45 protein-coding genes, 1 tRNA gene and 1 pseudogene (2 of these 47 running past the window's edge) are annotated in these 57,671 nt (G+C 70.8%); 14 read left to right on the top strand and 33 right to left on the bottom strand.

Annotation, left to right across the window (positions count from 1 at the left end; all coding sequences use genetic code 11):
* The 3 genes from OG709_RS20145 to OG709_RS20135 form a co-directional block, all read right to left on the bottom strand.
* On the bottom strand, window positions 1-426 hold the start of the coding sequence (locus OG709_RS20145) for an FUSC family protein (protein ID WP_329167293.1). Its footprint begins 1,668 nt before the window's first position; 426 of the gene's 2,094 nt are visible here — the first part of the coding sequence; its start codon is at window positions 424-426; its stop codon lies off the left edge, out of view.
* A 90-nt stretch (window positions 427-516) separates the two neighbouring features.
* The gene (locus tag OG709_RS20140) at window positions 517-1,641 is read right to left on the bottom strand and encodes a DUF2786 domain-containing protein (protein WP_329167291.1); all 1,125 of its coding nucleotides are present in this window, start codon (window positions 1,639-1,641) and stop codon (window positions 517-519) included.
* A 218-nt stretch (window positions 1,642-1,859) separates the two neighbouring features.
* A complete protein-coding gene (locus OG709_RS20135; RefSeq protein ID WP_329167289.1) occupies window positions 1,860-2,768 on the bottom strand; it encodes an NADP-dependent oxidoreductase in 909 nt (302 codons plus the stop codon).
* A gap of 242 nt (window positions 2,769-3,010) precedes the next feature.
* On the opposite strand from OG709_RS20135, the gene OG709_RS20130 reads away from it, so the two are divergent.
* On the top strand, window positions 3,011-4,675 hold the full coding sequence (locus OG709_RS20130) for a bifunctional 3'-5' exonuclease/DNA polymerase (protein WP_329167287.1): 1,665 nt from the start codon (window positions 3,011-3,013) through the stop codon (window positions 4,673-4,675).
* An 80-nt stretch (window positions 4,676-4,755) separates the two neighbouring features.
* Here OG709_RS20130 and OG709_RS20125 read toward each other — a convergent pair whose 3' ends face one another.
* From OG709_RS20125 to OG709_RS20110, 4 genes are all read right to left on the bottom strand, one after another.
* Window positions 4,756-6,015, bottom strand: a complete 1,260-nt coding sequence (locus OG709_RS20125; protein WP_329167285.1) for a hypothetical protein — start codon at window positions 6,013-6,015, stop codon at window positions 4,756-4,758.
* A 110-nt stretch (window positions 6,016-6,125) separates the two neighbouring features.
* Complete coding sequence (locus OG709_RS20120; RefSeq protein WP_250305490.1) at window positions 6,126-6,638, bottom strand: SigE family RNA polymerase sigma factor; 513 nt, start codon at window positions 6,636-6,638, stop codon at window positions 6,126-6,128.
* Window positions 6,639-6,807: 169 nt separating this feature from the next.
* Window positions 6,808-8,541, bottom strand: a complete 1,734-nt coding sequence (locus OG709_RS20115) for a SpoIIE family protein phosphatase (RefSeq protein ID WP_329167282.1) — start codon at window positions 8,539-8,541, stop codon at window positions 6,808-6,810.
* Between the two features lie 338 nt (window positions 8,542-8,879).
* Window positions 8,880-10,010, bottom strand: coding sequence for a YeiH family protein (locus OG709_RS20110; RefSeq protein WP_250305492.1), 1,131 nt, complete (start codon window positions 10,008-10,010; stop codon window positions 8,880-8,882).
* Between the two features lie 183 nt (window positions 10,011-10,193).
* On the opposite strand from OG709_RS20110, the gene OG709_RS20105 reads away from it, so the two are divergent.
* On the top strand, window positions 10,194-11,135 hold the full coding sequence (locus OG709_RS20105) for a LysR substrate-binding domain-containing protein (RefSeq protein WP_250305493.1): 942 nt from the start codon (window positions 10,194-10,196) through the stop codon (window positions 11,133-11,135).
* A gap of 61 nt (window positions 11,136-11,196) precedes the next feature.
* On the opposite strand, the gene OG709_RS20100 is transcribed toward OG709_RS20105, so the two are convergent.
* Window positions 11,197-11,541: a hypothetical protein gene (locus OG709_RS20100; protein ID WP_266641556.1), complete on the bottom strand. Its 345-nt coding sequence runs from the start codon at window positions 11,539-11,541 to the stop codon at window positions 11,197-11,199.
* 14 nt (window positions 11,542-11,555) lie between these two features.
* Entirely contained in the window at window positions 11,556-13,286 is a 1,731-nt protein-coding gene (locus OG709_RS20095; protein WP_329167278.1) for a high frequency lysogenization protein HflD, read from the bottom strand.
* A gap of 579 nt (window positions 13,287-13,865) precedes the next feature.
* Between OG709_RS20095 and OG709_RS20090 the strand changes: the two genes are divergently transcribed.
* The 4 genes from OG709_RS20090 to OG709_RS20075 all read left to right on the top strand — a co-directional run bounded on the left by OG709_RS20090 (window position 13,866) and on the right by OG709_RS20075 (window position 18,910).
* On the top strand, window positions 13,866-15,572 hold the full coding sequence (locus OG709_RS20090; RefSeq protein WP_326694303.1) for a DUF4331 domain-containing protein: 1,707 nt from the start codon (window positions 13,866-13,868) through the stop codon (window positions 15,570-15,572).
* Window positions 15,569-16,318 (top strand): class F sortase, encoded by a 750-nt coding sequence (locus OG709_RS20085; protein ID WP_250305497.1) that lies wholly within the window; start codon window positions 15,569-15,571, stop codon window positions 16,316-16,318. The genes OG709_RS20090 and OG709_RS20085 overlap by 4 nt, the downstream gene beginning before the upstream one ends.
* Window positions 16,315-17,658: a tetratricopeptide repeat protein gene (locus tag OG709_RS20080; protein WP_326694304.1), complete on the top strand. Its 1,344-nt coding sequence runs from the start codon at window positions 16,315-16,317 to the stop codon at window positions 17,656-17,658. Before OG709_RS20085 ends, OG709_RS20080 begins: the two co-directional genes overlap by 4 nt.
* A 385-nt stretch (window positions 17,659-18,043) precedes the next feature.
* The gene (locus tag OG709_RS20075; protein ID WP_250305499.1) at window positions 18,044-18,910 is read left to right on the top strand and encodes a sulfurtransferase; all 867 of its coding nucleotides are present in this window, start codon (window positions 18,044-18,046) and stop codon (window positions 18,908-18,910) included.
* A 132-nt stretch (window positions 18,911-19,042) separates the two neighbouring features.
* On the opposite strand, the gene OG709_RS20070 is transcribed toward OG709_RS20075, so the two are convergent.
* On the bottom strand, window positions 19,043-19,396 hold the full coding sequence (locus OG709_RS20070; protein ID WP_250305500.1) for a hypothetical protein: 354 nt from the start codon (window positions 19,394-19,396) through the stop codon (window positions 19,043-19,045).
* Window positions 19,397-19,795: 399 nt separating this feature from the next.
* Between OG709_RS20070 and OG709_RS20065 the strand changes: the two genes are divergently transcribed.
* Complete coding sequence (locus OG709_RS20065) at window positions 19,796-20,665, top strand: helix-turn-helix domain-containing protein (RefSeq protein WP_329167272.1); 870 nt, start codon at window positions 19,796-19,798, stop codon at window positions 20,663-20,665.
* Window positions 20,666-20,674: 9 nt separating this feature from the next.
* Here the strand turns inward: OG709_RS20065 and OG709_RS20060 are convergent, their stop codons facing one another.
* The 3 genes from OG709_RS20060 to OG709_RS20050 all read right to left on the bottom strand — a co-directional run bounded on the left by OG709_RS20060 (window position 20,675) and on the right by OG709_RS20050 (window position 22,980).
* Window positions 20,675-21,910 carry a cytochrome P450 gene (locus tag OG709_RS20060; protein WP_329167270.1) on the bottom strand — a complete coding sequence of 412 codons (1,236 nt, stop codon included), beginning with the start codon at window positions 21,908-21,910 and terminating at the stop codon, window positions 20,675-20,677.
* Between the two features lie 190 nt (window positions 21,911-22,100).
* Entirely contained in the window at window positions 22,101-22,301 is a 201-nt protein-coding gene (locus tag OG709_RS20055; RefSeq protein WP_329167268.1) for a ferredoxin, read from the bottom strand.
* Window positions 22,302-22,389: 88 nt separating this feature from the next.
* Window positions 22,390-22,980: a helix-turn-helix domain-containing protein gene (locus tag OG709_RS20050; RefSeq protein WP_329169153.1), complete on the bottom strand. Its 591-nt coding sequence runs from the start codon at window positions 22,978-22,980 to the stop codon at window positions 22,390-22,392.
* A 333-nt stretch (window positions 22,981-23,313) separates the two neighbouring features.
* Between OG709_RS20050 and OG709_RS20045 the strand changes: the two genes are divergently transcribed.
* The 3 genes from OG709_RS20045 (at window position 23,314) to OG709_RS20035 (ending at window position 27,913) form a co-directional block, all read left to right on the top strand.
* Window positions 23,314-24,777 carry an MFS transporter gene (locus OG709_RS20045; protein ID WP_329167265.1) on the top strand — a complete coding sequence of 488 codons (1,464 nt, stop codon included), beginning with the start codon at window positions 23,314-23,316 and terminating at the stop codon, window positions 24,775-24,777.
* A 350-nt stretch (window positions 24,778-25,127) separates the two neighbouring features.
* Window positions 25,128-25,772, top strand: coding sequence for a TetR/AcrR family transcriptional regulator (locus OG709_RS20040; RefSeq protein ID WP_443068548.1), 645 nt, complete (start codon window positions 25,128-25,130; stop codon window positions 25,770-25,772).
* Window positions 25,773-25,969: 197 nt separating this feature from the next.
* Window positions 25,970-27,913 carry a flavin-containing monooxygenase gene (locus OG709_RS20035; protein WP_329167261.1) on the top strand — a complete coding sequence of 648 codons (1,944 nt, stop codon included), beginning with the start codon at window positions 25,970-25,972 and terminating at the stop codon, window positions 27,911-27,913.
* A gap of 42 nt (window positions 27,914-27,955) precedes the next feature.
* Here OG709_RS20035 and OG709_RS20030 read toward each other — a convergent pair.
* The 11 genes from OG709_RS20030 to OG709_RS19980 form a co-directional block, all read right to left on the bottom strand.
* Window positions 27,956-28,029 (bottom strand) — tRNA-Thr (locus tag OG709_RS20030).
* 108 nt (window positions 28,030-28,137) lie between these two features.
* A complete protein-coding gene (locus OG709_RS20025) occupies window positions 28,138-29,682 on the bottom strand; it encodes an alpha/beta hydrolase (protein ID WP_329167259.1) in 1,545 nt (514 codons plus the stop codon).
* Window positions 29,683-29,752: 70 nt separating this feature from the next.
* A complete protein-coding gene (locus tag OG709_RS20020; RefSeq protein ID WP_250305513.1) occupies window positions 29,753-30,964 on the bottom strand; it encodes a DNA polymerase III subunit delta' in 1,212 nt (403 codons plus the stop codon).
* A gap of 290 nt (window positions 30,965-31,254) precedes the next feature.
* Entirely contained in the window at window positions 31,255-34,398 is a 3,144-nt protein-coding gene (gene tmk / locus OG709_RS20015) for a dTMP kinase (RefSeq protein ID WP_329167257.1), read from the bottom strand.
* Between the two features lie 219 nt (window positions 34,399-34,617).
* On the bottom strand, window positions 34,618-37,449 hold the full coding sequence (topA, locus tag OG709_RS20010) for a type I DNA topoisomerase (RefSeq protein ID WP_329167255.1): 2,832 nt from the start codon (window positions 37,447-37,449) through the stop codon (window positions 34,618-34,620).
* 229 nt (window positions 37,450-37,678) lie between these two features.
* Window positions 37,679-37,876: a hypothetical protein gene (locus tag OG709_RS20005; RefSeq protein ID WP_250305516.1), complete on the bottom strand. Its 198-nt coding sequence runs from the start codon at window positions 37,874-37,876 to the stop codon at window positions 37,679-37,681.
* A 160-nt stretch (window positions 37,877-38,036) separates the two neighbouring features.
* Window positions 38,037-39,542 carry a DUF7059 domain-containing protein gene (locus tag OG709_RS20000; protein WP_443068547.1) on the bottom strand — a complete coding sequence of 502 codons (1,506 nt, stop codon included), beginning with the start codon at window positions 39,540-39,542 and terminating at the stop codon, window positions 38,037-38,039.
* Window positions 39,543-39,687: 145 nt separating this feature from the next.
* Window positions 39,688-40,260, bottom strand: a complete 573-nt coding sequence (locus OG709_RS19995) for a small secreted protein (RefSeq protein WP_250305518.1) — start codon at window positions 40,258-40,260, stop codon at window positions 39,688-39,690.
* 247 nt (window positions 40,261-40,507) lie between these two features.
* Window positions 40,508-42,910, bottom strand: a complete 2,403-nt coding sequence (locus OG709_RS19990) for a sodium-translocating pyrophosphatase (RefSeq protein WP_329167250.1) — start codon at window positions 42,908-42,910, stop codon at window positions 40,508-40,510.
* Window positions 42,911-43,185: 275 nt separating this feature from the next.
* Window positions 43,186-43,647 (bottom strand): ATP-binding protein, encoded by a 462-nt coding sequence (locus OG709_RS19985; RefSeq protein WP_266641573.1) that lies wholly within the window; start codon window positions 43,645-43,647, stop codon window positions 43,186-43,188.
* Window positions 43,648-43,731: 84 nt separating this feature from the next.
* Window positions 43,732-44,085, bottom strand: a complete 354-nt coding sequence (locus tag OG709_RS19980) for an STAS domain-containing protein (protein WP_003967428.1) — start codon at window positions 44,083-44,085, stop codon at window positions 43,732-43,734.
* A gap of 80 nt (window positions 44,086-44,165) precedes the next feature.
* On the opposite strand from OG709_RS19980, the gene OG709_RS19975 reads away from it, so the two are divergent.
* Entirely contained in the window at window positions 44,166-46,643 is a 2,478-nt protein-coding gene (locus tag OG709_RS19975) for a DEAD/DEAH box helicase (RefSeq protein WP_250305521.1), read from the top strand.
* A 194-nt stretch (window positions 46,644-46,837) separates the two neighbouring features.
* Here OG709_RS19975 and OG709_RS36100 read toward each other — a convergent pair.
* The 7 genes and pseudogenes from OG709_RS36100 to ssd form a co-directional block, all read right to left on the bottom strand.
* Window positions 46,838-47,044: pseudogene (locus OG709_RS36100) on the bottom strand (Rv3654c family TadE-like protein); the annotation flags it as partial.
* A 71-nt stretch (window positions 47,045-47,115) separates the two neighbouring features.
* Window positions 47,116-47,715, bottom strand: a complete 600-nt coding sequence (locus OG709_RS19965; protein WP_329167247.1) for a TadE family type IV pilus minor pilin — start codon at window positions 47,713-47,715, stop codon at window positions 47,116-47,118.
* Complete coding sequence (locus OG709_RS19960) at window positions 47,702-47,872, bottom strand: DUF4244 domain-containing protein (protein ID WP_250305596.1); 171 nt, start codon at window positions 47,870-47,872, stop codon at window positions 47,702-47,704. Before OG709_RS19960 ends, OG709_RS19965 begins: the two co-directional genes overlap by 14 nt.
* 240 nt (window positions 47,873-48,112) lie before the next feature.
* Complete coding sequence (locus tag OG709_RS19955; protein WP_329167245.1) at window positions 48,113-48,916, bottom strand: type II secretion system F family protein; 804 nt, start codon at window positions 48,914-48,916, stop codon at window positions 48,113-48,115.
* Window positions 48,913-49,761 (bottom strand): type II secretion system F family protein, encoded by an 849-nt coding sequence (locus OG709_RS19950; protein ID WP_443068546.1) that lies wholly within the window; start codon window positions 49,759-49,761, stop codon window positions 48,913-48,915. The genes OG709_RS19955 and OG709_RS19950 overlap by 4 nt, the downstream gene beginning before the upstream one ends.
* Window positions 49,758-50,948 (bottom strand): TadA family conjugal transfer-associated ATPase, encoded by a 1,191-nt coding sequence (locus tag OG709_RS19945; protein ID WP_250305523.1) that lies wholly within the window; start codon window positions 50,946-50,948, stop codon window positions 49,758-49,760. The genes OG709_RS19950 and OG709_RS19945 overlap by 4 nt, the downstream gene beginning before the upstream one ends.
* Window positions 50,945-52,048, bottom strand: a complete 1,104-nt coding sequence (gene ssd / locus OG709_RS19940; RefSeq protein ID WP_250305524.1) for a septum site-determining protein Ssd — start codon at window positions 52,046-52,048, stop codon at window positions 50,945-50,947. Before ssd ends, OG709_RS19945 begins: the two co-directional genes overlap by 4 nt.
* Before the next feature lie 500 nt (window positions 52,049-52,548).
* Between ssd and OG709_RS19935 the strand changes: the two genes are divergently transcribed.
* Window positions 52,549-53,394, top strand: a complete 846-nt coding sequence (locus tag OG709_RS19935; RefSeq protein ID WP_250305525.1) for an HAD family hydrolase — start codon at window positions 52,549-52,551, stop codon at window positions 53,392-53,394.
* 320 nt (window positions 53,395-53,714) lie between these two features.
* Here OG709_RS19935 and OG709_RS19930 read toward each other — a convergent pair whose 3' ends face one another.
* Window positions 53,715-54,461 carry an oxidoreductase gene (locus tag OG709_RS19930; RefSeq protein ID WP_329169150.1) on the bottom strand — a complete coding sequence of 249 codons (747 nt, stop codon included), beginning with the start codon at window positions 54,459-54,461 and terminating at the stop codon, window positions 53,715-53,717.
* A gap of 216 nt (window positions 54,462-54,677) precedes the next feature.
* Between OG709_RS19930 and OG709_RS19925 the strand changes: the two genes are divergently transcribed.
* Window positions 54,678-55,667: an ATP-binding protein gene (locus OG709_RS19925; RefSeq protein ID WP_250305526.1), complete on the top strand. Its 990-nt coding sequence runs from the start codon at window positions 54,678-54,680 to the stop codon at window positions 55,665-55,667.
* On the opposite strand, the gene OG709_RS19920 is transcribed toward OG709_RS19925, so the two are convergent.
* Window positions 55,651-56,925 (bottom strand): hypothetical protein, encoded by a 1,275-nt coding sequence (locus tag OG709_RS19920; RefSeq protein ID WP_266641580.1) that lies wholly within the window; start codon window positions 56,923-56,925, stop codon window positions 55,651-55,653. The genes OG709_RS19925 and OG709_RS19920 overlap by 17 nt on opposite strands.
* Window positions 56,926-57,169: 244 nt before the next feature.
* Between OG709_RS19920 and OG709_RS19915 the strand changes: the two genes are divergently transcribed.
* A protein-coding gene (locus tag OG709_RS19915) for a SulP family inorganic anion transporter (RefSeq protein ID WP_442815277.1) crosses the window boundary here: on the top strand, window positions 57,170-57,671 show its start. The gene runs 2,252 nt beyond the window's last position; only the first 502 of its 2,754 coding nucleotides appear in the window; its start codon is at window positions 57,170-57,172; its stop codon lies off the right edge, out of view.

The raw sequence follows: 57,671 nt of genomic DNA, 5'->3' as shown, positions 1-57,671 counted from the left end.
CACGGAGGTGGGGAGGGTGACGGTCACCAGCATCATCGCGACGTTGGACGAGGCGATGAGTCCGGCCGTCGGCCCGGCCGCCCAGGCCAGCCCCGCCACGAACGTCCAGAGCGCGATCAGCGCCATGAACACGCCGATGTGGGATCCGGACAGGTAGCCGAGGAAGGTCGATACGGCGAGGGTCGCCCCGGACAGCAGCGCCAGCAGGGGCCTGGCCTGCCAGCTGCGCTCGAAGGTGGCGACACCGGCCTGGTACGCGCCGAAGGCGGAGCTGGCGGCCACGCCCGGACCGAAGATCGCGAGGCTCAGGAGAACGACGAGGGCGAGTCCCGCGGTGCCCCGGAAGGCGAGGAGCGGCTCCATGCGCTGCCGTTCGATCTTCAGCCCCGCCTGGGCGGTCGTGGACAGGGCTCGGAGCCAGCTCATGGCCCTGAGAGTAGCGGGACAACCGGGCATATCGGGCGCAAGGTGAGAGCGGAAGTCACGCCCGTCCGGCCCCCTCGGAGGCCTGCGTCCTCAGCCGACCCGCGCCGCGTCCGCCGCCGCCGTACCCTCCGTCCAGCCCGCCTCGTCCGAGACCCCGCGCACCCGGCTCGTCGTCGTCGCCGGGAACATCCGCTCCGCCTCCGACACCACCGCCACGTCCCGCGCCGCGAGGACCGGCAGCAGCGAGCCCGCCTCCGCCGCCGTCACCTGCCCTGCGGCCTCGGCCAGCCGGTGACCCAGGCGGCTCGCGTACGCCGCGAGGAACGACTGGCGGAACGTCTTCGTCCGCTTGCGTCCGCCCGCCCGCTGCGCCGACTCCGCGCGGGTCATCGCGGCCGTGCCCTGGACGAGGAGCGAGGTGTGGAGCAGCTCGACGACTTCCAGGTCCGGTTCGAAACCGACGACGGTGGAGAAGCCGAAGGCGCTGTTCCACACGGCCCGGCAGCGGTTCGCGGTGGCGACCGCGTCCAGCAGGACCGCCTTCGCCGTCTCGTAGGGAGCGTCCACCCCGATGCGGCAGGCGGCCGGGGTGTCCGCGCTGCGCCCCTCCGCCGAGAGCCGCGCCTCGTCGATGCTGTGCCGGGCCATCAGCTCCTGCGCCTTCGCACTGAGCGCCTCGGCCTCCGCCGCGTAGTCGGTGGCCTCGGCCTTGGCGAGGAGCGCGCGGATGCGGGTGAGCATGCGCGGCTCGGCGTGGTGGTGCGGCGGGAGCTGCGCGGCGGCGCCGGGAGCGGCGCCCACCGGTTCGATCGTGGGGAGGCGCAGCAGGAGGCGGTACAGCTCAAGGACGGCTGTCGCGTACGAGAAACGGTCCGCCCGCCGTCCGGCACCGGCCGTCTCCCCGGCCGGATCCGCCAGTTCGTCCAACTGGGCCTGCCAGCGCGGCGGCAGCCGGTCGTACGCCCGCACCTCCGCGGCGATCAGCTCCGCCAGCAGCCGGGTGTGCCGCTCGGTCAGATCGCGCCGGACCAGCCGCGAGACGTCCGCGGGCTGCCATCCGCGCTGCCACGCCCGGCGCAGGAACTCCTCGCCGCGCCGGCCCAGCTCCGGGTCGGACCCCGGATCGGCGGCCAGCAGGGAGGCCCCGGTGTCCAGACCGTCGTCGCCGTCCCCGTAGAGCGCTGCGGCGAACGCCCGGTCGGTCACCGTGTCCATAGGTCTTCCATGCGTCAAGGGTAGGTCGGCGCCTGCCCCGGCCCGCGACCCCGTTCCCTTCCCCGCCGGGGCGTGAATCCCTTGTCCACAGCCTGTGGACAGAGAGCCCCCCCGGGAACACCGGAGCACCCGGAGCACCCGGAGCACCCGGAGCACCCGGAGCACCCGGAACATCCAGAACGCCTGGAAGGGCCCGGGAACGGTTCACCCCCGCCGGCTCACGGCTTCAGCACCAGTTTCCCCCGTGCGTGCCCCTCCTCGCTCAGCGCCTGCGCCCGCGCCGCCTCCGCCAGCGGGAACACCTTCGCCACCTCCACCCGCAGCGTGCCGTCCGCCGCCAGCCGGACCTGCCGGGTCAGTGCCTCCGCCGTGCTGGACACGCCGCCCCCGCTGAACGTCACGCCCATATCGGCAGCCGCCTGGTCGGCGATGGTGACGATCCGGTCCGTCGTACCGCCGCGCAGTTCGATCGAGTCGGGCAGCGCACCCTTGCCCGCGACGTCGAAAACCGCGTCGATGCCCTGCGGGGCGACCGCCCGTACCCGTTCGACGAGGCCCTCGCCGTAGACGACCGGGATCGCGCCGAGCGCCCGCAGATAGTCGTGGTTGGCCTCGGACGCGGTGGCGACGACCGTCGCGCCGCTCGCCACCGCGAGCTGGACGGCGATCGAACCGACCGCGCCCGCACCGCCGTTCACCAGCAGGGTCTCGCCGTTCGCCAGCTCCAGCAGGTCCAGCACGCGCTGCGAGGTCTCCCCGGCCACCGGCAGGGCGACCGCCGTCTCCCAGGCGAGACCGGCCGGTTTGGGGGCGACGGTCTCGGCGAGGGCGTACTGCGCGTACCCGCCCGTGGTGCTCCAGCCCACCACCTCGTCGCCGACGGCGAACGCGGTCACGCCCTCGCCGACCTCGTCCACCGTCCCCGCGACCTCCCGGCCGGGGATCGAGGGCAGCTTCGTCGGCATGAAGGCCTCCATCCAGCCGCGGCGGGTCTTGTAGTCGAGGGCGTTCACCCCGGCGGCGGCCACCTTCAGCCTGACCTGGCCGGGACCCGGGTGCGGCTCGGGGGCCTCCGTGAGGTGGAGTACCTCGGGGCCGCCGAACTCCTCGAAGACGATCGCTTCCATGGGGGTGTCCTCCGTCGTCAGGGCCGCAGGCGGTGAGGCCGTCGGCGGCGGGGTCGGGATCGATGCCGGTGTCGGGGTCGGGGTCGGGGTCGGGATCGGGATCAGGATCGGGATCAGGATCGGGGTCAAGGATCGGGATCGGGCAGAGCGGCGTGGCTGCTCCTCCACCGATCGTCCACGGTCCCGGCCACCTCCGCCTCACGAGACACCCGTTGTCAGTGCCTGCTGTCACACTCGATCGCATGACCGAGCGGTGGGCTCTGGCGGCGGCGGAGGGTGGCGGGGCACAGCTCGCACCCCTCGGCCCGGACGGGCTGCCCGCCGGGGACGTGCGGTTCGAGCCGGACCTGGTCGAGGCGGTCAGGTCCCGGCCGGACGTCGCCCGGTGGGTGTGGCGCTCGACGGCCGAGATCTACCCCCGGCTGCTGGCGGCCGGAGTGCGCGTCGAGCGGTGTTACGACATCGAGGACGCGGAGCTGCTGCTGCTCGGCCACGCCGGGCGGTACGGCGAGCCCCGGTCGGCGGCAGCGGCCTGGGCCCGCCTGCGCAACGCACCGGTACCGCCCGATCCGCCCCCCAGGTCCGCCACCCCGGGCTCGCAGTCCTCGCTCTTCGAACCGGCGCCCGTGACCGTGGAGTTCGACGCGCTCCTCGCGGTGTACGCGGACCAGCTCGGGCGGTACGGGACCACCGAACACCCGGACCGGATGCGGCTGCTCACCGCCTCGGAGTCGGCGGGCATGCTGGTGGCCGCCGAGATGCGCCGGGACGGCCTGCCGTGGCGGGCCGATGTGCACCGGACCGTGCTGGACGAGCTGCTGGGCGAGCGGTACGCGGGCGGTGGCGAGCCACGCCGGATGGCGGAGCTGGCCGACGAGGTGTCGGCGGCCTTCGGGCGGCGGGTCAGACCGGAGCTGTCCGCCGATGTCGTCAAGGCCTTCGCGGAGGCCGGGATCAAGGTGAAGTCGACCCGGCGCTGGGAGATCGAGGGGATCGACCACCCGGCGGTGAAGCCGCTCGTCCAGTACAAGAAGCTCTACCGGATCTGGACGGCGCACGGCTGGGGATGGCTCCAGGACTGGGTGCGCGAGGGGCGGTTCCGACCGGAGTACCAGCCGGGCGGGACGGTCTCCGGACGGTGGACCACCAACGGCGGCGGGGCACTCCAGATCCCGAAGGTGATCCGGCGGGCCGTCGTCGCGGACCCGGGCTGGCGTCTGGTGGTGGCCGACGCCGACCAGATGGAGCCCCGGGTGCTCGCGGCGGTCTCCCGCGACCGGGGACTGATGGAGGTCGCCGGACACGACGGCGACCTGTACGCGGCGCTCTCCGAGCGGGCGTTCAGCGGGGACCGCGACCACGCGAAGATCGCGCTGCTCGGCGCGGTCTACGGCCAGACGTCCGGCGACGGCCTGAAGAACCTCGCGGCGCTGCGACGGCGGTTCCCGGCGGCCGTGGCGTACGTGGACGACGCGGCGCGGGCGGGCGAGGAGGGGCGGCTCGTACGGACCTGGCTGGGGCGGACCAGCCCGCGGGCGGCGGGGGCCGAGGACGACGAGGAGGCGGGAATTCCGCAGGAGGAGTCGCCCACCGGCCGCGCCTCGTCGGACGCGCGCGCCTGGGGGCGCTTCACCCGGAACTTCGTGGTCCAGGGCAGCGCGGCCGACTGGGCCCTGCTGATGCTGGCCGCGCTGCGGCGGTCGCTGCACATGGCCGGGCTCCGCGCCGAACTGGTCTTCTTCCAGCACGACGAGGTGATCGTGCACTGCCCGCAGGACGAGGCGGTGGACGTGGTCGAGGCGATCCGCGCGGCCGGTGAGCTGGCCGGGCGGATCGCCTTCGGGGAGACCCCGGTGCGGTTCCCGTTCACGCAGGCGGTGGTGGAGTGCTACGCCGACGCGAAGTGACCCGCCCGCGGCGCGGGGCAGTCGGGGCGTTCACCACACGGCCGCCGCGCCCCGGCCAGGAGGGAACCGTCGGACACGGCCTACGCGCCCCTGAGCTTCAGCCAGGCATCACTGACCGCGATGGAGCGCAGCTGTTCCATGGTGAGCGCGGGTGCCTTGCGGGTGGCCGGGCCCTGGAGCGTGGCGGTGTTCATCTCCATGACGACGACCCGGAATCCGTCCGGGCGCAGGGTGTCGGCCGTCCACTGGACGACTCCGGCTCCGCCCTTCTCCCCCGGTTCCTTGGAGGTGATGACCTTCGTGCCGTCGTCGAGCGTTTCGACGTGCTGCCCGTTCGCGACGAGTTCGTCGGCCACGTCGGCCATGTTCGGCTGCACGTTGATCTGTACGAACGTGCCGCCCTTGCCGTCGTCGACCGTGACATAGGCGTACTCCTCCTGCTGCCCGCCCGACCCGGTGACCTTCACCCCGTGGGGCAGCAGCGACCTGAGCGCGGCGCCGATGTCCTTGCCACTGGCGCCCGGCGACCGCCGCACCGGTGGCGCCTTCTCCGGCTTCGGCACCGGCACGGCCTTCCCCACCGCACGCCAGGCGTCCGCCGTCACCAGAGCCTTCAACCGGGCGGGCGAGAGCGGCGGTTCGGGCCGGCTGACCGGGGCGTCCTTCTCCTGGGCGGCGTTCCACTCGCTCACCTGGACCAGCAGACCGTCCGGCGTACGGAGCGTGGCCGTCCAGTCCTTGGTGTCCGCGCGGCCGTCCGGGTACTCGTACCCCTGGAGGATCATCAGCCTCGACCCGTCGGCCAGCCGCTCGGCGTGGCAGGCGTCGAACCGGGCGAGCGCCTTGTCCGGGCAGGTGACCTGCTCGTTGTCGGCGGTGGCAGCCCCCGGGGCCGCCACCCGGCCCACGGACAGCGAGATCGCCGACTTGCCCTTCCCGTCGTCGAACACGCCGTAGGCCAGCGGGCCGAGCCCGTCGCTCGTACCGCGGCCCTCCGTCCGGCTGAACTCCCCGGCGGGGAGCAGCCCCTTCAGTGTGCTGACCATCTGCGCCCCGGAGATCGCGCCGCCGTGGCCCGGCTTCGCGGTCTCCACCGGCGGGACGGCCACCGAGGCACGCCCGCCGCCCCCCGCGCCGCCGAACAGCCCGGCCGCGTACGCCCCGGCCGAACCCACCAGCGCCAGCGCCAGCACACTGCCCGTCACGGCCGCCGCCCGGCGGCGGACCGCCCTGCGACGGCCGATGCGCAGCCCGCCGTCGACCAGGGCGGGCCGGTCGGCCGGCTCGAAGGTGTCAGCGGCACGGTGGAGTGCCGTTCCCAGCTCGTCCTCAAATGGCATGCCGAACCCGCCCCTTCACGATGATGTGGTCAAAAGATGCCGAAAGTTGTCGAAAGATCAAGACTTTCCGAATGCCGCCGTCATGCCGTCGTACATCCGCGGGCCCGCCGTCAGAGCGCGGCGAACTCCGCCAGGCTGCCGCCCAGTTGCTCGCGCAACCGGGCCAGGGCCCGTACGGACCGGCTCCGTACGGCCGCCGATGAGAGGTGCAGCGCGTCGGCGGTCTCCTCGATGCTGCGGTCCTCCCAGTACCGCAGCACCACCACCGCCCGGTCCTTGGGCGCCAGCGCGCTGAGCGCGGCCAGCAGCGCGACCCGCAGTTCCGGATCGTCCCCGCCACCGGGCACGGCCCGCTCGGGCAGCTCGCCGACGGGGCGTTCCGTCGAGGAGCGCCGCCGCTGGTGGGCGAGGAAGGTACGGACGAGAACGGTCTGGGCGTACCCGGCCGGGTTCCCGATCCGTGCGACCCGCCCCCACAGTCCGTACATCCGGCCCAGTGTCTCCTGCACCAGATCCTCCGCCAGATGTGTGTCCCCACTGGTCAGCAGACAGGCGGAGCGGAAGAGATGATTCGCGCGCCCGGCCGCGAACTCTCTGAAATCGTCCGCACGGGACTGCCCCATGGCTCTCTGCCCTCCCCCTGCTGCCGCGCCCGCCCGCTCGGCGCGCCCCCGATTTTCCGTTCCCTCTCCTTTGATGCGCCGGCACCGTACGAATGTTTCAGCCCAGCTGAAAGTTCTGGTCCTGCCGAAAGCTCTGGTCCTGCCAAAGGTTCCGGTCAGGCCGGAGGTGTCACCCCGTCTCCGTCACCCGGGTCCGGGAGGCGAGGACCGCGATGTCGTCCTCGGCGTCGTGCCCGAAGCGTTCGAGCACCCCGTCCAGCAGGTCGTCGAGGCTGCCGCTCGGCGGCAGCCTGAGGTCGGCCAGCCGTCCGACCGACGCCTCGATGTCCTCGCCCCGCCGCTCCACCAGCCCGTCCGTGTACATGAACAGGACGGTGCCGGGGCCGCAGGAAACCGCCGCGGTCTCGTAGCCGCCGAGGCCCGTGCCGAGCGGCGGCCCGACCGGGATCTCGGCGATCCTGCCGTGGGATCCGGGGTCGATGAACACCGGCGGCAGATGGCCCGCGCTGGCCACCTGGCACAGTCCGTGGTTCCGGTCGACGACGGCCAGCAGGCAGGTCGCCGCCCGGTCGATGCCCGCCCGTTCCACCATGAGGTCGAGGCGCTCCAGGATGCGGTGCGGCGGTACGTCGTCGGCGGCCAGCAGCCGCACCATCGAGCGGTAGTGGCTCATGGCGACGGCCGCCTCGACACCGTGGCCCATCACATCGCCCATCACCTTCAGGTGGCGGGAGGCCGACAGCGGCACGACGTCGAACCAGTCGCCGCCCACCACCGCCCCCTGCCCGGCCGCCAGATAGCGGGTGGCGACCTCCAGATGGGGGTGGGGTTCGCGCGGCTCGGAGAGCAGGGCGCGCTGGAGTTCCAGCGCGATGCCGTGCTCGACGGTGTAGTGGCTGGCGTGGTCCAGGTCGACGACCGCACGGGCCGCGAGTTCCTTGGCGATCACCACGTCCTCGTCGGTGAAGTGCGGCGAGTCGTCGGCCCGGACGAGGGCCAGCGCGCCCAGCGAACGGCCCCGGGCCGCGAGCGGCACGATGCAGAGGGAGTGAAATCCGAGGGCACGGTAGGCGGCGACCCGCTCGGGGTGGGGCGAGGACCGGATCAGCTGCTCGTCGCTGATCAGGTTCTGCACCTCCGGCCGGTTCGTCTCCAGACAGCGCGTGACGATGCCGCCCTTCGGGTAGTCGACGTACTCCCCCGGCTGTCCGAACTGCCGCACCGCCTCGCGCAGCTCCGGTACGGCGGCCATCCCGGCCCGGCGCAGCCGGGTCACCCCCTCGGGAGCAGGCCGTACGGACTTGCCGGCCTCCGGTACGAACACCTCGACGCTGGCGACGTCCGCGAGGGCGGGCACCACGTGGTCGGCCAGCTCGTGGCAGGTGGTGTTCATGTCCAGCGTGGTGCCGATGCGGGTGGCGGCGGTGTCCAGGAGGGAGAGGTGGCGCCGTACGTGTTCCAGTTCCTGCAGCTGGCTGAGCGAGGCACTGGTCTCCAGGACCAACGCGACCAGCCCGTGCACCTCGCCGTCCCGTTCCAGCCGGTGGTAGGTGCTCTGCCAGAAACGCAGCCCCGGGTCGTCCGACGCGGGCGTACGGCCGCTGTGCGTCACATCACGGGGCCGCCCGTCGTCGAGCACCGCGCGCAGCGCGTCCATCGGCGCGTCGAGCTCCGGCAGCAGGTCGGTGACGGTGCGGCCCAGGTGCTCGGCTGCGGGGATCCCGTTGATCCGTTCGAGCGCCCGGTTGACGTACCGGAAGCGCAGGTCGGTGTCGAGCACGCCCACACCGACCGTGGCGCCCCCGACCAGGTAGTCCAGGGCTGCCAGGTCCGTCAGTGGGACATCCGGCGGATCGCTCACACGGGGCCTCCTGGTTCGGGACGGCGGATGCCCTGCCTCCATAGTCGGCCGCCCCGGCCGCCCACGCATCCGCCGGGACGGCGGGCGGCGGCACCGGGGCAGGGACCGTTCCGTCCTGGCCACCAAGTACAGCTGCGCGACACTGCGGGAGCCGGGGATCACCCTGAACGTGTACGGGGACCGCTGGGCGGACATCGAGGACCGCCGCTCCACGTACCGGCGCACCACGCGCGAGGTTCTCTGACACCGGGGCCGGAAGCCGGACACATCCGGCTTCCGGCCCCGGGCACGCAGCCGCGTGACGTCACGCCGTTCACGTGACGTCACGCTGTTCACCAGGTGTCATGTGGTTCACCAGGTGTCATGTGGTTCACCAGGTGTCACGTGGTCAGCAGGACACCCGCGAGGCTGGTCACCGCGACGATGACCCAGGAGGCCAGGCCGAGGGCGGCGAGCTTCACTCCGGAGCGGGCCAGGGTGGGCAGGTACACGGCGCTTCCCAGGCCGAACAGCGCGGCGGCCAGCAGGAGTTCCTGGATGTTGTCGGCGGCGTCGAGCACCCCGCCGGGCAGCCAGCCGGTGCTGCGCAGCGCGACCGCGGCCAGGAAGCCGGCGACGAACAGCGGTACCAGGGGAGGACGGCGTCCGGCGGGCGCCGCGTCCGCGCCGGGCAGCTTGGCGTCCTGCCGGCGGCGGGCGAGCGCGACCCCCGCCACCAGGGGCGCGAGCATCGCCACCCGGATCAGCTTGACCATGACCGCCTCGCCCAGCGCGTCCGGACCGGCCGTCTGCGCGGTGGCCACCACCTGCCCGACGTCGTGCACGCCCGCGCCGACCCAGCGCCCGAACTGGCTGGCGTCCAGCCCCAACGGCCCCTGCAGCAGCGGAAGGACGGCGATGGCCAGCGTCCCGCACAGGGTCACCAGGGCGACAGCGGCAGCCACGTCCGAGTCCCGCCGCGCGGTCTCCTCGGCGCTCTCCTGCTTGCGGTTCCGGTCGAGCACACTGCTGACCGCGCCGATCGCCGAAGCACCGCAGATCGCGTACCCGGTGGCCACCAGCAACGGCTGCTCGCCCGGCAGGCCCATCTTCCGGCCCAGCCACTGCGTACCGAAGAACGTGGCGGCGACGACCCCGAGGATCATCACCACAGTGGCCCAGCCGAGCCCGAGCACATCGCCGATGCTCAGTTTGAGGCCGAGCAGGACGACGCCCGCCCGCATCAGCCGCTTGCCGGCGAACGTCAGTCCCGGTTGCGCCGGGCCGCGTACCCGGGTGCGCAGCCCCGGGACGTGGGCGGCCACGATGCCCAGCACGACGGCCGCGGTCAGCATGGGGATGCCGGGCAGCAGCGCGTGCACCGCCTCGGCGCACACGACACCCACGACGGCGAGCGCCAGGCCGGGGGCGTTGCGGCGCACCGCAGCCACCGCCGAGGCCCGGCGCCCGGACGTCGGCGGACCGGGTGGCCGAGGAGCTGCGAGCGGAGAACGGTCCAGATGAGTAGCCATGAATCCAGCGTGTGGGCGCGGGACCGAGCCCGGTAGACGAGAACTCGTGACCAGGTCATAGAGTCCCCCTATGACCTTTTCAAGGCATCTCCTATGAGCGGGCACACATGACCAGGCACACGATCAGGCACACGGTCAGGCATCCGGGCGGACGCGCATGAGCAGGCACATGAGCAGCCGCGCATGAGCAGCCGTGAGGACGACCGCTCGGAGAGCGCCGGACCCGGGCAGCGTCCGCTCCCCGATCTGCACGCCCTGCAGCTGCTGGTCACGGTCGCCGAGACCGGCAGTCTGGGCCGGGCCGCGGCCCGGCTGCGGATCAGCCAGCCGTCCGCGAGCGCCCGGATCCGCACCCTGGAACGACGGCTCGGACTGCACCTGCTGGACCGTTCCACCTCGGGCTCCCGGCTCTCCCCGGCGGGCGCGGTGGTCACCGACTGGGCGCGGACGGTGCTGGAACAGGCCGAAGCCCTCGTGGAGGGCGCCGCGGCCCTGCGCTCACGGCAGGACAACCGGCTGCACGTCGCCGCCAGCCTGACCATCGCCGAGGAGCTGATGCCCGGCTGGCTCGTCACGCTGCGCGAGGGCGCCCCGGGCGCCCATGTGGGGCTGACCGTCACCAACTCCTGGGGCGTCATCGAGGCGCTCCGCCGCGGCGAGTGCGACCTGGGCTTCGTCGAGGGCCCCCGGGTCCCGGACGACCTGCACCGTACGGCGGTGGGACGGGACCGGCTCGCGGTCGTGGTGGCGCCGGGCCACCCGTGGACCCGCCGCCGCACCCCGCTGTCGGGCCGCGAACTGGCCGACACCCCGCTCCTGGTGCGCGAACCGGGCTCCGGCACCCGGGAGACCCTGGTGACGGCGCTGCGCCAGTACGACGGCATCGCCGTGCCGGTCCTGGAGCTGGGCTCCACCGCCCCCCTGCGCAGCGCCGCCGCCCGGGGCCTGGCACCGGCCGTGCTCTCCGTCCTGGCGGTACGGGAGGACCTGGACCTGCGGCGCCTGGTGGAGATCGAGGTCGACCCGGCACTCCCCCTCCGCCGTGTCCTGCACGCGGTCTGGCCCAAGGGCCGCGAACTCCCCGAACCGGCCCTGCATCTGCTCCGGGCGGCGGGCCGGGCCTGAGCGGCGGGGGCGCCGCTCCGGAAACCCCGTTTCCGTCACGGCGGGGAAGGGTGAACCGCCCTCAGGGCGTCCGGGTGGCCGCACCGGGAACGTGGCTGCGTCGGCCGCCGAGGCTGGTGTAGAGGGTCATCCACTGGCGATCGGTGCGGGTGGGGGGCTTGCCGTCGCAGAAGGCCTTGGTGCCGTTGGCGGTGTAGTAGCGCAGCATTTCGAGGACGGAGCGCGGGTCGGCCTCGCTGCCCGCAGTGTAGCGCTCGGCGGGTTCCTTCCTCTGGTGCACGAGACAGGTGGGAGAGGGGGTCGCGGACTGGGCGTCGAGGGAGCCGCCCGGCGAGGCCGCGCAGCCGCTGACGGCGAACGCGGTCAGCAGGGCCGCAGCGAAGCGGGTCTTCCGGCGGTGAGTCATGGGGGTTCCTCCGGTCACAGGACGGGCGGCAGGCTGCGGATCATCAGGCCCAGGCCGACGACGAGCACCAGGAAGGCCGTCAGGACCGCGGTGTGGGGAGCGACGCGGCGCACCAGGGCGAGAAGCGGATGCTCGGAGAACTTGGTCACCCGGCCGCCGATCCGTACGAGGACGAGCCCGACGGCGGTGAGCGTGGCGGCCATGCCCAGGCCGTAGGCGAGCACGAGAGCGGCCCCGAAGGCGGTCCTGCCCAGGGCGATCGCACCGAGGAGGACGACCAGGGCCGAGGGGCTCGGTACCAGCCCCCCGGCGATCCCGAGCCCGATCAGGCCCCGGGTGCTGAAGGGTTGCGGGTCGGCGGTGGCAGGTGCGTGGGTGTGGTGGTGCCCGAACAGGCCGTGGCGGTGCGGTTTCTCGTGCGTGTGGGCGTGGTCGTGGGTGTGGTCGTGGTCGTGGTCGTGGTCGTGGTCGTGGTCGTGGTCGTGGTCGTGGTCGTGGTCGTGGTCGTGGTCGTGGTCGTGGTCGTGGTCGTGGTCGTGATGAGGCTCGTGCTCGTGGTGCGGCGCGTGTTCGTGGCCGGGGTCGTGCGTGTGCTCGTGGTGGACGGCGGAACCCGCGCCGACCAGTTCCGGTTCCGGCGCTCTCGCCTGCAGGCCGTCCGGCGAAGCGAGGCGCACGGCTCGACGGCGCTGCCGTACCGCGTCCCTCAGCAGGCCCGCTCCGACCAGGGCCACGAGCGCGCCGCTGACGACACCCAGCCAGCCCAGTACGGCATCGCCCGCCAACGAGGAGAACACGGTGAGGCAGAGGCCGATGACGATGACTCCGGCCGTGTGAGTGAGGGTGACGGTGGCGCCGACGGTGACGGCATCACGGGTTCTGCCGCGCTTGCCCGCGAGGTAGGCGGCCATGACGGTCTTGCCGTGGCCCGGCAACAACGCATGGCCCGCGCCCAGAACGACGGAGAGCAGAACCGCCAGGATTCCGATCGGGAGCGTGAGGTGCTTCGCCCCCGCAAGCGACATCAACTGCCGGGACACGGCCTCGACACGGGCGGCAGGACCGCTTCCGGCCGTGACCCGATCCGGCGTTCGGTGCGTACCGGCGGCCCCCTCACCCGGAGCGGCGGTGAACTGCGCCGTGGTGTCACCGCGTGGGGTGGAGAGCAGATCCCGCGGGTAGTTGCGCAATTCGTCGGTGACCGAGGATTCCGGAACGGTGGAGTGCTGGAGATGCGTTCCCTCGCCCTTGGCGGTGATCTCGTTCCAGCCCACCCTGGTCCGGTCGGCGCCGGTGTCGACGCGCAGGGAGACCGGACCGTCCGTCAGACGCAAGGGGGCCCGGAGGTCGCACTCCAGCCGACTGGTACGCAGCCCGCCCTGCCCGGGACGGTAGTCGAACCGGGCGGACCTGACGGTCCACTTGAGCCGCCGCGGTGCGGTGACCTCCAGCTTCCCGGCCGTTCGGGCACAGCCTGCGGCGGCCCAGTGGGCGCGCTCGGCGTCACTCTGCTTGCCGTCCCCGTTGCTGTCGACCTTCAACGCGTCCTGGAGGGTGGGGATCTCCGCGGTGTCGGTCACGGCCGTGACGTCCACGCGGTCGGGGCGGAGCGTGAAGCCGGTGTAGTGGTTGACGGAGAAGTTGCCGAGCGGGTGGGCCTGGGCCGGGGGGACCGCGGCGCCGAGGAGCCACAGGGCGCCGACGGCCACGGCGACGGCCCGTCGTACGTGGGGTCGATGGGTCACGGGGCCTCCGGAGCGGTGGGCGTGCAACCGGTGCGGGGAACACGCGAGGTGTGTCTGATCTCGTCCGCGCGGAGAACACGCGGGGTGCGTCTGATCTCGTCCGCGCGCGGAATCGCGGGTGTCGCCGACTCCGCCTCGGAAGAGCGGACCGGGCGGGTTCAAGGCTCCCGAGGACAATGACCGGGCCGCGTTCCGGCCGTGCCCGCGCACGCTGGCCGGGCGGGACATGCCACTCGTGCGGCCCATCGCGACCACCCGGTTGGCTTCGTGAGGATGCCGTCCGGGCCTCGCCCGCACAGGTTCAGACTAATTGCACATAGTTCGCAACAAGCCTCGCCCCGAACCGAGTTCCGTTCCCGTTCGGGCAGCTTCTGTGGCGTTCAGCCTCAAGACGATTGCTGACACATACGGCACATGGTGACTTATTCGTAGCTTAGGTCTCATCACGGATGGGTTGTCGGTCACACCGCTCCGGTCATGGGTGCGGTCCGGGAACGTCCGTGTGCGGCTTCGAGCGTTCCCGCTCTCGCCGCGCCGTCTCCCCGGCGGACAGCGGCACTCACCGGAAACGGATGGCCCATGAAGCTTCCCCTGCCGTCGCGCAGACGGACCCCGGCCCGCCCGGCCGAACGCGCTCTCGCCGCACTCGGCACCCTCGCCCTGGTCACCGCAGGCACTCTCACCGGCCTCGCCCCCGGTGTCAGTTCCGCCTCCAGCCACCGCGAGGCCCCGCTGACCGCGGGCGACCCGAAGGCCGACAACACCGACGTCTACGCCTTCACGAGCCCCGACAAGCCCGACATGGTGACCCTGATCGCGAACTGGATCCCCTTCGAGGAGCCCAACGGGGGCCCCAACTTCTACCCCTTCGCCAACGACGCCCACTACAACATCAAGATCGACAGTGACGGCGACGGCAAGCCCGACACCACCTACACCTGGGCGTTCACCGACCACATCCGCGATGCCGCCAACCAGTTCCTCTACAACACCGGCGTCGTCAATTCCATCGACGACACGACCCTGAACTTCCGCCAGACCTACACGCTGACCGCCACCGATGCCCGCGGTAACACCAGGACACTGGTCAAGGACGCGCCCGCGGCCCCCTCCAACACCGGCAAGGCCTCGATGCCCGACTACGCCGCGCTGCGCAAGGAGGCCACGGTCTCCCTGCCGGACGGCGGTCAGACCTACGCCGGGCAGGCCTCCGACCCGTTCTTCCTGGACCTGCGGATCTTCGACCTGCTCTACGGCGGGAACCTCAAGGAGACCGGCCACAACACCCTCGCCGGGTACAACGTGAACACCATCGCCCTCCAGGTTCCGAAGGCGCAGGTGGCCCTGAAGGGGGACGCCAAGAGCAACCCGGTCATCGGGGTGTGGTCCACCACCGACCGCAAGGGCGCGGCAGTCGTCGCGGGCAAGGGCTCCGAGAGCAACAGGAGCGGGACGGACTCCCGGACGGAGAGCGACAGGAGCGCGACCGGCTCCCGGACGGAGAGCGACAGCAAGGGCGGGCCGCCCTCGACCGGGGACGCGGGCTGGCACCAGGTCTCCCGGCTGGGGAACCCACTGGTCAACGAGGTGGTGGTGCCGCTGAAGTACAAGGACGCGTTCAACACGCTGACCCCGGACCAGGACCACACGATCACGCCGGTCGTCGACAAGGTGAAGGACCCGATCGTGCCGAAGCTCATCCAGAGCATCTACGGCATCCCGGCTCCCGCGACACCCCGCAACGACCTGGTCGAGATCTTCCTGACCGGTATCTGCAAGGCCTGTGGTCCGATCCAGGCGGATCTCAACTCGCAGCAGCTCAACGCCGGCGTCAAGAAGAGCCAGTTCGTCCCGTCCGAAGAGCTGCGGCTGAACATGTCCGTCCCCACCTCCAGCAACCCCAACCGCCTCGGCGTCCTGGGCGGTGACCTCGCGGGCTTCCCCAACGGCCGCCGGCTCAACGACGATGTCGTCGACATCTCACTGCAGGCCCTCGAAGGCGCCGCGCAGACGGGGAAGATCGTGCCCGCGCTGGCCGCGGGTGACGGCGTCAACACCCCGTACCGCCAGCCGGAGGCGTCCTTCCCGTACGTGGCGCTGCCCAACACGGCCGCCGTCAACCAGGCCGATTCGCAGCGCCCGGACGGCGGCGTCGGAGCGGGCTTCGGCGGGACCGCCCTGAGCGGTGGCACTCCCGTCGTGGCCGTCGTCGCCCTCGCCGGCGGCGCCTTGCTGGCCGCCGCCGGATTCATGTTCCTGCGCCGACGGCAGGCGGACCGGGCGTGACCGGCCCCGACCCGTCCGGCCGCCTGCCCTCCACCCCGGAGGGCAGGCGGCCCCGGGCCGTCCACCGGTTCCGCCCCGCCGATCCACGGCGCCTGGCCGCGGTCCTCGCCGTCGCCACCGGCATGACCCTGGCCGGGACAGGCACCTCCGCGCTCGTCACCGACAGGCCCGGTCCCCCGAAGAGCGCGGACATCGGCGCCCTGCCCGTCCCGCAGTCCGCCGGGCGCGCCGCACCGGCGGCCCCTGCGGCGCCACCGATACGCATACGCATACCGAGCATCGGCCTGGACCACACCCTCACCGGCCTGCAGGTGCAGCAGGACGGCCGCCTCGGCGCACCACAGGACCCCGGGCAGATCGGCTGGTGGCGCGACGGCCCCCGGCCCGGGGATCCGGGCGCGGCGATCATAGTCGGCCACGTCGACTCCCTCACCGGACCGGCCGCCTTCTACAACCTGTCCTCCCTGCGCCCGGGGGACCGCGTCACCGTCGACCGCAGCGACCACTCCCACGCCACCTTCACCGTCCGGGCGCTCCGCCAGTACGACAGGGACGACTTCCCCGACGACCAGGTGTACGCGGTGAACGGCGCCCCGGCCCTGCGCCTCATCACCTGCGGCGGGACCTACGACAGGGACCGGCACGAGTACCGCGAGAACCTCGTCGTCTACGCGACGCCCGCCGCCCCCGGCCGGGCGCACCCCTCCGCCTCTCCTCCACCCACCCCCACCCGGAGCGGGAATTGACCCAGCGCAAGCCCACCCACCGACGAACCCTGCTGCTCACCGCCGTGACCACGACCCTCGGAGTGGGCCTCTTCCTCGCCGGCGGTCTGGCCCTCTCCCCCTGGTCCGCGGCGCCGAGTACCCCGGCCTCTCCGGCCGCTGCGGGCGGCCCGGCCACCGGCGGTGACCCGCTGGCCACGGACATCACCGGACTCCAGCGGCACCTGCGCGGCGCCCCCCAGGACGCCGTCGCGCTCAGCACCCTCGGGCTGGACTACGTCGAGCAGGCCAAGAGCACCGCCGACCCGTCGTACTACCCCAAGGCGGAGGCGGTCCTCACACGGTCGCTGGCCATCCAGAAGAAGGACAACTTCACCGCGCTGGGCGGCATGGCGGCTCTCGAAGCGGCCCGCCACCGATTCGCCCAGGCGCTGGACTGGGCGCAGCGCGCGGTTGCCGTCAACCCGTACAACTCCTCGCTGTACGGAACCCTCGCCGACGCCTGCACGCAGCTCGGCCGCTACTCCGAAGCAGCCGAGGCCGTCCAGCGCATGGTCGACCTCAGGCCCGGCTCCCCCTCCCTGTCCCGCGCCTCCTACGTCGCGGAGCTCCGGGGCGACATCCCGACCGCGCGCGCCGACATGCAACGCGCCCTGCAGGACGCCGGAGGCCCGGCCGACCAGGCGTTCGCCCACTACTACCTCGGCGAACTCGCCTTCAACAGCGGAGACCCGGCCACCGAACTCGCCCAGGCCCGAGCAGGACTGCGCGTCGCGCCCTCCTCCACCTCGCTGCTCCAGGCCAGAGCAAAGGCAGAGGCGGCCCTCGGGAACACCGGCGCCGCCATCGCCGACTTCACCAGGGCCGTCCAACGCGTCCCGCAACCCGAGTACATCCTCCAACTCGGCGAGCTGTACCAGTCCTTGGGACGTACGAAGGAAGCCGAGCAGCAGTACGAGGTCTTCCGCGCCGAGCAGAGACTCTTCGCCGCCAACGGTGTCACCCTCGACTCCGACGCCGCCCTCTTCGAGGCCGACCACGGCAATCCCCGGCGTGCCCTGGCCATTGCCCGGGAAGGCATCAGGAGCCGCCCCTTCCTGGAGAGCCACGATGCCCTGGCCTGGGCGCTGCACATCAACGGCCAGGACCGGGAGGCTCTCGCCGAGTCCGGCCGGGCGCTCTCCCAGGGCATGCGCAACGCTCTCTTCCACTACCACCGCGGGCTCATCGAAAAGGCCCTCGGTGACCGGGCGGCGGCGCGCGACGACCTGACCGAAGCGCTCACCATCAACCCTCACTTCAGCCCCTTGTACGCGCCGAAAGCCCGAGCGGCCCTCGCCGCCCTGAAGGATCCCGCCTGACGTACCGCCCAGTTCCGCGGCGCGCAGCCTGACCTGGTGGGCCTGGTCCGCCTTGGTGGCGGAGCAGGCGATGTTGTCGGGCCCGGCGAACACGGCGTTCTTGGAAACGATGTAGACCCCGTCCGGAGCTCCTGCGCGGTAGCGACCTCCGCGATCAACTCGGTCACACTTCCTGCCACGCGGGGACTCGGGAGCCTGGTCCGCGGTCGGCGTGCGGATCGGTCTCGGCTGAGCCCACTGCGGGCGCTGATCCGTTCCGTACGGCGGTGCGAGGACCTGTCCGGCTACGTTGGCGACCGGACCAGGTGCGATCAGCGAGCAGAACAGCAACGGTGGAGGCCGACGTGGACAAGGCAGCAGGCCAGATCTCCGGGCGGGGCACCCGATGACCGCGCGGCCCTCGCCCGGCGTCGGCCCGCTCATCGCCGCCGACCGGCTCGTACATCAGCTGGGCACCCCGGGGCTGGTGATCCTGGACGCCTCCGTCGGCAAGCACCGGGGCGCCGGGCGGCGGATCCCGGGGGCGCGGCCGTTCGACATCGACGGGGCGCTGTCCGACCACTCCGGCCCGCTTCCCCACACGATGCCCGGCGCCGCCGTGTTCACCGAGGAGATGCGCTCCCTGGGCGTCATGGACACCTCCACCGTCGTCGTCTACGACAGCGCCGGTATCTATTCGAGCGCCCGCGCCTGGTGGATGCTCCGGGCGATGGGCTTCGACCGGGCGGCCGTGCTCGACGGCGGCCTGCCCGCCTGGACCGCTGCGGGGTACCCGCTGGAGGACGGCGGGCCGGTGGCACCCCCGGGAGTGCGCGGCGACTTCACCGCGCGCCCCCGCCCGGGGCTGGTCGTCGGCCGGGGCGAAGTGGCCGCGGCACTGACCGACCCGGACGCGACCGTCCTCGACGCCCGCGCCCGGGAGCGGTTCTCAGGAGCGGCCCCCGAACCTCGCGAGGGGCTGCGCGGCGGCCATATGCCCGGGGCGGTGAACCTGCCCTTCACCGAGCTCCAGCACAACGGCCTGATGCTCCGGGAGCCGGAGCTGCGCGCCGCGTTCACGGCCCGCGCCGGTGACCGGGAGCGGCTGGTGTTCAGCTGCGGATCGGGCGTCACCGCCTGCGTCCTGGCGCTCGGCGCCGAACTGGCCGGATACCGCGACCTCGCCGTGTACGACGGGTCCTGGAGCGAATGGGGACTGCCGTCGGATCTACCGGTGGTACGCGGAACGGAGGGCGGGAGTCCACTGCCCTGATCCCCACTGCCCTGACGCCCACTGCCCTGACGCCCGCTCCCGCCGCCGAGCGGTGATCACGGTGCCGAGTGGTGTGATCACGGTGCCGCAGCCCCGCACCGGCAGGCTGCGGCACCGGCCCGAGTGGTCCGCCTACTCGGGCAGGCCGAACCTCACCGAGCGCAGTTCGAGATCGTCGCGGGCGGGCCTGCCGTGGGGCCTCAGCTGCCACTCGGGCCCCTGGCAGTCGGTGCCGACGTAGACCGTGACCCAGGAGTCGGTCTGGTTGTGCGGGCCGAAGCCCGGCGGGAGTTCGTCGGAGTCGACACCGTAGAGGTTGATGCACCGGCCGCTCTGCGGGTCGTGCACGGTGGCGAACTGTTCCTGGCCATGATCGTCGACGTACTTGTAGTGGAACTCGCCGGTGGCGGCCAGGGCCGAACCGGGCAGCATCAGGACCAGCGCGAGCGCGGCCAGACCGGCTGCGGCGGCGTTGCGGAGCTTCATGGCGGGGGTGAATCCCTTCCGAGGGGGGGGTACGTGGGCACGACCCTAGAAGGGGACGAGAAGGGCGAATCGTTTCTCCGCGGACGCCACGCGCAGTGTCCGTAACGACAGTTGACCCGGTGACCGCAGGTACCTCCGACCACCGCGCCGATCAGGCCGCCTTCCCTTCGTGCGCCCGACGTTCGTGCGCCCGACGTTCGTGGACTCGGACATTCGTGGACTCGGACATTCGCGAACTCGGACGGATATTGCATGGGCTCGGATATTCCATGGACTCGGATATGCGCATCCTGGGGATTCGTGCCCCGTGAAAGGGAGACAGTCTCCTCCCGGGCGGAAATCATCCAGGGACAGAACTGTCCCCCTCAGCAGCGGACGACCGGTGCGAGACTGGCATACATGACCAGCAATGCCCACGCGAACGAACTCGGGGAGTTCCTCAGATCCCGGCGGGCCGAGCTCAGCCCCCGCACCGTCGGCCTGCCCGGCACCGGCCCCCGCAGGGTGCCAGGTCTGCGGCGCGAGGAAGTCGCACAGCTGGCATCGATCAGCACCGACTACTACACGCGGCTGGAGCAGGGCCGCATACAGGCCTCCGCCCCCGTACTGGCGACCATCGCCCGCGTCCTGCACCTCGACGACGACCAGAGCGCGTACCTCTTCAGCCTGGCCGGGAAAACCTCCGCCACCCGTTCCCCGCGGCACACCCGGCAGAAAGTCCAGCCGCAATTGCAGCGGCTCCTCGACGACCTTACCGCGACCCCGGCCGTGGTGATGGGACGCCGAATGGACATCATCGCCTGGAATTCACTGGCAGCGGCCCTGGTCACCGATTTCGGACGGATTCCCGAGAACCACCGGAACTATGTGCGGATCGTTTTCGCCGATCCCGCCATGCGGACCCTGTACGCCGACTGGGAAACGGTCGCCCGTACCTGCGTCGCCCAGCTGCGCATGGAGGCAGCCAGGTACCCCGACGACCCCCGGCTGACCGCCCTCGTGGGTGAACTGTCCGTACAGGACGCGCACTTCCGTCAGTGGTGGGCGGCCCACCATGTCGCCAGCCGCACCGTCGGGACCAAGCTGCTCCACCACCCCGTCGCCGGCGAACTCTCCCTCGACTGGGACACCCTCACCGCCAGTACCGACCCCGAACAGCAACTCGTCGTCTGGACCGCCGAGGTCGGCACCCCCACTCACGACGGGCTGCGCATCCTCGCCTCCTGGGCCGCCGACCAGCACCTGTCCGCCTCCGGCCGACTGCCGTAGCGGTTCTGCCTACCAGGTGACGGGCAGTTCGTGGATGCCGTAGATGACCGCGTCGTACTTGAAAGGAACCTGCTCCACCTCGATCGCGGCCCGCAGGGTGGGGATGCGGCGGAAGAGGGTGGGATAGATGACCTGCAACTCCATCCGGGCCAGGGGCTGTCCGACGCAGTGGTGGGTGCCCGCACCGAAGGCCAGGTGGGGGCGGGCGTCGCGGGTGATGTCCAGGGTATCGGGGTCGGGGAAGACCCGGGGGTCTCGGTTGGCGAGTTCGCCGAGGAGGATGACGCCGTCGCCCGCGCGGATGGTCCGCCCGGCGATCTCGATGTCCTCCAGCGCTGTCCGGCGCCGCCCGAGGTGCACGATCGACAGATACCGCAGGAGTTCCTCGACAGCGGCGGCGACCACCTTGGGATCATCGGTGTCCCGGACGGTGGCGAGCTGGGCCGGGTGTTCCAGCAGCAGCAGCGTGCCCAAACTGATCATGTTCGCGGTGGTCTCGTGCCCGCCGAGGAGCAGCAGCACTCCCATCGCGGCAGCTTCGCGGCGAGTGATCTCTCCGGCCGTGATCCGGGCGGCGAGTGCGGAGAGCAGGTCGTCCCCGGGGGCGGAGGTCTTCCTGCCGACCAGGTCGTCGAGGTATTCGGCGAGGTCGCTGTGGGCCGTGTGCCGGGCCTCGGCTCCGGCGGTGGCGGAAACGATCGTCCTGCTGTTGGTCTGGAAGAAGTGGTGGTCCTCGTAAGGGACGCCGAGCAGTTCGGAGATGACCAGGGACGGGATGGGCAGCGCCAGCGCCTGCACGAGGTCCACGGGCCTGGGGCCGTCGAGCATGGTGTCGATGAAGTCGTCCGTCAGTTTCTGGACGACGGGCCGCATCGCCTCGATCCGCTTGACGGTGAAGACGCCGCTGACCATGCGGCGCAGGCGGGAGTGTTCCGGATCGTCCATCCCGACGAAGCTCATGTCCGCCGTCGCCCTGCCCGCCTTCTCGGGGTCGACGGGGCTGGGGAAACCGGGGTGGGAGAAGACGGCACTGAGGCGGGGGTCGGCGAGCAGGGTCTTCTGTTCGGTGTGGCTGGTCACCACCCAGGGCGTGCTCCCGCCCCAGGACGTGACCCGGGAGACCGGTCCACGGTCGGTAAGGGCACGCATCTCCGGGGAGACGCCGAACGGGCAGGCGGAGGAGCGGGGGTCGGGAAACGCGGGGGTGCCGGTGGCGGCGGTGTCCGCCCGGGGCGCTGTGCTCATTCCTGGTCCTTCCGACGGTGCGGTCCGGGGCCGGGTCGACGGCCTGGCGTGGCTTCGCGGGTACGCGTGAGGTGGTGGTGGTGCGTGAGGTGGTGGTGGTGCGTGAGGTGGTGGTGGTGCGTGAGGTGGTGGGTGTGCGGGCCTTCGTGGCTGCGCGGGCCTTGTCGTGGGCGCGTCGGGCCGGGAAGGCTCACGCGTTCTCGCCGAGGTGGATCGCGGCTGCAGGGCACACGCCCGCGGATTCCCGTACGGCCTCGTGCCGGTCCGGCGCCGGTTCGCTGTCGAGCAGGACGACGATGCCGTCCTCGTCACGCTGGTCGAAGACCTCCGGCGCGATCACCACGCACTGTCCGGCCCCGCAGCACTTCTCTTCGTCAACACTGATCTTCATGTCAGGTGTCTCCCATTCCGTTCGGTGCCGGGCGACTTGACGGGCCACGCCGGCTCTCCGGTCGCTGCTGCACGAAGAGTCGTTTCCGCTACGAGGTGACCGGCGCGGTCAGGAGGCCGAAGATCGCGTCGGTCAGCGCGTCCGCGGTCTGCTCCCAGGAGGCGTGCAGCAGACCGGTGTTCTCGGCCAGCGCACGTTCCCGCTCCGCGCAGGTGTGCACGATCAGGTGTCGGGCCATCTCCCCGCGGGCGGCCCGGACCCCGGGCGGCAGGTGCACGAGGCGGCGGCCGAGGCCGTCGAGGATCCGCCGCAGGTCCGGGCGGGCGAGTGCCTGCTCGGTCACCAGCGCGCGCATCACCGGGTCGGTCATCACCTGGACCGACAGCCGGGCGTTCCAGGACGGGATGCCGAGCGAGGCCAGATACTCCGGCACCGGCCGGACCAGGGCGACAACCCAGTCCCTGATCTCCCCGCCGCCGTCAGCCCGTTCCACGTACCGCTGACGGACCCGGTCGACCTGTTCGCCGTGCCTGGTCATGATCGCGCGGACCAGTTCGGTCCGGCTGCCGAAGTGGTAGCTGACAGCGGTGACATTCCGCTGCCCCGCCGCCTGGGCGATCTGCCGGTGGGAGACGGCGGACAGGCCGTGCTCGGCGAACAGGCGCTCCGCCGCCACCATGATCGCCTCCCGCGTTCCCGTCGTGCGGTCCGTCCGGGCGTCCCCCGCGGCCGTCACCACATCACCGGAAGCCCGCCCTGTGGAGCGGTCAGCGGGTCCACCCCGGCACTCAACACCGTTGCCGCCAAAGCACGTTGGCCGACGGCCGCCGTAAGGACGTGAGCCTTCGGCGGCGGCGTTTCCCCACCTCGCGGACCGGTCACTCCTGACCTCCTCCTGAGCACAACGATCGACGGATCGCGTTCCCGGAGCAGTGAACACCTCGGCGCTAGATTAAGTCAATCGACTGACTTAAGGTCTCCCGGAGCAACCATCTGCGAGGAGAGTTCCGTCTTGAAGGACACACAAAAGCCGTCCCGCCCAGGAGCCGTGGTCGCCGTCCTGGCGCTCGCAGGTACGACGGCGGCGGTCATGCAGACGCTGGTCACCCCGCTCCTGCCGAAGCTGCCAGGCATCCTGCACACCACGCCGTCCAATGCCACCTGGGTCATCACCGTCACGCTGCTCGTGTCCGCGGTGTGTGTGCCGGTCACCGGACGCCTCGGCGACATGCTCGGAAAGCGCAGGATGATGCTGGCCTGCTCGGTGCCGCTGATGCTGGGATCCGTGGTGTGCGCACTGTCCGCCGGCGTCGTCCCGATGATCATCGGGCGGGGGCTCCAGGGCATGGGAATGGGCATGGTGCCACTCGGCATCGCCCTGCTGCGCGATGCCGTCCCGCAGGAGAAGCTCAGCTCCTCCATCGCGCTGGTGAGCGCCTCGATGGGGATCGGCGGAGGCCTGGGACTGCCCATCTCGGCGGCGGTCGCCCAGTACGCCAACTGGCGTGCGCTCTTCTGGGGTTCCGCGGTGCTGGCCGCGGTCATCGCCGTACTGATCCGCTACCTGATCCCTCACGTGCCGACCACCGCGAAGGGGCAGCGGTTCGACCTCTTGGGAGCCGTCGGCCTCGGCGCGGGACTGGTCTGTCTGCTCCTGGCGGTGTCCAAGGGAGCCGACTGGGGCTGGGGCTCGGGCACCACCCTGGGCCTCTTCACCGGCGCCGTCCTGCTGTTCGCGGCCTGGGGCCTGTGGGAGGTACGCACCTCGGACCCGTTGATCGATCTGCGGGCCACCGCCCGTCCCCGCGTACTGCTGACGAACGTCGCCTCGGTCTTCACCAGTTTCGCGATGTACGCCAGCATGCTCGTGATGCCGCAGCTGCTGCAGTTCCCCGCGGTCACCGGCTACGGGCTGGGCCAGTCACTCCTGGCCTCCGGCCTGTGGATGGCTCCGGGCGGCATCATGATGATGCTCGTCTCCCCCCTCGGCGGGAAGCTGACCGATGCCCGGGGCCCGAAGTTCACCCTGATCAGCGGGGCCCTCGTGATCGCCGGCGGTTACGGCGTCTCGCTGGCACTGATGGGCTCGGCCTGGGGAATCATGCTGGCGGTCATGGTCATCAACAGCGGTGTGGGGCTTGCCTACGGCTCCATCCCCGCCCTCGTCATGAGCTCCGTCCCGCAGTCGGAGACCGCCGCCGCCAACGGCTTCAACACCCTCATGCGCTCGCTCGGCACCTCCATCGGCGCCGCGGTCATGGGCGTACTCCTCGCGCAGATGACCACCACCACGGGGGGCCGGAGCTTCACCTCCGAGACCGGGTTCCGCACCGGCCTGCTCGTCGGCTGCGGCATGGCGCTCGTCTCCGTGGCCATAGCCGCCCTCATCCCAGCCGTACGCGCCGCGGTCCAGGGTGCGGGAAGGACCGGACCCGAGAACAGCGGTGATCCGGCTCAGCCCACGGCCCTGGCCTGATCCGACCGCGTCCGCACGTCCCGGCGTCGCAGCCCGCATCGCACACGTCCCGGCGTCGCCACCCGCGTCGCCACCCGCCGGGCCGGGCGCACGGTTGCCGGTGCGCATGCACCGCCCTCGGTTAAGTCAGTTGCTTGACTGCCGATCGGGGGCGGCGTTTAACTGGCCGGAGTCGGAGTCGGAGTCAGCATCTACGGAAGCCGTGCAGAGAGTGAACGTGCAGTGAGTGTTCGTGCAGTGAGTGAACGTGCAGTGGGTGGCACAGATCAGCGGGTGCCCGCCGAGAACCGCAGCCAGGTGGCGCCACCCGTGAACGGCGGGCCCCACCGGACACCGGTGCGGTGGTCACGGTGACGGGCGCCACGGCGAGGTCCGCGCGGATCTCCGCGACACGGGAGCTGCTTCTCTCGGCGGCGGAGCGGCTGTTCGCCGAGCACGGAGTGGTGGCGGTCTCCAACCGCCAGGTCAGCGAGGCCGCCGGGCAGGGCAACAACGCCGCGGTCGGCTACCACTTCGGCCACAAGGCCGACCTGATCAGGGCGATCGTGCACAAGCACAACGAGCGGATCGAGCAGATGCGCGCGGAAAAGGTCGAGCAGGCCACCGGCTCCACCGACGTGCGCGACTGGGTGTCCTGCCTGGTGGATCCCTTCGTGCACCATGTCGCCGGCCTCGGTGTGCCCTCCTGGTTCGGCCGCTTCTACGCGCAGATCGGCACCGACCCGGTCTACCGGGAGATCATGACGGACGAGTCCCTCCACTCGCCCGCGCTGGTCGGCGCCGTCGACGGCCTCAACAGCTGCCTGCCCGGCCTTCCGCTCGAAGTACGCCTGGAGCGCGGTGACATGACCCGGCACCTGGTGGTGCTCGTCGTGGCCGAACGGGAACGCTCACTCGCCGTGGGCAGCCCCACCCCGCGGGCCACCTGGCAGCAGACCGCGACCGGTCTGAGCGACGCGATCGCGGGACTCTGGCTCGCCCCGGTCTCGCGGTGACCACGGCGGCGGCCGGGCCACGGCCTGCCGAGCGGTTCCGGTAGCCCGTACCGCCAGGACCGCCCGCGGCGAGGCCCCACCCGGTCGTCCCAGCGGCCGGGCGTCACACCTGCGTGCCCGCGATACCTCCGCACTCCAACTCCGGGCTCGTCCCCGCCCGCCCCCAGCACACCACCCCCGAAACGAAGTGGATATCCATGCCCACCCCCCACAGCACGTCCGCGGCCTCCGGCTCCACCGCCCCACAGGGCCTCCCGTTCGATCCGGACGCGCTGCGGGCGCGTTACCGGGCCGAGCGGGAACGCCGGATCCGACCCGAGGGCAGCGCGCAGTACCAGCGTCCCACCGGCAGGTTCGGGTACTTCGACGAGGACCCGTACGCCGAACCGCTGCCGGCCCGCGAACCCCTCCACGACCGGGTCGACGCCGTCGTCATCGGGGGCGGATTCGGCGGCCTGCTCGCGGGCGCGCGGTTACGGCAGGCGGGCCTGGACTCGATCCGCGTGATCGAGAAGGGCGGTGACTTCGGAGGCACCTGGTACTGGAACCGGTACCCCGGCATCCACTGCGACATCGAGTCGCACATCTACCTGCCGCTGCTGGAAGAGGTCGGCTACGTCCCGAAGTGGAAGTACGCACCGGGCGAGGAGATCCGGCAGCACGCGCGGGCGATCGCCCGCACCTTCGACCTCTACCGGGACGCCTGCTTCCAGACCCGGGCCACCGAACTGCGCTGGGACGAGGCCGAGTCGGAGTGGCTCGTGAGCACCGACCGGGACGACCGGATACGGGCGAGGTACGTGGTGACGGCGAGCGGCACGCTGAGCCAGACGAAGCTCCCCGGCATCCCCGGCATCGAGACCTTCGAAGGGCACACGTTCCACACCAGCCGCTGGGACTACGCCTACACCGGCGGAAGCCCGGACGGAAATCTGCACAAGCTCTCCGACAAACGCGTCGCACTCATCGGCACGGGCGCGACAGCGATCCAGTGCGTACCCCATCTCGGCGCCGGAGCAAGGGAATTGCTCGTCTTCCAGCGCACGCCCTCCTCGGTCGACGTACGCGGCAACCGTCCCACCGACCCCGGCTGGGCCGCGTCCCTCACCCCCGGCTGGCAGCAGCGGCGCAGGGACAACTTCCTCACCCTGGTCACCGACGGACGGACGGAGGAGGACCTCGTCGACGACGGCTGGACCAGCAGCGCCCGCCTCCAGCAGAAGCTGATCCCGACCGGCAGCTACGGGGACCTGCCGCCCGAAGAACGGGAACGCGCCGAAGAGATCGCCGACTTCCAGAAGATGAACGAGATCCGCGCACGGGTCGACGCCGTCGTCACGGACCCGGAGGCCGCCGAACTGCTCAAGCCCTGGTACCGCTACATGTGCAAGCGGCCCACCTTCAGCGACAGCTATCTCCAGACCTTCAACAGGCCCAACGTCACCCTGATCGACACCGCCGACAGCCACGGCGTGGAGGAGATCACCGCGAACGCCGTCGTGGTCGGCGGCACCGCCTACGAGGTCGACTGCATCATCTTCGGCACCGGCTTCGAGGTCGGCGTCTCGGGAATCACCTCCGGACACCTCCCCGTACACGGCAGAGGCGGCACCACCCTCACCGAGGCCTGGCGCAACGGCCCCCGGACGCTGCACGGCTTCTACAGCCACGGCTTCCCCAACCTCTTCCAGCTCGGCCCGCTCCAGAACGCCAGCGCCGTCAACTACGTCCACATCCTCGACGAACAGGCCGTGCACGTAGCCGAGGTCGTCGCCGAGGCCCACAGGCGCGACGCCCGGTACGTCGAGCCGACCGCGGCGGCCGAGGACGCCTGGCTCGCGACGATCCGGGAGAAGGCGGTCGACCTGTACACGTTCCACGCCGAGTGCACCCCCGGCTACTACAACAACGAGGGCAAGCCCGGACGACGCAGGGAGTCCTTCGCCGGCGGCCCGGTGGCCTTCCACGCCCTGCTCCGCGCATGGCGCGCCACCGGCGGCATGCGCGAGGTCCTTGTCGACGCCCGGCAGGAGAAATCCACCGACCGGCCACCGGTCCCGGTCCCGCCGGTCACAGCGGTACGGGACCACAGCGACACACAAACGGGCCGGAGCCCCGCGCCCGGCGTGCCCGAGGCATGAAAAAACCCCAGGTCACGGCGAGTGAGTCCTGGGGTAATTCCGGGCCGCCTTCGGGATTCGAACCCGAGACCTACGCATTACGAGTGCGTTGCTCTGGCCAACTGAGCTAAGGCGGCACGCCCGTCCACACCATGGTGCGGTCAGCAGCGACGCCAAGTCTACACAGTTTCCAGGGGTGCTCCTGACACACCCCGGTCCCGCTCTTCAGCGCAGGTCAGAGGCGGTCAGGAGCACTGCTTGCCGTTCTTCGGCGGGGTGCCGTCCAGGAGGTACGTGTTGATCGCCGTGTCGATGCAGGTGCTGCCCCGGCCGTACGCCGTGTGACCGTCGCCGTCGTACGTGAGGAGCGTGCCCGAGGAGAGCTGGGCCGCCAGGGACTTCGCCCACTTGTACGGGGTCGCCGGGTCGCGGATGGTGCCGACCACCACGATCGGGGCCGCGCCCTTCGCCTCGATGCGGTGGGCGCGGCCGGTGGCGGGGACGGGCCAGTAGGCGCAGTTCAGGGCTGCCCAGGCGAAGCCCCGGCCGAAGACCGGGGACGCCTTCTCGAAGGAGGGCAGGGCCTTGGTGACGGACGCCGGGGCGGTGAACGCGGGGGGCAGGTCCAGGCAGTTCACCGCGGCGTTGGCGTACATCAGGTTCGCGTACTTGCCGTCGCCCGACCGCTCGTAGTACGAGTCCGAGAGGGCGAGCAGCCCCGCGCCGTTGCCCGACATCGCCTGGGTGAGCGCGGTGCGCAGGTCGGGCCAGGACGTCTCGTCGTACATCGCCGAGATCACGCCGGTCGTGGCCAGGGACTCGGTCAGCGGGCGGCTCTGGCCCGTGGGGACCGGCTTCGCGTCCAGGCGGGAGAAGAACGCCTCCAGGCGGTGGGAGGCATCCGCGGTGGACGCCGTGCCGAGCGGGCAGTTCTTGTGCTTGATGCAGTCCGCCGCGAAGGACTGGAAAGCGGTCTCGAATCCGGCGGTCTGGTCGCGGTTCATCTCCAGCGACGACAGCGAGGGGTCCATCGCGCCGTCCAGGACGAGGCGGCCGACGCGGTCGGGGAAGAGCCCCGCGTACGTCGCCCCGAGGAAGGTGCCGTACGAGGCGCCGACGTAGTTCAGCTTCTTGTCGCCCAGGATCCCCCGCAGGACGTCCATGTCCCGGGCGGCCTCGACCGTGGAGACGTGCGGAAGGATCTTGGCGGAGTGCTTCTCGCAGCCCTGTGCGAAGCCCTTGAGCGAGGTGGTGAGCTTCTGGGTCTCGCTCGCGTCGTCCGGGGTCTGGTCGACCTCCGTGTACGCGTCCATCTGCTTGCCGGTCAGGCACTCGACCGGCTCACTGCGAGCCACCCCGCGCGGGTCGACGGCCACCATGTCGTAGCGGGCGCGGACCGCCGCCGGGTAGCCGATCGCCGCGTACCCCTGAAGGTACTGGATCGCCGAGCCGCCGGGGCCGCCCGGGTTGACCAGGAGGGAGCCGATCCGCCGGCCGGGGTCCGTCGCCTTCTTGCGGGAGACGGCGAGCTGGATGTCGCCGTCCTTGGGCTTCTGGTAGTCGAGCGGCGCCTTCATCGTGGCGCACTCGAATCCGGGGGCGCCGCAGGAACGCCACGTCACCTTCTGCGTGTAGTACGGGGCCAGGTCCGCGGACGGCGCCGACCCCGAGGCCCGGGTGCCGGATGTCGAGGCGCCGGGCGCCGAACTGCCCGACGAGCAGCCCGAAACAAGCAGTCCGGCCAAGGCCAGCACGGTGACGGGAGTGGAGAGCAGGCGCCTGAGATCCATCCCCGGAGCGTAGTCGGGCCCCGGCCCGAGCCCCTCTTTTGCAGCCCGTACGAGTGAGCCGGTCAACCCCTCAGCCCGCGCGCAGGGACACCGCCATCGCCTCGACGGCCAGCAGCGGGGCCACGTTGCGGTCCAGCGCCCGACGGCAGGCGGTGATCGCCTCGATCCGGCGCAGGGTCCTCTCGGGGCTGGAACTCAGCGCGATCCGGTCCAGCGCGTCCCGTACGTCCTCGTTGGCGATGGCCACCTCGGAGCGCAGCTGGAGGGCCAGCACATCGCGGTAGAAGCCGGTGAGATCCGTCAGCGCGAGGTCGAGCGTGTCGCGCTGGGTACGGGTCGAGCGGCGCTTCTGGCGGTCGGCCAGTTCCTTCATGGCCCCTGCCGTACCGCGCGGCATCCGGCCACCCGCGGATGCGCCGAGCGCGGCCTTCAGCTCCTCGGTCTCCTTGGTGTCGGTGCCCTCCGCGACCTCCTTGGCGTCCTCGGTCGCGGCGTCGATCAGTTCCTGGGCGGACTTCAGACAGCCCCCGATCTCCTCGACCCGCAGCGGCATCTTGAGCACGGCCGCGCGGCGGGCGCGGGCGCGCTCGTCGGTGGCCAGGCGGCGGGCCCGGCCGATGTGTCCCTGCGTGGCACGGGCCGCTTCCCACGCCCGCTGCGGATCGATGCCGTCCCGCCGGACGAGGATGTCGGCGACCGCTTCCACCGGGGGGGTACGCAGGGTGAGATTGCGGCAGCGGGAACGGATCGTCGGCAGTACGTCTTCGAGCGACGGCGCGCAGAGCAGCCAGACCGTCCGGGGGGCGGGCTCCTCGACGGCCTTCAGCAGGACGTTCCCCGCGCCCTCGGTGAGGCGGTCGGCGTCCTCCATCACGATGACCTGCCAGCGGCCGACCGCCGGGGAGAGCTGGGCCCGGCGGACCAGTTCGCGGGTCTCCTTCACACCGATGGAGAGCTGGTCGGTGCGGACGACCTCGACGTCCGCGTGCGTCCCGACGAGAGCGGTGTGGCAGCCGTCGCAGAAGCCGCAGCCCGGGATGCCGCCGAGCGCGCGGTCGGGGCTGACGCACTGGAGGGCGGCGGCGAAGGCGCGGGCGGCGGTCGACCGGCCGGAGCCGGGCGGGCCCGTGAACAGCCATGCGTGCGTCATCGTCGACTTCGACATGGCGTCGGTGGAGGTGCGCTCGGTGTTGGCCGTGACGAGCGCGTCGGCGTCCCGGGCGGCGGCGGCGAGCTGCGTCTGAACGCGGTCCTGGCCTACGAGGTCGTCCCATACGGCCATGTGGTCGCCCCTTCGGTGCGGTCGTGCGGGTGCGGATACAGGTATCCACATACCGGTATGTGGATACCTGTGTGTGGACAACAGTGTGCGGATACCGGTGCGGACAGGCGGGTGCGCGTCGTCGCACCCGTCCGCCCGGCGCCGGTTCTTCCTGTGCGGGATCCATTGTGGCGCAGGGGTCCGACAACGCGGCCGCGCGTCCGGCCGTACGCCCGACGCGAGGCCCTGCAGCGCCGGGAAGGCCGAAGGCCGGGGACCGATGCCCCGGCCCCCGGCCTTCCCGTGCGGTGTCAGCGCCGGCCTCTGCCCCGGCCCCTGTTGTCGCGCTCGTCGTCGTGGTCCGTGCCCAGCAGTTCGTCCGCCAGCGACGGCAGGTCGTCCAGCGGGGTCTCCTCCGCCCAGTCCGAACGGCGGCGCGGGCGCTCCGGGTCGAACTGCGGCAGCTCCCGGGTGCGCTCGTTCGCGTTCTCCGGGGGCGCCTGCCGCGGCTCGTCCCGGAAGTAGCCGGGCGGTACCCGGTCCGCCGGGGTGGCGCCCCGTACCGGCCTCGGCGGCTCCGTGGCCTCCGCGAACTTGGGGATCACCGTGGTCTCGTCCGCGTCCGAGTGCCGCTGCGCTCCTCGCGGATCGCCCGAGTCCCTCGGGCCGTCGGCGTCCTTCGGCTTCCGGGGGGCCGGGTGCTCCTCGATCTTCGGGATCACCGTCGTCTCCTCGGAGTCCGGACGCGACGGCTCCGCACGCGACGGCGTGGAGGGCATGGCGGCGACCGGCTGCGTCACGTCGTTCGCGCCCACGACCGGTGTCTCCACCGTCGTCTCGTTGTCCGCGGCGGTCGCTTCGGCAGCCGCGGCTTCGGCGGCCTCCGCCTCGGCCTGACGGCGCGCCTCCTCGGCCCTCAGCAGCGCTTCCTCGGCCAGGCGCTGCTTCTCCTTGCGGCGCTCCTCGGCCTCGGCCCGCAGCCGGGCCTGCTCCTCCTTCTGCCGGCGCAGGCGCTCCTGCTCCTGCTCCCGCACCTGCTCCTCGGCCTCGCGGCGGAGCCTCTCCTCCTCGGCGAGACGCCTGGCCTCCTCGGCCTGCCTGCGGGCTTCCTCCGCCTGGCGCTCCGCCTCGCGCCGCTTCGCCTCTTCGAGTTCGCGGCGCTTGCGCTCCTCCTCCTCGGCGCGCAGCTTCGCGAGCTGTGCCTGGCGCTCGCGCTCCAGGCGCTCCTCCTCCGCCTTGCGGGCCGCTTCCTCCTCGGCCTTCCTGCGGGCTTCCTCAGCAGCGGCCCTCCGCGCCTCTTCCTGTGCCTTGATCTCGGCCTCGGAGAGCGGCAGCAGCTGGTCGAGCCGGTGGCGTACGACGGTGGTGATCGCCTCCGGTTCCTGCGCCCCGTCCACCACGAGGTAGCGCCCGGGATCGGCCGAAGCCAGCGTCAGGAACCCGGCCCGTACCCGCTGGTGGAACTCGGCGGGCTCCGACTCCAGCCGGTCCGGCGCCTCGGTGAAGCGCTCGCGCGCGGCCTCCGGGGAGACGTCGAGCAGCACCGTCAGATGCGGTACGAGTCCGTCCGTCGCCCAGCGGGAGATACGGCCGATCTCGGTCGGCGACAGCTCGCGCCCCGCCCCCTGGTAGGCCACCGACGAGTCGATGTAGCGGTCGGAGATGACGATCGCGCCGCGCTCCAGGGCGGGGCGTACGACCGAATCGATGTGCTCGGCGCGGTCGGCCGCGTACAGCAGCGCTTCCGCGCGGTTGGAGAGACCGGCCGACGAGACGTCCAGCAGGATCGACCGCAGCCGCTTGCCGACCGGCGTCGCGCCCGGTTCGCGGGTGACGACGACCTCGTGGCCCTTGGCGCGGATCCACTCGGCGAGCGCCTCCACCTGGGTGGACTTCCCGGCGCCGTCGCCGCCCTCCAGGGCGAGGAAGAAACCGGTCTCCGACGGGGACTGCGCCGGGTCGGCGCCGCCGCGCAGCGCATCGCGCAGATCGCTGCGGAGCGGTACGCCCGAACGGTCGTCGGCCTTGGCCAGGACCAGCGCGGCCACCGGCAGCAGCAGCGCGCCGACCAGCATCAGCGTGAAGGCGGCGCCGCCGTGCGCGAAGACGAACTGCCCGTTCGCGAGGTGGTGCGGGCCGATCGCCGCGGCGACCAGCGGGGCCACGATCGCGCCGAGGGCGACAGCGACCCGTACGACCGCCTGCAGATGCTCGGCGATACGTGTCCGCCGGGCCTCCTCGGTCTCCTGGTCGACGAGGGTGTGCGCGATGTTCGCGGCGACACCGGCGGACCAGCCGGCCAGCGTCGCGATCAGCACCACCGTCGCGGTGTCCGGGACCAGGCCCATCACCAGCAGCGCCACGCCCGTCAGGGTGATCGCCAGCGCGAGCAGCCGACGGCGGGAGAAGCCGGGCAGGGTCCTGGGCGCGGTACGGATACCGATGACCGTGCCCCCGGTCAGCGCGAGAACGAGCAGCGCGAACGCCACCGGGCCGCCGCCCAGGTCGATGGCGTCCAGGACGGCCACGGCCGCGGCGGACGCGATGGCTCCGGCCACGGCGGCGGCAGCCAGGACGAGCAGCGGGATCGCGCCGGTACGGCCCTTGTCGGGGCCGGCTCCGTTGGACGGGCGGCGCAGCCCCTCCAGCGGGGAACGGGCGCGGGGCGTCTGGCCGTCGGGCAGTTCTAGGAAGTACAGCGTCGAGACGGACGCCGCGAAGAGCCCGGCGGCGACGTACGACCCGAGACCCGCCTGGTGCAGCGAGAACCAGTCGATGCCGGTGCCCAGCAGATTGCTGATCAGCGTGGCGACGAGCAGCACGGCGGCAGCCGCCGGAACGGCGAGGAACGTCGTACGGAGCGAGAGCCGGCGCAGCGCTTCGAGGTGGTCGGGCAGCGGGCGCACCGCCACGGCTTCCGGAGGCGGGGACGGCAGCAGCGCGGGGGCCGCGCTCTCCTTGGCGACCGTCCAGAAACGCTCGGCGACCCCGGCGACGAAGACGGTGACCAGCAGGACAGCGGGCGCCTTGGCCGGGGTCCAGTTGATCCACAGCGGGGCGATGATCAGCAGCGCGACCCGGAGGCCGTCCGCGCAGATCATGGTCCAGCGGCGGTCGAGGGGCCCGTTCGGCGCGGTCAGCGCGGCCACCGGGCCGAGCAGTACGGCCCCGAAGAGCAAGGTGGCAAGGGCCCGCGCGCCGAATACGGCGGCTACGGCGAAGGCGGCACCTCGGTACCCGCCCCCGAAGGATTCTTGCGAGACCGCCGCCTGCAACGACAGCAGCAGAAGCACGAGAAGGGCGAGGGCATCGCCGATATTGCCGACGAGCTGAGCGCTCCACAGCCGCCGGAGCGGAGGGATGCGCAACAAGGCTCGGACGGCGCGCTCGCGTGAGTCTGCGGCTAGTTCGTCGGAGGTGGGGCTCACGACCGTTGGCTGCTCGGCTCGCGTCATCCGACCAGCGTATCCGGACCGGTCAAATCCCCGCCGGGCCCCCCGAACATTTGGGCGGGTCGATTGTGTGCCCATGCGGTGCGGGTCCTGGCCCCGGACCGGCAGCAGAACGGACGTATGCGAAGTGGCCGGTACGTTGCGCCCATTTCCCGCGCACCGTACCGGCCACCCTCCCGATTCGACCGGGCGTGTCTACTCGTCCGATTCGACCGGGGGTGTCTACTCGTCCGCTGCGGCCTTGGCAGCCGTCTTCTTGGCCGCCGTCTTCTTCGTGGTCGTCTTCTTCGCGGCCGTGGTGGTCTTCTTCGCCGCGGTCTTCTTCGCGGTCGTGGTCTTCTTGGCCGCCGTCTTCTTCGCCGGAGCCTTCTTCGCTGCCTTCTTGGCGGTCTTCTTCGCCGGGCCCTTCGCGCGCTTCTCCGCGAGCAGTTCGTAACCGCGCTCCGGAGTGATCTCCTCGACGCTGTCGTCGGTCCGCAGCGTCGCGTTGGTCTCGCCGTCCGTGACGTACGCGCCGAAGCGCCCGTCCTTGACGACCACCGGCCGCTCGCTGACCGGGTCGGTGCCCAGTTCCTTCAGCGGCGGCTTGGCCGCGGCGCGCCCGCGCTGCTTGGGCTGGGCGTAGATCGCCAGTGCCTCTTCGAGCGTGATGGCGAAGAGCTGGTCCTCGGTCTCCAGGGAGCGCGAGTCGGTGCCCTTCTTCAGGTACGGGCCGTACCGGCCGTTCTGCGCGGTGATCTCCACGCCCTCCGCGTCGGTGCCGACCACACGGGGCAGGGACATCAGCTTGAGCGCGTCGGCCAGCGTGACCGTGTCCAGGGACATCGACTTGAAGAGCGAGGCCGTCCGCGGCTTGACCGCGTTCTTGCCGGTCTTCGGCGTGCCCTCGGGCAGGATCTCGGTGACGTACGGGCCGTACCGGCCGTCCTTGGCCACGATCTGGTGACCGGACTCCGGGTCGGTGCCCAGTTCGAAGTCGCCGCTCGGCTTGGCGAGCAGTTCCTCCGCGTACTCGACGGTCAGCTCGTCGGGCGCCATGTCCTCCGGCACGTCCGCGCGCTGGTGGTTCTCGGAGTCCTTCTCACCGCGCTCGATGTACGGGCCGTACCGGCCGACGCGCAGCACGATGCCCTCGCCGACCGGGAACGACGAGATCTCCCGGGCGTCGATGGCGCCCAGGTCGGTGACGAGCTCCTTGAGCCCACCGAGGTGGTCGCCGTCGCCGTTGCCCGCCTCGGACGCGGCACCGGCCCCGGCGTCGCCCTCGCCGAAGTAGAAACGCTTCAGCCACGGCACGGACTTGGCCTCGCCCCGCGCGATGCGGTCGAGGTCGTCCTCCATCCGGGCGGTGAAGTCGTAGTCGACGAGCCGGCCGAAGTGCTTCTCGAGCAGGTTGACCACGGCGAAGGAGAGGAAGGAGGGGACCAGCGCGGTGCCCTTCTTGAAGACGTAGCCGCGGTCGAGGATCGTGCCGATGATCGACGCGTACGTCGACGGGCGGCCGATCTCGCGCTCTTCCAGCTCCTTGACCAGCGAGGCTTCGGTGTAGCGGGCCGGCGGCTTGGTGGAGTGGCCGTCGGCGGTGATCTCCTCGGCGGAGAGCGGGTCGCCCTCGGTGACCTGCGGGAGCCTGCGCTCACGGTCGTCGAGCTCGGCGTTCGGGTCGTCCGCGCCTTCGACGTACGCCTTCATGAAGCCGTGGAAGGTGATCGTCTTGCCGGACGCGGAGAACTCGGCGACCCGGCTGTCGGAGGAGGTGCCCGCGATCTTGACCGTGACGGAGTTGCCGACCGCGTCCTTCATCTGGGAGGCGACGGTCCGCTTCCAGATCAGCTCGTAGAGCCGGAACTGATCACCGGAGAGACCGGTCTCGGCAGGCGTGCGGAACCGGTCGCCCGAGGGGCGGATCGCCTCGTGCGCCTCCTGCGCGTTCTTGACCTTCCCGGCGTACGTACGCGGCTTCTCCGGCAGGTAGTCGCTGCCGTACAGCTGCGTGACCTGGGCACGGGCGGCGTTGATCGCGGTGTCGGAGAGCGTCGTGGAGTCCGTACGCATATAGGTGATGAAGCCGTTCTCGTACAGCTTCTGGGCCACCTGCATGGTCGACTTCGCACCGAATCCCAGCTTGCGGCTGGCCTCCTGCTGGAGCGTCGTCGTACGGAACGGGGCGTACGGGGAGCGGCGGTACGGCTTGGACTCGACCGAGCGCACGGCGAAGGCCGTGTCGGCCAGCGCGGCGGCGAGCGCGCGGGCGTTGGTCTCGTCGAGGTGCAGGACCTCGCTCTTGAGCTGCCCCGTGGAGTTGAAGTCGCGGCCCTGGGCGACCCGGCGGCCGTCCACCGAGTTCAGCCGGGCGACGAGGGTGGACGGGTCGGAGGCATCGCCCTGGCGGCCGGTGGAGAACGTACCGGTGAGGTCCCAGTACTCAGCTGAACGGAAAGCGATGCGCTCGCGTTCCCGCTCGACCACGAGCCGGGTGGCGACGGACTGCACGCGGCCCGCCGAGAGGCGCGGCATGACCTTCTTCCACAGGACCGGTGAGACCTCGTAGCCGTAGAGACGGTCGAGGATCCGGCGGGTTTCCTGGGCGTCGACCATGCGCTTGTTGAGCTCGCGCGGGTTGGCGACGGCGGCCTGGATCGCTTCCTTGGTGATCTCGTGGAAGACCATCCGGTGGACCGGGACCTTGGGCTTCAGGACTTCCAGCAGGTGCCACGCGATGGCTTCGCCCTCGCGGTCCTCATCGGTTGCGAGGAAAAGTTCGGTCGACTCGGCCAGCTGCTCCTTGAGCTTCTTGACCTGCGCCTTCTTGTCCGAGTTGACGACATAGACGGGCTGGAAGTCGTTCTCGACGTCCACCCCGAGGCGGCGTACCTCGCCGGTGTACTTGTCCGGTACCTCGGCGGCGCCGTTCGGGAGGTCGCGGATGTGCCCGACGCTCGCCTCGACGATGTAACCCGGGCCGAGGTAGCCCTTGATCGTCTTCGCCTTGGCGGGCGACTCGACAATGACGAGTCGGCGGCCGCCGTGTGCGGTCTCGCTGGTCGGGGACAACGTGGCTCTTCTCTCCGGTCGGCACTCGGTGGTCATGCTCGCTGCGGAGTGTGACGGTACATCCCGCCCCCGTGTCAAACGGCGAAAGCCCGCAACGGCCACTGGAACGGTAACCCGACTACCGCCATTCCTGCCGCCCGGATCGGCCCACTGCCCTTCCCCGGGCCTTTCCCCGGACCCCGGTCACGCTCCGTGTCCGCCGCGGTGGCGCCGTACGGAGCCGCTCGTCTCAGACCTGGGCGAAGCACCACACCCCGAGGCCGAGGGACACCACACCGAAGATCGCGGCCAGCGTGGCGGAACGCGTGGGGTCCGCCCCTTGCGCGACCGGCGCGCGATGGAGCACACGTACCGCCGTCCACAGCAGCAGAGCTGCTCCGAACAGTGCGAATGTCGTTCCGGCGAAGACCGCGGGCGCGCTCTCCATGTCCGTACCTCCCCCGTACCCGAGTGACCCGGATGGTCAGGGTGGTGAGGCTGGCACCCCGGGGCGACACGGGTGCGAACTACGAGTGAACACAGGTGCTCCGCACAGCGTCACGCCCCGCCGGACCCCGGTCTTCCGCTCTGCTCCCGCCCGGCGCGGATCAGGTGGACGGACCCACCGGATCCAGGAAGCCCTCCTCCACCAGCAACCGGATGGACTGCGGCGTGCGGTCCCTGAGCAGCACCGGGTCCTCACCGAGCAGTTGCGCGATGGCGTCCAGGATCTGCCCGGCGGAGAGCGTCCCGTCACAGACGCCCGCGAAGCCCGCGCCGACCGTGTCGACCTTCGTCGCCCGCCGCATGCCGCGGTTCTGGCGGAGAATCACATGCTCGGGGTCCTCCGCGCCGGGCATCCCGACCTGCTCCTGCACCACCTCGGCGGCGAGCTCGAAGCGGTCGGCGAGCAGTGCGGCGTCGTCGTGGTCGCGCAGGTAGTCCCGGCGCTCGAAGTGCGCCCGTACGGTCTCGGCGAGCGGCTGCTCGACCGGGTGCGGCCACTCCTCCACCACGATCGAGGGGCGCTCCGAGCCCGACTTGTACAGCGTGATCCAGCCGAAGCCGACGGCCTTGGTCCTGCGGGACTCGAACTCGTCCAGCCACGCCTCGTACCGTGCGGCGTACGCCTCCGGGTCCGTGCGGTGGTCACCGCTGTCCCGGAGCCAGAGTTCGGCGTACTGCGTGATGTCCTGCACCTCGCGCTGCACGATCCACGCGTCGCAGCCACGCGGCACCCAGGACCGCAGCCGGTCCTGCCACTCCTCGCCCTCCACGTGCTGCCAGTTGGCGAGGAACTGCGCGTATCCCCCCGGCTTCAGGTGCTCGCCCGCCTCGGAGACGAGCGAGCGGCAGAGATCGTCCCCGCCCATTCCGCCGTCCCGGTAGGTCAGCCGGGCTCCGGGGGAGATGACGAACGGCGGGTTGGAGACGATCAGGTCGTACGTCTCGCCGGCCACCGGCGCGAAGAGCGAGCCCTCCCGCAGATCGGCCGCGGGGGCTCCGGAGAGCGCGAGGGTGAGCCGGGTGAAGCCGAGCGCCCGGGGATTGAGGTCGGTGGCGGTCACCTCTGTGGCGTGCTGTGCGGCGTGCAGCGCCTGGATACCGGACCCGGTACCGAGATCGAGTGCTTTTCCGACAGGCGTACGGACAGTGATCCCGGCGAGTGTGGTGGACGCCCCGCCGACGCCGAGCACGACGCCTTCGTCCTGGCTGCCGATACCGCCCGCGCCGCCGACCGCGCAGCCCAGATCCGAGACGATGAACCAGTCCTCGCCCTCGGGACCGCCGTACGGCCGGATGTCCACGGTCGCCCGCACGTCGTCGCCCGCACGCACCACCCAGCCGTCGGCGACGCACTCCTCCAGGGGCAGCGCCGCGGCGGCCCGCTCGGCGGGAACGGGCCGCTGCAGCAGGAAGAGCCGCACCAGGGTCTCCAGTGCGGTCCGGCCGCGCGTGGCGCGCAGGGCGGGCACCGTCTCGCTGCGGGCCAGCGCGGCATACGCGGGCGCGCCGAGCAGGTCGAGCAGGCCGTCGGCGGTGAAGTCCGCGGCGAGCAGGGCCTCGCGGATCTGGGGCGAACGGTCGGGCGCGGGAAGACTGGTCGTACTCACCCGCCCATTGTGGCGGTCGCCACTGACAACAGCAGCACGGCCCGGCATCCGCGCGGGACACCGGGCCGCTGCGGTCCGGACGGGACTTCCACTGCGGGCGCTACGCCTTGGTCGGTGCGCCCTACGCCTCGGTCTGCCGCGGACGCTACGCCTTGGAAGGGGCGACCGTGGGCGACGGCGAGGACGTCGCGACCTTGCACGCGTCCTGGCTGAGCAGCGCCTTACCGGTGTCGCCGGAGAAGAGCTTCTTGTACGCCGTCTCGTTGATCTTCTTCATGTCCTCGCCGATGGCCTTGAGGCCGTCGGAGAACTTCTGCTGGTCCTTCACGTCCAGCGCGTCGACCTGCTTCTTCAGGTCCGCGTACGCCTTCGAGTTGGCGTTCAGCTCGGTGATGGCGTTCTGCTGGATCGTCTTCCCGTCGTCGCCGGGCGGCGGGCCGGTCTTCTTGAGGGCGGCGGCGATGGCCGCGTCGGCCTCCGACAGATCCTGGAACGCGGCCGAGTCGGCCTTCTGGATGTCCGCGGGCTTGCCGTCCGCCGCAACAGCGGTGATCTGCTGGTTGGCCTTGTTGATCTTCGCCAGCTGAGGCCCGATCTGAACGCAGAGCGTCTTGGCCCAGTCGTTCGTCTTGTTGTCGTTGCTGCTGTCACTGCAGCCCGACAACGCCACTACCAGTACCGCACCGCCGGACAGTGCGGCCGCAAGCTTCTTGTTCACCGGATTGGTCCCTTCCAAGGCTCTCGGCCCCGGAACATACACGCCAAGTGGGCGACATTCGCGTGTCGTGCGCCCGAATTATGGCTTATTGAAGCCATTTGCACCAAGACGGCGAGAGAGACAAGACTCACGGGCGCCGGGCCCCCGACAGGACAGCCCGAGAGCACAGCCCGAGAGGGCAGAGGGGCGGACGGCGCGTCAGCTCGCGTCGCCCGCACCCTCCCTGACGGCTCCTCAGCGAATGGTGTCAGGTGACCACTGCCGGGCCGGCCTGCTCACCGGCGCCCGTGGACTCACCTGCCTCGCCGTCCTCGCCCACCACGATGCCGCGCCGTTTGGACACGTACACCGCGCCGACGATCACCAGGATCGCGATCGTCGCCACCACGGCACGCACCCCGGCACTCGCGTGGTCGCCGTAGCTGAACTTCACCACCGCGGGCGCGATCAGCAGCGCCACCAGGTTCATCACCTTGAGCAGCGGGTTGATCGCCGGGCCCGCGGTGTCCTTGAACGGGTCACCGACCGTGTCCCCGATGACCGTCGCGGCATGGGCATCGCTGCCCTTTCCTCCGTGGTGGCCGTCCTCGACGAGTTTCTTCGCGTTGTCCCACGCGCCCCCCGAGTTGGCCAGGAAGACGGCCATCAGGGTGCCCGCCCCGATCGCCCCCGCGAGGAACGAGCCGAGTGCGCCCACGCCGAGCGTGAAGCCCACCGCGATGGGCGCCATCACGGCCAGCAGACCGGGCGTGGTCAGCTCGCGCAGCGCGTCCTTGGTGCAGATGTCGACCACCCGGCCGTACTCCGGCATCTCTGTGTGGTCCATGATCCCGGGGTGCTCGCGGAACTGCCGCCGCACCTCGTAGACCACGGCTCCGGCCGAGCGCGAGACCGCGTTGATCGCCAGCCCGGAGAAGAGGAAGACGACCGCCGCGCCGAACATCAGGCCCACCAGATTGTTGGGCTGCGAGATGTCCATGTTCAGACCCAGTTCGCCCGCCCTGGCATGGACGTCGTCGACGGCGGTGGCGATCGCGTCGCGGTACGAACCGAAGAGGGCCGAGGCCGCGAGCACCGCCGTGGCGATGGCGATGCCCTTGGTGATGGCCTTGGTGGTGTTGCCCACCGCGTCCAGGTCGGTGAGCACCTGGGCGCCCGCGCCTTCGACGTCACCGGACATCTCGGCGATGCCCTGAGCGTTGTCGGACACCGGTCCGAAGGTGTCCATGGCGACGATCACACCGACGGTGGTGAGCAGCCCGGTGCCCGCGAGGGCCACCGCGAAGAGGGCGAGCATGACCGACGTACCGCCCAGCAGGAACGCCCCGTAGACGCCGAGTCCGATGAGCAGCGCGGTGTAGACGGCGGATTCCAGCCCGATGGAGATACCGGCCAGAACGACGGTCGCGGCTCCGGTCAGCGAGGACTTGCCGATGTCCCGGACCGGGCGGCGGCTGGTCTCGGTGAAGTACCCGGTCAGTTGCTGGATGAGCGCGGCCATGACGATGCCGATGGCGACCGCGACCAGCGCCAGGACCCTCGGGTCACCGCTGTGCCCGCTGATGGTGGTGTCGGTGACCCCGTCCAGGTCCCCGTAGGACGAGGGCAGATAGACGTACACCGCGACGGCCACCAGGATCAGGGAGATCACCGCGGAGATGAAGAACCCGCGGTTGATGGCCGACATCCCGCTGCGGTCAGCGCGCCGCGGGGCGACCGCGAAGATGCCGATCATCGCGGTGACCACGCCGATCGCCGGAACGATCAGAGGGAAGGCGAGGCCGAAATTCCCGAAGGCGGCCTTGCCGAGGATGAGTGCGGCGACGAGTGTCACGGCGTAGGACTCGAAGAGGTCGGCCGCCATGCCCGCGCAGTCGCCGACGTTGTCGCCCACGTTGTCGGCGATGGTCGCGGCGTTGCGCGGGTCGTCCTCCGGAATGCCCTGCTCGACCTTGCCGACCAGGTCGGCTCCGACATCGGCGGCTTTGGTGAAGATGCCGCCGCCGACGCGCATGAACATGGCGATCAGCGCGGCTCCCAGGCCGAAACCCTCCAGCACTTTCGGGGCGTCGGCGGCGTAGACGAGGACGACGCAGGAGGCACCGAGCAGGCCGAGGCCCACCGTGAACATGCCCACGACGCCGCCCGTCCGGAAAGCGATCTTCATTGCCTTGTGCGAGACAGTGGTGAGATCCTTTTCTTCCTCACCCTCTGCCGGAGTCGCTTCTCGTGCGGCTGCCGCGACCCGCACATTCGCCCGTACGGCAAGACGCATCCCGATGTATCCGGTGGTCGCCGAGAAAAGCGCACCGACCAGGAAGAATGCGGAACGTCCCGCGCGCTGCGACCAGTTGTCGGCGGGAAGCAGGAAGAGCAGGAAGAACACGACGACGGCGAAGGTGCCGAGAGTGCGCAACTGCCTTCCGAGATAGGCATTCGCGCCTTCCTGCACGGCTGCCGCGATCTGCTTCATGGAGTCGGTGCCCTCACCGGCGGCCAGTACCTGACGTACCAGCAGCTGGGCGACGAGCAGGGCCGCCAGCGCCACCACGGCGATGACGATCACGATGATCCGGTTGCCGTCGGTGAGTGCCGCGGCTGCGAGTGAGGTGGTGTGTTCGGACTGCTGTGGGTCGAAGAACCCCGCCATTCGTCCTCCTTGATGCTCAGAGCTCAAGATGTGGACGGATTCTAAGGAGAGGATCCTGATCAAAAAAGGGCGCGGCAAACCGAATTGACCTTCGCCTGAATAAACCCGATCAGCGTCAGTAATGGCGCAGAAGCATTGATCGACGATTCAAACGATCGCGAGAAAAGAAAAAGGCCCTGCTCAGCAGGGCCGTTAAATCATCAGGACGGATAAAGGGGATCAAGAAAAACGGAGAGGGAGATCAAGAAACGCCCACGCGTTTCAGGAATTCCTGATCACGCCTCCTCCGTCGCCGAGGCCGTCGGCCAGGTCATCCGGATGACTCCTCCGGACTCGCCCGTGGTCACTTCCACGTCGTCGACGAGACCACTGATGACCGCGAGGCCCATCTCGTCCTCACCGTCCGTGGACACGTCGAAGGACGGGTCGGCGCCCCCCGCGGCCGAAGCGTCGCGCGCCCCGGAACCCGCGGAGGCACCACCCGCTGTCGGCACCTCGTCCCCGACCTCGATGGAGAACGACTTCTCCTCCTCGGTCAGTACGACCCGGATCGGGGCGTCGATGCCATTTCCGCGGTGCATACCCACCGCACGGGAGCACGCCTCGCCGACCGCGAGCCGCACTTCGTCCAGCACGGCCTCATCGACCCCGGCCCTGCGTGCCACGGCGGCTGCCACCAGGCGGGCCGTTCTGACATGTTCGGGCTGGGCGCTGAAACGGAGTTCAACGGTGGCCATGCGATCCCCCTCAGAGGTACGGGCGTGCTTCTCCGGGATACCGGGCTGGGAGCCCGGTACCCCTGCGTTCTTCCTCCGGCGCCGTCAGTCGGTTGCCGCGACGGCTTCGTCGACCGTGGTGTGAATGGGAAACACCTTGGTCAGACCGGTGATACGGAAGATCTTGAGAATGCGCTCCTGGTTGCAGACCAGGCGCAGCGAGCCCTCATGGGCACGCACGCGCTTCAGGCCGCCGACGAGCACGCCGAGTCCGGTGGAGTCGAGGAAGTCCACGCCCTCCATGTCGACGACCAGGTGATAACTGCCGTCGTTCACCAACTCGACCAACTGCTCGCGCAGCTTGGGCGCGGTATATACATCAATCTCGCCACCGACCTCGACGACCGTACGGTCGCCACCAGGCCCGGACACATTGCGAGTCGACAGGGACAGGTCCACGGATCCTCCAGCACCTTGCTATCGAGCGGCCGCACCCTGTGGTCTCCCCGGCGGAGCCAGGGAACGGATCGCCAGCCGCGATGGCATTCAATCACTTACCAGCAGCCATGCACGACGCCTTGAGCCCATTGTCCGTCATGCCAGTGACACACTCGGTGCCGATGGCCAAGAATCACCGCTCCAGGCGACCCACCGGGGACACGGGTGTACGACCCGATCCCCGGGAGGTCCTCGACCGTCTCTCCGCAGGGCAGAGCCGGGCTTCGCGCATCACTCATACGGAGCACTTGCCCCCGCGTGCGGGACGTCATGCCGTCTGGCCCGATCGCATCCGACCGGAAGTGATCGCCGCCATTCAGGCGCGTGGCATCGAACACCCGTGGGCCCATCAGGCCGTCGCGGCCGAACACGCACTCGACGGCGAGTCTGTGATCATCGCCACGGGTACTGCTTCGGGCAAATCGCTTGCCTATCTCGCGCCGGTGCTCTCCACCCTCCTCGACGGCTCGGAGGCCCCCAACGGCCGCGGCGCGACCGCGCTCTACCTCGCCCCCACGAAGGCCCTCGCGGCCGACCAGCGGCGCGCTTTCAAGGAGCTCGCGGCACCGCTCGGCCACGGCATCAGACCCGCCGTGTACGACGGGGACACGCCCGTCGAAGAACGCGAATGGGTACGTCAGTTCGCCAACTACGTCCTCACCAATCCGGACATGCTGCACCGCGGAATCCTGCCCTCCCATCCGCGCTGGGCCTCCTTCCTGCGCGCCCTGCGCTTCGTGGTCATCGACGAGTGCCACACCTACCGGGGCGTCTTCGGTTCGCACGTCGCCCAGGTGGTCCGCCGGCTGCGCCGCCTCTGCGCCCGCTACGGCGCCGATCCCGTCTTCCTGCTCGCCTCGGCCACCGCCGCCGAGCCCGCCGTGGCCGCGGGCCGCCTCACCGGCCTGCCGGTCCACGAGGTGGCCGACGATGCCTCTCCGCGCGGCGAACTGGTCTTCGCCCTCTGGGAACCTCCACTCACCGAGTTGCACGGCGAACAGGGCGCACCCGTACGCCGTACCGCCACCGCCGAAACCGCCGACCTCCTGACCGACCTGACCGTGCAGGGCGTGCGCTCGGTAGCCTTCGTACGCTCCCGGCGCGGCGCCGAACTCATCGCCCTCATCGCCCAGGAACGCCTCGCCGGGATCGACCGCTCGCTCGCCGGCCGGGTCGCCGCCTACCGGGGCGGCTACCTCCCCGAGGAGCGTCGCGCCCTCGAAGCCGCCCTGCACTCCGGCGAGCTCCTCGGCCTCGCGGCCACCACGGCCCTGGAGCTCGGCATCGACGTCTCCGGTCTCGATGCCGTCGTCATCGCCGGCTATCCGGGCACCCGGGCATCGCTCTGGCAGCAGGCAGGCCGCGCGGGACGCTCGGGAAGAGGCGCACTCGCCGTTCTGGTGGCCCGTGACGACCCACTGGACACCTACCTGGTGCACCACCCTGACGCGCTGTTCAAACAGCCTGTGGAGACCACCGTCCTGGACCCCGACAACCCGTACGTCCTCGCCCCTCATCTGTGCGCGGCAGCGGCGGAACTGCCGCTCACAGAATCCGATCTGGAACTCTTCGGACCGGCGACCGCCGGGCTCATGCCGCAGCTGGAGACCGCGAAGCTCCTGCGCCGGCGGGGAAAGTCCTGGTACTGGACCCGGCGGGAGCGGGCCGCCGAACTAACCGATATCCGGGGCGAAGGCGGCAGTCCCGTGCAGATCGTCGAGGCGGGGACCGGGCGGCTGCTCGGCACGGTCGACGAAGCGGCTGCCCACACCGCCGTCCACGACGGCGCTGTCCACCTCCACCAGGGACGCACCTATCTGGTGAAGCACCTGGACCTGGAGGATTCGGCCGCCCTCGTCGAGGAGGCCAGTCCGCCGTACTCGACCACCGCACGGGACACGACCGCGATCTCCGTCCTGGAGACCGACACCGAAATCCCGTGGGGTTCCGGGCGGCTCTGTTACGGCTCCGTCGAGGTCACCAACCAGGTCGTCTCCTTCCTGCGCCGCAGACTCATCACCGGTGAGGTGCTCGGCGAGTCGAAGCTCGATCTGCCACCGCGCACTCTGCGCACCCGAGCGGTGTGGTGGACGGTCACCGAGGACCAGCTCGATGCCGCACGCGTCAACCCGGAACAGCTGGCCGGAGCCCTGCACGCCGCCGAGCACGCCTCCATCGGAATGCTGCCTCTCTTCGCCACCTGCGACCGCTGGGACATCGGCGGCGTCTCCATTCCGCTGCACCCGGACACCCTGTTGCCCACGGTTTTCGTGTACGACGGCCACCCCGGCGGGGCGGGCTTCGCCGAACGGGCCTTCCACACGGCCCGTGAGTGGCTCACAGCGACCCGCGAGGCCATCGCCTCCTGCGAGTGCGACGCGGGCTGCCCCTCCTGCATCCAGTCCCCCAAGTGCGGCAACGGCAACGACCCGTTGCACAAGCGGGGCGCCGTACGCCTGCTCGCGGAACTCCTCCGGGACGCCCCTGGCGAACAGGCCGGGGAATCTGCCGCCCAATAGACCGAACGGGTGAATACGCCGGAGGCGGGGGCTGCTTCCCGCACGGGCCCTGCTTCGGCGCCCGGGTCCACCCGGCCGTCCGGACCCGGAGGCCCCTCCGGAGCCTCCGGTGCCCCTCCGTCCGCCGCATCCGGCGGGCCGGCCCGTGCCCTGATCTCCGGCGTGTACAGACCGAAGCGCGCCTGCGCCGTCACATCGGCGATCTCGCCGTTCACCGCACAGCGCACCACGCGGGCCCCCTGCGCCGCGGCCACCTTCACCGCCGCGCCGCAGGCGGAGGCCTGGCCGAGCAGTGCCCGGTCGGCAGCGGCCAGGGCGGCCAAATCCGCTGCACCACCTGCCCGGTGACGGGCAGCCACGGCCTGTCCCATCGCGAGCAGAGCGGCGAACACCACGCACATCGAAGCCGTCGCCATGGCCGCCCACACCGTCGCGAAGCCCTGATCGCCGCACGGGCCCCTGCACAGCCGCCTCACCTCCTCACCCCCGCTCCGGAGTACGTTCGCGCCCACAGCACGGCCGGAGGCCCCGCCCCAGCCTGCTCCGGGGCCCACGGCGTGCGCTGCGGCCGTACCCGGGCCCGCGCGCTCTGCTCCGACGGATTCGCCTTGCTGTCCGGTTCGCCTCCCTCGTCTCCGGGTTTGCCCGCGCTGTCCCTGACCCCTGGTGTGCCTCCCTCGCGCTTCGTCCCGCCGCTGTCCTTCGCCCCGCCGTCGCCGGTTGCCCCCACCTCGTCCTCGGCAAGCGCCGCAGCGTCCGCCTCCAGCGTCAGTGCGAGCGCATCCGGCCCCGGCATCGGAGCTCTCACCCGGACCTGCCACAGCTCCCCCGACCGTCCCAGCGTGATGCGCGCTCCGCGCGGGGCTGCCGACCGTGCCACGGCCAGCGCGGCAGTCTGTGGCTCCGACCTGGCGGCGGCACGTGCGCCCGCTCTCGCCGCGTCCACACACCGAATCTGCGCGGATGCCGCTGTCAGGGCCCAGACCAACGCCATCGTGAAGAGCACCAGGGCCGGAATCACCATGGCCGCCTCGGCCGACACCGACCCCCTGTCGGCCTCAGAACTTCGCATTGAGCGCCTTCTCGACCACCGATTGCAGTGCGGCGGCGACCGGCCCACTGGTGACCACCTTGTAGAGCACGGCTGCGAACGCACACGCCGCGATCGTTCCCACCGCGTACTCGGACGTGGACATCCCTGCGTCCCTGCCTGCCCCACACCTCAGCATGCGCACCCGTGCCCGCGTCCAGTTCCGTACCTGCAGCACGCCCGGCGCACTCAGCGTGTTCCGCAAGATCTGTACATTCCACATCTCAACCCCCGTGTTCGTTCACGTTGTTTGCGCGCTCGTGTCGCTCGCACGACGCGCACCATTCGTTGGCTCATGGCTCATGGCTCGTGACCTCGGCTCATGGCTCATGGCTCGTGACCTCGGGCTCCTGGCTTCGGCCGGCTCGCCTGGCATCGGTCAGTTCGCCATGAGCAGGTGGTTCGCCAGTCCGATCACCACCGGCACCACTCCGACTGCCAGAAACGCGGGCAGGAAGCAGAGACCCACCGGTCCGGTGATCAGTACCCCGGCGCGTCCCGCCCGGTCCTTGGCGGCTCTGGCCCGTTGGGCCCGGAGCCCCGCCGCGAGCCGGGCCACCGGATCGGCGGCCGGGGCGCCGGTCGACGCGGCCCGCTCCAGACAGCGGGCCAGACCGGCTGCTCCCGGTATCGAGCCGAACCGCCCCCAGGCCGCCACCGGTTCGCCACCGAGTCGCAGTTCTGCCGCTGTCCGGGCCAACGCATCACCGACCGGGCCCCCCAGGGATTCCCCGACCGCCTCCGCAGCCTCCCGAGGCCCCGCACCGGACAAGATGCATGCCGTCAGCAACTCGGCGGCAAGCGGCAGTTCCCGTGTCACCGCCTTCACCAGGGCGTCGTCGGGCCCGGACGGTGTCCGACTTTGCTGCCAGCGCCGCACCCCGTACCCCGCAGCAAGACCGACCCCGAAGCCTGTCCATCCGCCGACCAGTACGCACCCGACGGCAACCGCACCCAGCGGTCCGCCCCAGCGGCCGGCCCACGCCCCGTACTCCGGCCGTTTCCGCGGTGGACCTGACTCCACGGGCAGCAGCGCGGCTGCCCGTCGGCGCGACCGGCGTTCATGTCTCCGCTCGACGCAGACAAAGGCAAGCCGGACAGCTGCCACCGCACACAGCGCCACCCCCAGGCTGTGGACAACATCGACGGCCAGGGCGGAACCTGTCGCCGCACCGCCGGTCATGCGTCCTCCCCGGCCCGCACGATCCGCCCGGCCCAGAAGATTCCCGCGCCTTCCAGCACTCCGCCCGCCAGCAGACAGCAGAGCCCTGCGGGGGTGTGCAGCAAAGTCCACAGCGGGTCGGCTCCGAGCGCGGTTCCAAGGAGCAGGCCGCCGATCGGGAGCAGCGCGAGGACCAGCACCGTCGAGCGCGCACCGGCCAGCTCGGCCCGCAGGTCGGCCCGTTGGTCCCGTTCGGCTCGCAGCGCCCCTTCCAGGCCGTCGAGTCCGGTCGCCAGCCCCGCGCCACCGTCCACCGACACCCGCCAGCAAGCCGCCACTCCGACCAAGCCGCCGGCTCCGGGCTCCCGCGCCGCCCGGCGTAACGCTTCGGGCACATCGCCGCCGAACCTCGCTGCCGCCAGCACCGCGGCCTCTGCCCCGCCCAGAGCCCCCGCCCCCCGGCCGGCAGCCAGTAGCGCCTCCCCCGGCTGCCTCCCAGCCCTCAGCTCACCGGCGACAGACCCGCACATCGCAATCACCGCATCGGTCCGCCGCAACCGCTCCCGTGCCTGTGCTGCGGCCCGCAATCGCCGTCCCAGCAGCGGGATCGCCAGGACCCCCGCCAGGAGCGGCAGCACCGAACTGCCCAGGACGGCGATCACCCCGGCCACCGGCAGACAGAGCCACTCGCGCCTCAGCCGACCGCGCATCCTTCTCCACAGCGAGCCTGCCCACAGCGGTGCGCGCGCCTCTGCACTGCCCGCAAAAAGCAGCCGTCCCCTGCGCAGCCCGCGCTCCTGTGCCGCCAGCAGCAGCCACAGTGCGGCGCATGTGAAGAGCACCGCCAGGGAGGCCGGGGAACTCACGGCCCACCCCCGATCATCGACCGCAGCCGGGCCCAGCCCGGCCCTTGGGTAAAGCCCTCCATGCCCCAGCGCAGCGCGGGCACGGTCACCACCAGACCTGCCGGGTCCCGCTCCAGCACATGCATCTCGGCGACTCTGCGCCGCCCGCCCCGGTCCCGGACAAGATGCACCACCACTGCCAGCGCAGCAGCCAACTGGCTGTGCAGTGCTGCCCGGTCGAGCCCCGCGGCCGTCCCCAGAGCCTCAAGACGCGCCGGTACATCCACGGCGGCATTGGCATGAACCGTCCCGCAGCCACCTTCGTGTCCGGTGTTCAGCGCGGCCAGCAGTTCAGTGACCTCCGCCCCTCGCACCTCACCCACCACCAGCCGGTCGGGACGCATCCGCAGGGCCTGGCGCACCAGGTCCTGCAGAGTCACCCGGCCCGCACCCTCCTGGTTCGGCGGCCGGGACTCCAACCGCACCACGTGCGGATGTTCGGGCCGCAGTTCCGAGGAGTCCTCGGCCAGCACAATCCGCTCAGCAGGCCCCACCAACCCCAGTAGGGACGACAGAAGCGTCGTCTTTCCCGTCCCGGTCCCACCGCTGACCAGAAAGGACAGCCGGGCGTCGATCAGCGCCCGCAGCACCTGGTCGCCGCCCGGCGGGACCGTGCCCGCCGCCACCAGTTCCTCCAGTGCGAAGGCCTTCGGCCGCACCACCCGCAGCGAGAGGCAGGTCGATCCGACGGCCACCGGCTCCAGCACCGCATGCATCCGTGTCCCGTCAGGCAATCGCGCGTCCACCCATGGCCGGGCGTCGTCGAGCCGCCGTCCTGCCACCGCCGCGAGCCGTTGCGCCAGCCTGCGCACCGCGGCGGTGTCGGGGAAGACGACATCTGTCAGTTCGAGTCCGCATCCACGGTCCACCCACACCCGGTCAGGAGCGGCCACCAGCACATCGGTCACCGCGGGATCGGCGAGCAGAGCCTCCAGCCGCCCCGAACCCACCAGCTCCGAGCGCAACTCCTCCGCCGCCCCCAGCACTTCGGTGTCTCCGAGCAGGCGCCCCTGGGCGCGCAGCGCCGCTGCCACCCGAGCGGGGGTCGGTTCCGCGCCGCTCTCCGCGAGCCGCTGCCGCACGGCGTCGAGGAGGGGCGGGGAGCCTCCCGCGAACTGCGTTCCGCCGGAAGTAGCCAGCGCGTTCATGAGACACCTCCCCCGGCCAGCGCCTGCTCCCAGAACGCGGTACAGAACTTGGCCAGCGGCCCCCGCGTCCGGCTGCCCGGCGGCGTGCCGCCGGTCTGTGCTTCGAGCAGCCCTTCCTCCACGGGCAGTTCACCCACGAGGGGGAGATCCAGTGCCCGAGCCACCCATTCGCCGTCCAGACCGGATGCGTACGGCCCCCGCACCACCGCTCGCAGATCCTGGAGAACCATGCCCGCCATCGAGGCCACTCTCGCCGCCGCCGCGACGGCCCGGAGCTCCCCCGGCACCACCAGCAGCCCGAGATCGAGCTGGGCCAGGGCCTCGGCAGCCCCCTCGTCCACCCGCCGGGGCAGATCGACGACGACTACGCCTCCTCCCCGGCGCGCTGCAGCCAGCACGGCCCGCATCGCCTCGGGCGCGATCACCACCGCATCGGACCTGTCCCAGCTGAGGACCTTCAGCCCATGCAGTTCCGGAAGGGATTCCTCCAGTGCGCTCCCTCCGACCCGCCCTTTCGAACGGGCGAAATCCGGCCACCGTCTGCCCGCCGTGTGCTCGCCACCGAGCAACACATCGAGCCCACCGCCCAGTGGGTCGCCGTCGATGAGCACGGTGCGCTGTCCGCTCCGGGCCGCGGTGAGCGCCAGCGCACATGCCAGGGTCGATGCCCCGGCCCCGCCCCGCCCACCGATCACCCCGACGGTCAGCGCCTGCTGTCCGACCCCTTCGGACACATCGGCAATGCGCTCGACGAGCCAGCCCTCGGCGTCGGGCAGGCGCAGTACATGGTCGGCGCCGATCTCGACGGCACGCTGCCAGACGGCAGGATCGTCCTGGTCCTTCCCGACGAGGTACACGCCCGCCCTCCTGGCGCTCCCCCGGACACGGGCCGCCGCATCGTCCCCGACGAGGATCAGTGGTGCACTCTCCCAGCTGCCCTTGCGGTCGGGCACGCCGTGATGAACCTCCGGCTCGGCCCCCGCCGCAGCGCACAGCCGCAGCAGATCGTCGAGCAGCGCCGCGTCCTCGGTGACAATCAGCGGTCCGCCCCGTCGCTGCCCGGCGACCGGCAGCCGGTCGGGTGTGCTGGATCCAGCCACGTTCTTCCGCCCCCTCTCAGAGTGATTCCTACGAGCCGCGAAGCCGCATCGGACAAGCCGCCGACTTCGCGTTGGGAATCACCGTGCAGGGATCCGGGAAATTGAGTGGATCTTGCTTCAAAACTGTGGGCAACTCACCGGTTGTGAATATCTCCGCCACTCTTATCGGTGACTTCCGGAGAGGAGTGCAACCACTACACAGCGTGACGCGTATCTCTGGTGCAAGGCCGTTGCAGCCGAGCAAGGGAGAGGGCCGGAGATGAACACCGAACAGCTGGGGAGCCGGAGGGCTCAACCGAAAACGTGTCCGGACATGCGACGACCCCAGCCGGGGGGGAGAGCTGGGGTCGTCCCCACGTCCGACTCGGGGGGGGGAGGAGCCGGACGGGGATAACACGGTCGCGAACGATCCGTGACTTCCATGGTGTACCCGAGAGCCTTCTCAGGCAAACCCACGCGCCGCCGCGTAAGCCGAATGGCGGGCACCTATGCTCTGAGTTGTGGAAAACCACTCCTCGCCTCGTACCGCTGCCTTCTTTGACCTCGACAAGACAGTCATCGCCAAGTCATCGACGCTGACCTTCAGCAAGTCGTTCTATCAAGGCGGCCTGATCAACCGCCGCGCCGTGCTGCGTACCGCATATGCCCAGTTCGTCTTCCTCGCAGGCGGTGCCGATCATGACCAGATGGAGCGGATGCGCGAGTACCTCTCCGCGCTCTGCAAGGGCTGGAACGTCCAGCAGGTAAGGGAGATCGTCGCCGAGACCCTGCACGATCTGATCGACCCGATCATTTACGACGAAGCCGCATCCCTCATCGAGGAACACCACACCGCAGGCCGCGACGTAGTGATCGTCTCCACCTCCGGAGCAGAGGTCGTCGAGCCGATCGGCGAGCTTCTCGGCGCCGACCGGGTGGTCGCCACTCGCATGGTCGTCGGCGCGGACGGCTGCTTCACCGGAGAGGTGGAGTACTACGCGTACGGGCCCACCAAGGCCGAGGCCGTCAAGGAACTGGCGGCTTCCGAGGGGTACGACCTGGCGCGCTGTTACGCGTACAGCGATTCAGCGACCGATGTGCCGATGCTCGAATCGGTCGGCCACCCTTATGCGGTCAATCCGGACCGGGCGCTTCGTCGCGAGGCGGTCGCACGGGAGTGGCCGGTTCTCGTCTTCAATCGGCCGGTCCGGCTGAAGCAGCGACTGCCCGCACTGCGGATGCCCCCCAGGCCCGCCCTGGTCGCGGCTGCCGCGGTCGGAGCGGCGGCGGCCACGGCCGGTCTGGTCTGGTACGTCAACAGGGGCAGCCGGGCCGGTCGTCGAGGCGACCCCTTTGCCCCGGTTTGATCAGAAAAAGTAAAGAACTGAGGTAAGGGCTTCCGCTCACCCCACGACAGGAGTACAAAGGAGTCAACGGCCCGCGAGACCAAGGACATCCGAGAGGATCACCTGAAACCGCATGCAGGCCCCACGGACCGAGCATGGAAGCTGAGCACCCACGCGACGTCGACCCGTCGATTACGGGCCAGCCGCACCAGGCAACGGGCCAAGTTCCCGGCCTGATGGGCAATATTCGAGGACGCTTGGTAACCCGGCAGACATGCCAGCGGCGGTACCGATCGGTACCGCCGCCTTTGTCTGCCCGTCCGGCAGTCCCGGGGCTCCGGTCAGGCCGCTCCGCGCTGGAGGGCCTCGCAGACGGCCGTCGATTCCCGTACACCCAGCTCCACCGCGCGGCCACAGTGCGCGATCCACGCGGCCATGCCTTCCGGCGTACCTGACGCGTAGCCGTCCAGAGCCGCGACGTAGGCCGCCCGCCCCAGCTCCGCGTGACCGACCTCGGCCGGGCAGATGGATTTGGGATCGAGTCCGCTGTTGATCAGCACGACCCGCTCGGCCGCCCTGGCGACCAGACCGTTGTACGAACCGAACGGCCGCAGCGCTATCAGTTCGCCGTGCACCACCGCCGCCGTCACCAGCGCGGGAGCCGCACTGCCCGCGATGACCAGCTGCGAAAGCCCGTCGAGTCGCGCCGCCACCTCGTCGGCACCGGGCAGCGGAAGCTCGATCAACGGCTCGTCCGCCGTCTCTCCCGCCAACCGCGGCCGGCCGACCGCATCACCGGAATCAGCCGCAGCCACCAGGTGCAGCCGGGCCAGCACCCGCAGCGGCGACTGGCGCCAGACGGACAGCAGCTGACCCGCTTCGGCGGACAGCCGCAGGGCCGCACCGACCGTACGGGCTTCAGGATCACCACTGAAGTCGGTACGTCGGCGCACTTCCTCCAGCGCCCAGTCCGCCCCCGCCAGCGCGGCCGAACCGCGCGACGCGCGCAGCGCGGCCTCCGCCGTGACCTCGGTGCTGCGCCGTCGCATGACGCGGTGACCGTAGACCCGGTCCACCGCTTTGCGCACGGAGTCCACAGCATCGCCGACACCCGGCAGCTGGCCCAGTGCGGCAAGGGGATCTGAGTGATCTGGGGGAGTCGCCGGGGCTCCGGCGGACGCCTTCCGGGAGAACGCAGTCATAGGAAGCGAGGCTACGCGTCCACGGCAGACACCCCACCTTGGAGTGGTCTTCTTCACTTCCGACACCCACACACCGCAGTCGCCCCGCTACCCTTTGTGAACATGAAGATCGCTTTCGTAGGGAAGGGCGGCAGCGGCAAGACCACGCTGTCCTCTCTCTTCATCCGCCACCTGACCGCCAATGAAGCACCCGTCCTCGCCGTGGACGCCGACATCAACCAACACCTGGGCGCCGCACTCGGGCTCGACGAAGCGGAGTCCGCCGCGCTGCCCGCGATGGGAGCGCACCTCCCGCTCATCAAGGAGTATCTGCGCGGCTCCAATCCGCGTATCGCCTCGGCAGAGACGATGATCAAAACCACTCCGCCCGGCGAGGGCTCGCGGCTGCTCCGGATCCGTGAGGACAATCCGGTGTTCGACGCCTGCGCCCGCCCGGTCACGCTGGACGACGGCGGGATCCAGCTGATGGCGACCGGGCCGTTCACCGAGTCGGACCTTGGAGTGGCGTGCTACCACTCCAAGGTCGGCGCGGTGGAACTCTGCCTCAACCATCTGGTCGACGGGCCGGAGGAGTTCGTCGTCGTCGACATGACGGCCGGTTCGGATTCCTTCGCTTCCGGCATGTTCACCCGGTTCGACATGACGTTCCTGGTGGCCGAACCGACCCGCAAGGGTGTCTCGGTCTACCGGCAGTACAAGGAGTACGCCCGCGACTTCGGCGTCGCCCTCAAGGTCGTCGGCAACAAGGTGCGGGACCAGGACGACCTGGAGTTCCTGCGCGCCGAGGTCGGCGACGACCTGCTGGTCACCGTGGGCCACTCCGACTGGGTCCGCGCGATGGAGAAGGGCCGCCCCCCGCGCTTCGAGATGCTCGAAGCGGAGAACCGGCTGGCCCTCCAGTCGCTTCAGGACGCCGCGGAGGACAGCTACGCACACCGCGACTGGGAGCGCTACACCCGCCAGATGGTGCACTTCCACCTGAAGAACGCGGAAAGTTGGGGGAACGAGAAGACGGGCGCCGACCTGGCTTCACAGGTCGACCCCGCCTTTGTCCTCAGTGAACGTTACGCCGAGATCAGCCCTGCTTCTTGACCCCGCGTCCGGGAGCGGCCCCGGAAGGCTGGGGGGACAGATAGGCCGCCCAGCCTTCCTTCGGCGCCTCGCCGACAGCCAGCCCCTGTAGCTTTCCGACGGTCTTCGGGTCCTGTGCCTCCAGCCAGTTGACCAGCTGTTTGAACGGCACACACCGCACTTCCGGCCTGGTGCAGACGGCGGCGATCGTCTGCTCGACGGCCCGCATGTACGTACCGCCGTTCCAGGACTCGAAGTGGTTGCCCATGATCAGCGGGGCACGGTTTCCGTTGTACGAACGGTCGAACGCCTTCAGCAGTCCGTCTCGCATCTGATCGCCCCAGTACGTGTACATGGCGGGGTCGCCGTGCACGGTCCGCGACTGGTTGAACATGAAGTTGTAGTCCATCGAGAGAGTCTCGAACGCCCGCCCCGGCACCGGGACTTCCTGCAGCGGGATGTCCCACACACCTTCGCGCCGCTTGGGCCAGACCTGCAGGCCGTTGCCGCTCGCGTCGTAGCGGAAACCCATCTCACGGGCGGCGGACAGCAGATTGTGCTGGCCCTCAAGGCAGGGGGAACGGCCGCCCGCCAGTTCCTTGTCGTAGTCGAAGGGCAGGGGTGGCAGGCCGGTGAGACCGGTGTTGGTCCGCCAGTGCTTCACCATGGCCTTGGCCTGCGTGATCTCGCTCTTCCACTCGGGGACCGACCAGGTGCCGACTCCACCGTCTGGTCCGCAGAAGTGGCCGTTGAAGTGGGTGCCGATCTCGTTCCCGTCCAGCCAGGCGCCGCGGAGCTGGGTGACGGTGTCACGGATTCCCTCGGCGTCGTTGAACCCGATGTCCGAGCTGCCCGCCACGTGCTGGGGCGGGTCGTACTGCTCCTTCTTCGCCCCCGGCAGCATGTACACGCCGCTGAGGAAGTACGTCATGGTCGCGTCGTACTTCTTTCCCACGGCACGGAAATGCGAGAAGAGCTTCTGGCTGTCCTCTCCGGCTCCGTCCCAGGAGAAGACCACGAACTGCGGCGGCTTCTGACCCGGTTTCAGACGGTGGGGCACGGACACATGGGGCTGGACGCCGGTGTACGCGGTGGAGCCGTCGCCGATGAGGCGGACGGCGGACTCGGGCGCTTCTGCCGGGGCGTTGCGCTTCGTGGCGGCCGCGCCCTGCTTCGTGGTCCTGGGCACTGAACCGTCGATGTCTGCGCAGCCGGCGGCTCCTGCGACCAGAGCGGCGGTGACGGCGCAGAGGATGATTCTTCGCGTGGGGGAGGTCATGCACCCCACTCTCAATTCTTCATACTGTCGCATCGCTGAGCGACACAGTCACCGAATCGGGTGAACCGCTCGACCATTTAGGCGAAATGTCCAGACTTGGTCTTTACTCTGGATTACCATCTATTTACCGAGCGTTGATGATCCCCGCTACTGCAGGCCGTGCTCCACGGCCGCGTCCCCTTGACCCGCTGTTTCGCCGTTCCGCATATTCCGCGACCGCGCTGCCCCGGAGGAGACGAGATCCATGTCCGCCTGCGTACCCGCCCGCACCGATCACACCCCTTCGGCCTCATCCGCCCACAGATTCACTGACACATCCACCGGTACGTCCACCGGAGCAGCTGCCGGCACCCCGGACACCTCCCTCTTTCAACGGCCGCACAGCCCGCCAGCCGGTGGAGACGGCCGCCGCCCCCGCTTCCGGATCGCGGCCGCCGACCTGTCCGCCTCGATCACGGTCTTCTTGATCGCCGTCCCGATGTCCCTGGGGCTCGCCGTCGCCATCGGCGCTCCGCTCGAAGCCGGGCTGCTGGCCGCAGCCGTCGGCGGCATCGTCGCGGGACTGCTCGGTGGCTCCGCACTCCAGGTCAGCGGTCCGTCGGCCGGTCTGACCGTGGTGACCGCAGAGCTCATCCAGGTCTACGGCTGGCGCACCACCTGCGCCATCACCGTGGGAGCGGGTCTGCTCCAACTGGCCCTGGGGTCGCTGCGCGCCGCGCGCGGCGCGCTCGCCGTCTCTCCGGCCA

This window comes from Streptomyces sp. NBC_01267, assembly GCF_036241575.1.
Taxonomy (GTDB): Bacteria; Actinomycetota; Actinomycetes; order Streptomycetales; family Streptomycetaceae; genus Streptomyces.
This window is presented reverse-complemented; position numbering and strand designations above follow the sequence as displayed.

Excerpts from the sequence above, each read along its gene's own strand:
- OG709_RS20075 (WP_250305499.1), top strand. The coding sequence starts at position 18,044 with ATGACCGCGCGGCCCTCGCCCGGCGTCGGCCCGCTCATCGCCGCCGAC.
- OG709_RS20135 (WP_329167289.1), bottom strand. The coding sequence starts at position 2,768 with ATGGAAGCGATCGTCTTCGAGGAGTTCGGCGGCCCCGAGGTACTCCAC.
- OG709_RS20020 (WP_250305513.1), bottom strand. The coding sequence starts at position 30,964 with ATGGCCGTATGGGACGACCTCGTAGGCCAGGACCGCGTTCAGACGCAG.
- OG709_RS20025 (WP_329167259.1), bottom strand. The coding sequence starts at position 29,682 with ATGGATCTCAGGCGCCTGCTCTCCACTCCCGTCACCGTGCTGGCCTTG.
- OG709_RS20130 (WP_329167287.1), top strand. The coding sequence starts at position 3,011 with ATGACCGAGCGGTGGGCTCTGGCGGCGGCGGAGGGTGGCGGGGCACAG.
- tmk (WP_329167257.1), bottom strand. The coding sequence starts at position 34,398 with ATGACGCGAGCCGAGCAGCCAACGGTCGTGAGCCCCACCTCCGACGAA.
- OG709_RS19920 (WP_266641580.1), bottom strand. The coding sequence starts at position 56,925 with ATGACCTCCCCCACGCGAAGAATCATCCTCTGCGCCGTCACCGCCGCT.
- OG709_RS19990 (WP_329167250.1), bottom strand. The coding sequence starts at position 42,910 with ATGGCGGGGTTCTTCGACCCACAGCAGTCCGAACACACCACCTCACTC.
- OG709_RS19965 (WP_329167247.1), bottom strand. The coding sequence starts at position 47,715 with ATGCGAAGTTCTGAGGCCGACAGGGGGTCGGTGTCGGCCGAGGCGGCC.
- OG709_RS20050 (WP_329169153.1), bottom strand. The coding sequence starts at position 22,980 with ATGGTGGCGGCGGAGCGCCTGTTCGCCGAGCACGGCCTGTCCGCCGTC.
- OG709_RS19945 (WP_250305523.1), bottom strand. The coding sequence starts at position 50,948 with ATGAACGCGCTGGCTACTTCCGGCGGAACGCAGTTCGCGGGAGGCTCC.
- OG709_RS20140 (WP_329167291.1), bottom strand. The coding sequence starts at position 1,641 with ATGGACACGGTGACCGACCGGGCGTTCGCCGCAGCGCTCTACGGGGAC.
- OG709_RS20115 (WP_329167282.1), bottom strand. The coding sequence starts at position 8,541 with ATGGAGGCAGGGCATCCGCCGTCCCGAACCAGGAGGCCCCGTGTGAGC.
- OG709_RS20110 (WP_250305492.1), bottom strand. The coding sequence starts at position 10,010 with ATGGCTACTCATCTGGACCGTTCTCCGCTCGCAGCTCCTCGGCCACCC.
- OG709_RS20070 (WP_250305500.1), bottom strand. The coding sequence starts at position 19,396 with ATGAAGCTCCGCAACGCCGCCGCAGCCGGTCTGGCCGCGCTCGCGCTG.
- OG709_RS20005 (WP_250305516.1), bottom strand. The coding sequence starts at position 37,876 with ATGGAGAGCGCGCCCGCGGTCTTCGCCGGAACGACATTCGCACTGTTC.
- OG709_RS20120 (WP_250305490.1), bottom strand. The coding sequence starts at position 6,638 with ATGGGGCAGTCCCGTGCGGACGATTTCAGAGAGTTCGCGGCCGGGCGC.
- OG709_RS19985 (WP_266641573.1), bottom strand. The coding sequence starts at position 43,647 with ATGGCCACCGTTGAACTCCGTTTCAGCGCCCAGCCCGAACATGTCAGA.
- OG709_RS19955 (WP_329167245.1), bottom strand. The coding sequence starts at position 48,916 with ATGACCGGCGGTGCGGCGACAGGTTCCGCCCTGGCCGTCGATGTTGTC.
- OG709_RS19925 (WP_250305526.1), top strand. The coding sequence starts at position 54,678 with ATGAAGATCGCTTTCGTAGGGAAGGGCGGCAGCGGCAAGACCACGCTG.
- OG709_RS20060 (WP_329167270.1), bottom strand. The coding sequence starts at position 21,910 with ATGAGCACAGCGCCCCGGGCGGACACCGCCGCCACCGGCACCCCCGCG.
- OG709_RS19975 (WP_250305521.1), top strand. The coding sequence starts at position 44,166 with ATGGCATTCAATCACTTACCAGCAGCCATGCACGACGCCTTGAGCCCA.
- OG709_RS20105 (WP_250305493.1), top strand. The coding sequence starts at position 10,194 with ATGAGCAGCCGTGAGGACGACCGCTCGGAGAGCGCCGGACCCGGGCAG.
- OG709_RS19960 (WP_250305596.1), bottom strand. The coding sequence starts at position 47,872 with ATGCTGAGGTGTGGGGCAGGCAGGGACGCAGGGATGTCCACGTCCGAG.
- OG709_RS20090 (WP_326694303.1), top strand. The coding sequence starts at position 13,866 with ATGAAGCTTCCCCTGCCGTCGCGCAGACGGACCCCGGCCCGCCCGGCC.
- OG709_RS20055 (WP_329167268.1), bottom strand. The coding sequence starts at position 22,301 with ATGAAGATCAGTGTTGACGAAGAGAAGTGCTGCGGGGCCGGACAGTGC.
- OG709_RS20100 (WP_266641556.1), bottom strand. The coding sequence starts at position 11,541 with ATGACTCACCGCCGGAAGACCCGCTTCGCTGCGGCCCTGCTGACCGCG.
- OG709_RS20065 (WP_329167272.1), top strand. The coding sequence starts at position 19,796 with ATGACCAGCAATGCCCACGCGAACGAACTCGGGGAGTTCCTCAGATCC.
- OG709_RS20125 (WP_329167285.1), bottom strand. The coding sequence starts at position 6,015 with ATGCCATTTGAGGACGAGCTGGGAACGGCACTCCACCGTGCCGCTGAC.
- OG709_RS20035 (WP_329167261.1), top strand. The coding sequence starts at position 25,970 with ATGCCCACCCCCCACAGCACGTCCGCGGCCTCCGGCTCCACCGCCCCA.